Annotated in this window: 43 protein-coding genes and 1 tRNA gene; 20 read left to right on the top strand and 24 right to left on the bottom strand. The window is 64.0% G+C overall.

Annotated features, from left to right (window positions below; translation table 11 throughout):
• Positions 1 to 188 precede the first annotated feature (188 nt).
• The 3 genes from DL237_RS18910 (at position 189) to der (ending at position 4403) form a co-directional block, all read left to right on the top strand.
• Complete coding sequence (locus DL237_RS18910) at positions 189 to 848, top strand: tetratricopeptide repeat protein (RefSeq protein ID WP_119400613.1); 660 nt, start codon at positions 189 to 191, stop codon at positions 846 to 848.
• 188 nt (positions 849 to 1036) lie between these two features.
• Entirely contained in the window at positions 1037 to 2494 is a 1458-nt protein-coding gene (locus DL237_RS18915; protein ID WP_233545067.1) for an outer membrane protein assembly factor BamB family protein, read from the top strand.
• Positions 2495 to 2858: 364 nt separating this feature from the next.
• The gene (der, locus tag DL237_RS18920; protein WP_119400615.1) at positions 2859 to 4403 is read left to right on the top strand and encodes a ribosome biogenesis GTPase Der; all 1545 of its coding nucleotides are present in this window, start codon (positions 2859 to 2861) and stop codon (positions 4401 to 4403) included.
• A gap of 109 nt (positions 4404 to 4512) precedes the next feature.
• Here the strand turns inward: der and DL237_RS18925 are convergent, their stop codons facing one another.
• Together DL237_RS18925 and serS are read right to left on the bottom strand one after the other, a co-directional pair.
• Positions 4513 to 5268: a TspO/MBR family protein gene (locus tag DL237_RS18925; RefSeq protein ID WP_119400616.1), complete on the bottom strand. Its 756-nt coding sequence runs from the start codon at positions 5266 to 5268 to the stop codon at positions 4513 to 4515.
• Positions 5269 to 5366: 98 nt separating this feature from the next.
• Positions 5367 to 6659 carry a serine--tRNA ligase gene (serS, locus tag DL237_RS18930; protein ID WP_119400617.1) on the bottom strand — a complete coding sequence of 431 codons (1293 nt, stop codon included), beginning with the start codon at positions 6657 to 6659 and terminating at the stop codon, positions 5367 to 5369.
• A 591-nt stretch (positions 6660 to 7250) separates the two neighbouring features.
• On the opposite strand from serS, the gene yajC reads away from it, so the two are divergent.
• From yajC to DL237_RS18975, 9 genes are all read left to right on the top strand, one after another.
• Positions 7251 to 7547 carry a preprotein translocase subunit YajC gene (gene yajC / locus DL237_RS18935; RefSeq protein ID WP_119400618.1) on the top strand — a complete coding sequence of 99 codons (297 nt, stop codon included), beginning with the start codon at positions 7251 to 7253 and terminating at the stop codon, positions 7545 to 7547.
• A 39-nt stretch (positions 7548 to 7586) separates the two neighbouring features.
• Entirely contained in the window at positions 7587 to 9230 is a 1644-nt protein-coding gene (secD, locus tag DL237_RS18940; protein WP_119400619.1) for a protein translocase subunit SecD, read from the top strand.
• 1 nt (position 9231) lies between these two features.
• The gene (gene secF / locus DL237_RS18945) at positions 9232 to 10203 is read left to right on the top strand and encodes a protein translocase subunit SecF (protein ID WP_119400620.1); all 972 of its coding nucleotides are present in this window, start codon (positions 9232 to 9234) and stop codon (positions 10201 to 10203) included.
• Between the two features lie 118 nt (positions 10204 to 10321).
• Positions 10322 to 10675 (top strand): Mth938-like domain-containing protein, encoded by a 354-nt coding sequence (locus DL237_RS18950; protein ID WP_119400621.1) that lies wholly within the window; start codon positions 10322 to 10324, stop codon positions 10673 to 10675.
• A 245-nt stretch (positions 10676 to 10920) separates the two neighbouring features.
• Positions 10921 to 11538 (top strand): heme ABC exporter ATP-binding protein CcmA, encoded by a 618-nt coding sequence (gene ccmA, locus DL237_RS18955; protein WP_119400622.1) that lies wholly within the window; start codon positions 10921 to 10923, stop codon positions 11536 to 11538.
• Positions 11535 to 12191 carry a heme exporter protein CcmB gene (gene ccmB, locus DL237_RS18960; RefSeq protein WP_119400623.1) on the top strand — a complete coding sequence of 219 codons (657 nt, stop codon included), beginning with the start codon at positions 11535 to 11537 and terminating at the stop codon, positions 12189 to 12191. Before ccmA ends, ccmB begins: the two co-directional genes overlap by 4 nt.
• 40 nt (positions 12192 to 12231) lie before the next feature.
• Positions 12232 to 12963 carry a heme ABC transporter permease gene (locus tag DL237_RS18965; protein ID WP_119400624.1) on the top strand — a complete coding sequence of 244 codons (732 nt, stop codon included), beginning with the start codon at positions 12232 to 12234 and terminating at the stop codon, positions 12961 to 12963.
• Positions 12964 to 12972: 9 nt separating this feature from the next.
• Positions 12973 to 13128, top strand: a complete 156-nt coding sequence (gene ccmD / locus DL237_RS18970) for a heme exporter protein CcmD (protein WP_119400651.1) — start codon at positions 12973 to 12975, stop codon at positions 13126 to 13128.
• The gene (locus DL237_RS18975) at positions 13121 to 13666 is read left to right on the top strand and encodes a DsbE family thiol:disulfide interchange protein (protein WP_119400625.1); all 546 of its coding nucleotides are present in this window, start codon (positions 13121 to 13123) and stop codon (positions 13664 to 13666) included. The genes ccmD and DL237_RS18975 overlap by 8 nt, the downstream gene beginning before the upstream one ends.
• Positions 13667 to 13794: 128 nt before the next feature.
• Here the strand turns inward: DL237_RS18975 and DL237_RS18980 are convergent, their stop codons facing one another.
• Positions 13795 to 14457: a DUF4396 domain-containing protein gene (locus DL237_RS18980; protein WP_119400626.1), complete on the bottom strand. Its 663-nt coding sequence runs from the start codon at positions 14455 to 14457 to the stop codon at positions 13795 to 13797.
• 232 nt (positions 14458 to 14689) lie between these two features.
• Positions 14690 to 17437 (bottom strand): aconitate hydratase AcnA, encoded by a 2748-nt coding sequence (gene acnA, locus DL237_RS18985; protein WP_119400627.1) that lies wholly within the window; start codon positions 17435 to 17437, stop codon positions 14690 to 14692.
• A gap of 309 nt (positions 17438 to 17746) precedes the next feature.
• Between acnA and DL237_RS18990 the strand changes: the two genes are divergently transcribed.
• A complete protein-coding gene (locus DL237_RS18990) occupies positions 17747 to 18520 on the top strand; it encodes a DUF1223 domain-containing protein (protein WP_233545068.1) in 774 nt (257 codons plus the stop codon).
• A 51-nt stretch (positions 18521 to 18571) separates the two neighbouring features.
• Here DL237_RS18990 and DL237_RS18995 read toward each other — a convergent pair whose 3' ends face one another.
• The 5 genes from DL237_RS18995 to purB form a co-directional block, all read right to left on the bottom strand.
• A complete protein-coding gene (locus DL237_RS18995) occupies positions 18572 to 19471 on the bottom strand; it encodes a lysophospholipid acyltransferase family protein (RefSeq protein ID WP_119400628.1) in 900 nt (299 codons plus the stop codon).
• 6 nt (positions 19472 to 19477) lie between these two features.
• Positions 19478 to 20374 (bottom strand): DMT family transporter, encoded by an 897-nt coding sequence (locus DL237_RS19000; RefSeq protein WP_119400629.1) that lies wholly within the window; start codon positions 20372 to 20374, stop codon positions 19478 to 19480.
• Positions 20375 to 20637: 263 nt separating this feature from the next.
• Entirely contained in the window at positions 20638 to 21699 is a 1062-nt protein-coding gene (locus DL237_RS19005) for a flagellar motor switch protein FliG (RefSeq protein ID WP_119400630.1), read from the bottom strand.
• Positions 21700 to 21893: 194 nt separating this feature from the next.
• On the bottom strand, positions 21894 to 22049 hold the full coding sequence (locus DL237_RS20660) for a hypothetical protein (RefSeq protein WP_158585691.1): 156 nt from the start codon (positions 22047 to 22049) through the stop codon (positions 21894 to 21896).
• 116 nt (positions 22050 to 22165) lie between these two features.
• Positions 22166 to 23473 (bottom strand): adenylosuccinate lyase, encoded by a 1308-nt coding sequence (gene purB, locus DL237_RS19010; RefSeq protein WP_119400631.1) that lies wholly within the window; start codon positions 23471 to 23473, stop codon positions 22166 to 22168.
• 174 nt (positions 23474 to 23647) lie between these two features.
• On the opposite strand from purB, the gene DL237_RS19015 reads away from it, so the two are divergent.
• From DL237_RS19015 to DL237_RS19025, 3 genes are all read left to right on the top strand, one after another.
• On the top strand, positions 23648 to 24061 hold the full coding sequence (locus DL237_RS19015) for a DUF6314 family protein (protein ID WP_119400632.1): 414 nt from the start codon (positions 23648 to 23650) through the stop codon (positions 24059 to 24061).
• Between the two features lie 64 nt (positions 24062 to 24125).
• A complete protein-coding gene (locus DL237_RS19020; protein WP_119400633.1) occupies positions 24126 to 24740 on the top strand; it encodes a biotin transporter BioY in 615 nt (204 codons plus the stop codon).
• Between the two features lie 108 nt (positions 24741 to 24848).
• Positions 24849 to 25610 carry a heme-dependent oxidative N-demethylase family protein gene (locus tag DL237_RS19025; protein WP_119400634.1) on the top strand — a complete coding sequence of 254 codons (762 nt, stop codon included), beginning with the start codon at positions 24849 to 24851 and terminating at the stop codon, positions 25608 to 25610.
• On the opposite strand, the gene DL237_RS19030 is transcribed toward DL237_RS19025, so the two are convergent.
• The 3 genes from DL237_RS19030 to DL237_RS19040 all read right to left on the bottom strand — a co-directional run bounded on the left by DL237_RS19030 (position 25594) and on the right by DL237_RS19040 (position 28441).
• Entirely contained in the window at positions 25594 to 26433 is an 840-nt protein-coding gene (locus tag DL237_RS19030) for a glycoside hydrolase family 25 protein (protein ID WP_233545069.1), read from the bottom strand. The genes DL237_RS19025 and DL237_RS19030 overlap by 17 nt on opposite strands.
• A gap of 220 nt (positions 26434 to 26653) precedes the next feature.
• Positions 26654 to 28060 carry a type I glutamate--ammonia ligase gene (glnA, locus tag DL237_RS19035; protein WP_119400635.1) on the bottom strand — a complete coding sequence of 469 codons (1407 nt, stop codon included), beginning with the start codon at positions 28058 to 28060 and terminating at the stop codon, positions 26654 to 26656.
• Positions 28061 to 28102: 42 nt separating this feature from the next.
• Positions 28103 to 28441 (bottom strand): P-II family nitrogen regulator, encoded by a 339-nt coding sequence (locus DL237_RS19040; RefSeq protein ID WP_119400636.1) that lies wholly within the window; start codon positions 28439 to 28441, stop codon positions 28103 to 28105.
• A 157-nt stretch (positions 28442 to 28598) separates the two neighbouring features.
• Between DL237_RS19040 and DL237_RS19045 the strand changes: the two genes are divergently transcribed.
• The 4 genes from DL237_RS19045 (at position 28599) to DL237_RS19060 (ending at position 31982) form a co-directional block, all read left to right on the top strand.
• Complete coding sequence (locus tag DL237_RS19045) at positions 28599 to 30158, top strand: NAD(P)H-hydrate dehydratase (RefSeq protein ID WP_119400637.1); 1560 nt, start codon at positions 28599 to 28601, stop codon at positions 30156 to 30158.
• 320 nt (positions 30159 to 30478) lie between these two features.
• Positions 30479 to 30561, top strand: a tRNA-Leu gene (locus tag DL237_RS19050).
• 306 nt (positions 30562 to 30867) lie between these two features.
• Positions 30868 to 31239, top strand: a complete 372-nt coding sequence (locus DL237_RS19055; RefSeq protein WP_147405380.1) for a hypothetical protein — start codon at positions 30868 to 30870, stop codon at positions 31237 to 31239.
• Positions 31236 to 31982, top strand: coding sequence for a hypothetical protein (locus DL237_RS19060; protein ID WP_199672173.1), 747 nt, complete (start codon positions 31236 to 31238; stop codon positions 31980 to 31982). The genes DL237_RS19055 and DL237_RS19060 overlap by 4 nt, the downstream gene beginning before the upstream one ends.
• 376 nt (positions 31983 to 32358) lie before the next feature.
• On the opposite strand, the gene DL237_RS19065 is transcribed toward DL237_RS19060, so the two are convergent.
• The 12 genes from DL237_RS19065 to DL237_RS19120 form a co-directional block, all read right to left on the bottom strand.
• Entirely contained in the window at positions 32359 to 32697 is a 339-nt protein-coding gene (locus tag DL237_RS19065; protein WP_119400639.1) for an NAD(P)-binding domain-containing protein, read from the bottom strand.
• A 334-nt stretch (positions 32698 to 33031) separates the two neighbouring features.
• The gene (locus DL237_RS19070) at positions 33032 to 33679 is read right to left on the bottom strand and encodes a flavin reductase family protein (protein ID WP_119400640.1); all 648 of its coding nucleotides are present in this window, start codon (positions 33677 to 33679) and stop codon (positions 33032 to 33034) included.
• Complete coding sequence (locus DL237_RS19075; protein ID WP_119400641.1) at positions 33676 to 35187, bottom strand: tripartite tricarboxylate transporter permease; 1512 nt, start codon at positions 35185 to 35187, stop codon at positions 33676 to 33678. Before DL237_RS19075 ends, DL237_RS19070 begins: the two co-directional genes overlap by 4 nt.
• A gap of 9 nt (positions 35188 to 35196) precedes the next feature.
• Positions 35197 to 35664: a tripartite tricarboxylate transporter TctB family protein gene (locus DL237_RS19080; RefSeq protein ID WP_119400642.1), complete on the bottom strand. Its 468-nt coding sequence runs from the start codon at positions 35662 to 35664 to the stop codon at positions 35197 to 35199.
• 127 nt (positions 35665 to 35791) lie between these two features.
• Complete coding sequence (locus tag DL237_RS19085; RefSeq protein ID WP_119400643.1) at positions 35792 to 36775, bottom strand: Bug family tripartite tricarboxylate transporter substrate binding protein; 984 nt, start codon at positions 36773 to 36775, stop codon at positions 35792 to 35794.
• Positions 36776 to 36861: 86 nt separating this feature from the next.
• Positions 36862 to 37605 carry a GntR family transcriptional regulator gene (locus DL237_RS19090; RefSeq protein WP_119400644.1) on the bottom strand — a complete coding sequence of 248 codons (744 nt, stop codon included), beginning with the start codon at positions 37603 to 37605 and terminating at the stop codon, positions 36862 to 36864.
• Between the two features lie 104 nt (positions 37606 to 37709).
• A complete protein-coding gene (locus tag DL237_RS19095) occupies positions 37710 to 38300 on the bottom strand; it encodes a carboxymuconolactone decarboxylase family protein (protein ID WP_119400645.1) in 591 nt (196 codons plus the stop codon).
• A 5-nt stretch (positions 38301 to 38305) separates the two neighbouring features.
• Complete coding sequence (locus tag DL237_RS19100; protein WP_119400646.1) at positions 38306 to 39499, bottom strand: CaiB/BaiF CoA transferase family protein; 1194 nt, start codon at positions 39497 to 39499, stop codon at positions 38306 to 38308.
• Complete coding sequence (locus DL237_RS19105) at positions 39496 to 40143, bottom strand: glutathione S-transferase family protein (protein WP_119400647.1); 648 nt, start codon at positions 40141 to 40143, stop codon at positions 39496 to 39498. The genes DL237_RS19100 and DL237_RS19105 overlap by 4 nt, the downstream gene beginning before the upstream one ends.
• On the bottom strand, positions 40140 to 40925 hold the full coding sequence (locus DL237_RS19110; RefSeq protein WP_119400648.1) for an alpha/beta fold hydrolase: 786 nt from the start codon (positions 40923 to 40925) through the stop codon (positions 40140 to 40142). The genes DL237_RS19105 and DL237_RS19110 overlap by 4 nt, the downstream gene beginning before the upstream one ends.
• Positions 40925 to 41686 carry an enoyl-CoA hydratase-related protein gene (locus DL237_RS19115; protein ID WP_119400649.1) on the bottom strand — a complete coding sequence of 254 codons (762 nt, stop codon included), beginning with the start codon at positions 41684 to 41686 and terminating at the stop codon, positions 40925 to 40927. Before DL237_RS19115 ends, DL237_RS19110 begins: the two co-directional genes overlap by 1 nt.
• Positions 41687 to 41712: 26 nt before the next feature.
• Positions 41713 to 43779 carry a 3-hydroxyacyl-CoA dehydrogenase NAD-binding domain-containing protein gene (locus DL237_RS19120; protein ID WP_119400650.1) on the bottom strand — a complete coding sequence of 689 codons (2067 nt, stop codon included), beginning with the start codon at positions 43777 to 43779 and terminating at the stop codon, positions 41713 to 41715.
• Between the last annotated feature and the right edge of the window lie 1128 nt (positions 43780 to 44907).

Consider the following 44907-nt stretch of genomic DNA (forward strand, 5'->3'; position numbering starts at 1 on the left):
GTAAACGCGCACCTGGCGCCACGCGGGGTAAGCGGCGGGGCAAGCGGCGGGGCAAGCGCGGGGCAAGCGCGGGGCAAGCGGCGGGGCCTTGCCTGCGGCGGGGGTGCGTCGGGGCCGCGGGGCGGGGCGGGCTTGGCAGGGTCAGTGGGCTGGGTTAAGAGGGGCCGAAAGTTGCGAGGAGTGCACGTGTGAGCCAGACCGACAGTTTCATCGATGAAGTCAACGACGAGGTCCGACGGGACCGGCTGTTTGCGCTGATGCGCCGGTATGGCTGGATCGCCGTCGTGGTGGTCATTGCCATCGTCGGCGGTGCCGCCTGGCTGGAATATTCCCGGTCGCAGACGGAAAGCGACGCGCAGGCCTTTGGCGATGCCATCCTGAACGCGCTGGACGACGAAACATCGCAGGAGCGGATTGCCGCGTTGCAGGCGATCCCGACGGATCGCCCCGGACAGGCGGCGCTGGTCGCGTTCCTTGCCTCGTCCGAGGCCGCGGCAGGGGCGGATGACAAGCAGGCCGCAGCCGATGCGCTGAACGGTGTTGGCGGCGAGGGCCTGGAGCCGTTTTATGCGCAACTGGCACAGTTCAAGCGCCTGATGCTGGCGACCGATACGATGGAGCCGCAGGCCCGGCGCGAAGAGTTCCGCCAATTGGCCGCACCGGGCAGCCCGCTGGGCCTGCTGGCGCAGGAGCAGATCGCCCTGACCTATGTCGAAGAGGGCGATACCGCCAAGGCCATCAGCACCTTGCAGGACATCCTGGACGATGCCGAGGTGACCCAGAGCTTGCGTCAGAGGGCGTCTCAGTTGATGGTGGCGCTTGGCGGCGCCCCGGAGCAGGCCGGCTAAGGCGGGACGACGCGCAGCAGACCGCGGGGCGGCCGGAACGGGCCGACGGCGGGTGAACAGGGCGTCAGGGTGACGTGACCCCCAGGGGCCATGCAGCGAAAGCCACTGACGCGGCAGGAAACGGATCAGGCCGGGCAGGCGCGCAAAGCGCAGGTGCCACGGCCGCAAGGCGAAGCGAAGGCAGGGGCATGGCAAAGGCAGTGACGAATTTGAGCAGGCTGTTGGCCGGAACGGCGACGCCTTCCCTTATGGCCGGCGGGACCCAGAGCGATGTGGCCAACACGGGCGACGTGGTCAAGGCCAGAGCTGGGGCGGGCGCCCGGGCGCTGCGGCTGCTGTCGGTCGGCGTGCTGGGCGGGCTTGCGCTTGCGGGGTGCACCGAGCGCGAGGTCCTGCTGAGCGGTCAGCGCGAACCCCTGCGCTCGGTCATGAGCGAGCAGGTGCCGGGCGATCTGGACACCGCGCCGGTCAATGTCAGCCAGCCGATTTCCCTGCCCGCGGCGCGCACCAACGCCGATTGGCCCCAGGGCGCGGGTTCGCCCGGCAGCCGCACCGCGAATGCCACGCTGCGGGCCGCACCTCAGCTGATCTGGTCCGCCGACATCGGGCAGGGCGACGTGCGCAAGGCGCGCATCACCTCGGAACCCGTGGTTGCGGGCGGGCGGATCTTTACCCTGGACAGTTCCGCGACCGTGCGCGCGACATCGCCCGGCGGGCAGACGCTGTGGTCGGTCAGCCTGGTGCCGCCGCAGGACAGCGCCGGAGAAGCCTCGGGCGGGGGCGTCGCCTATGCCAACGGCAAGGTGTTCGTGGCCTCTGGCTTTGGCACGCTGACGGCGCTGGATGCGGCAACGGGGGCCGAGGTCTGGCAGCAGAAGCTGCTGGCCGCCGCAACCGGCGCGCCGGGCGTCTATGGCGACCTGGTCTATGTCACCGCCGGGGGCGATCAGGCCTGGGCGGTCGATCAGGCGAACGGGCGCGTGCGTTGGCAATTGTCCGCGACGCCCGACGTCAACAACCTGGCGGGCGCGCCGACACCTGCGGTGACGGATCAATACGTGCTGTTCGGCTTTGGGTCGGGCGAAGTGCAGACCGCCTTTCGGCAGGGCGGGATGCGCGTTTGGGATGCGCTGATTTCCGGGCGGCGGGCCGGGTTCGCGCGGGCCAATATCAACGACATCACCGGCGATCCCGTGGTTGATGGCGACATGGTCTATGCCGGCAACCAGTCGGGCCGCATGGTCGGGTTGCGCCTTGGCAACGGTGAGCGCGTCTGGACGGCGGACGAAGGACCGATGCACCCGGTCTGGCCCGTGGGCGGATCGGTCTTTCTGGTCAGCGACCAGAGCGAGCTGGTGCGGCTGAACGCCGGCACGGGCGAACGGATCTGGGGTGTGAAGCTGCCGTTCTTCGTCAAGGACAAGCCCAAGAAACAAGAGGCGATCTATGCCCACTACGGTCCGATCCTGGCGGGTGGCCGTCTGGTCGTGGCGTCGAGCGATGCCGTGCTGCGGTTCTTCGACCCGGTGTCGGGCGCATTGACCGCCAGCGTTCCGTTGCCAGGTGGCGCGGCCTCTTCGCCGGTGGTGGCGGGAGGCGTGCTCTACGTGCTGTCCAAGGACGGCAAACTGCTGGCCTATCGCTGAGGCAGGCCGTGGCGTGGGCGGTCGCGAACCGGCCTGGAAGGCCGGCGAGCTTGGCCCCCCGCATGGCGGGTTGATGGATGGGCGCTTGACAGGTGCCGCCCGCCGGGCCGCACCGTTGCGTGCTGCGATGCGACGTCGGTATGATTTCGGTATCACGTCGGTGGGACTTGGGTGCGGGGGCGAAGTGACACGCCCGCGCTTTGGCCGGTCCCGGGCGTCTTGTCCTGCCGGCGCCGGGGTGGGGTGGTGGCGCAGCCGGGCCGCGGCGTCTGATCCGGTCGCACAGAGGGCCTGCGCAGACGGCCCTTTCCGCGCCGGGATAATTCGTGTATCTGGCGCGGTCTAACGCTTCGGAGCATTCCTCATGTCCTTCACCCTGGCCATTGTCGGTCGTCCCAATGTCGGCAAGTCGACGCTTTTCAACCGTCTGGTTGGCAAGAAGATCGCGCTGGTCGATGACCAGCCCGGCGTGACGCGCGATCTGCGCGAGGGGCAGGGGCGGATCGGGGACATCTCGTTCACCGTCATCGACACCGCCGGTCTGGAAGACGCGACCGACGAAAGCCTTCAGGGGCGGATGCGCAAGCTGACCGAGCGCGCGGTCGAGATGGCCGACGTCTGTCTGTTCATGATCGACGCCCGCGTCGGTGTGACCCCGACCGACGAGGTGCTGGCCGAAATCCTGCGCAAGAAATCCGCCCGCGTCCTGGTCGCGGCCAACAAGAGCGAGGGCCGCGCCGCCGATGCCGGTGTGATCGAGGCCTGGAATCTGGGCCTGGGCGAGCCGCTGCGCCTGTCTGCCGAGCACGGCGAGGGCATGTCCGAGCTGTATTCCATGCTGATGCCGATTTCCGACGAGTTCGAGAACCGTGGCAACGACGTTCAGGAATTTGCCCCGACCACCGATGTCAGCGTGTCGGATGAAGATGACACCGTCGACCTGGAGGCCGAGGAACGCGCCTGGCGTCCGACCGTGCAACGCCCCTTGCAGGTGGCCGTCGTGGGCCGCCCGAATGCCGGCAAATCGACGCTGATCAACAAGATCCTGGGCGAGGAACGCCTGCTGACGGGACCTGAGGCGGGGATCACACGGGATTCGATCTCGCTTCAGATCGACTGGGATGGCGTGCCGATGCGGGTTTTCGACACCGCCGGGATGCGCAAGAAGGCCAAGGTGCAGGACAAGCTTGAATCCATGTCGGTCAGTGACGGGCTGCGGGCGCTGAAGTTTGCCGAGGTCGTCGTGGTCCTGCTGGACGCGGCCATTCCGTTCGAGACGCAGGATCTGCGCATCGCGGACCTGGCCGAGCGCGAGGGCCGCGCCGTGGTGATCGCGGTGAACAAGTGGGATATCGAGGACGAGAAACAGGACAAGCTGAAGGCGTTGAAGGAAGATTTCGAACGCTTCCTGCCGCAGTTGCGCGGTGCGCCGCTGGTGACGGTTTCGGCCAGGACGGGCCGGGGGCTGGACCGCCTGCAACAGGCGATCGTCAAGGCGCATGAAACCTGGAACCGCCGCGTGTCGACCGGGCAGCTGAACCGCTGGCTGACGGGCATGCTGGAACAGCACCCGCCGCCCGCCCCCGCAGGCCGCCGCATCAAGCTGCGCTACATGACGCAGGCCAAGACGCGCCCGCCGGGGTTCGTGGTGATGTGTTCGCATCCCGACAAGATGCCCGAGAGCTATTCACGCTATCTGGTGAACGGTCTGCGCGAAAGCTTTGACATGCACGGCACGCCGATCCGGCTGTACATGCGTGGTCAGGGCGAGCAGAACCCGTTCAAGGGGCGCACCAAGTCGACGCCGTCGCGGCTGCGCAAGCACCTGGGCAAGGCGCCCGCAGACCACAAGCCCAAGCGCGGCACGCGGCCGACGGGCGGGCGCCCGCTGGGCCGCAAGCCGAAGTAGGGCCCGAGGCGCCCGCGTCTTGTGCGCGGCGCCAGGGGGCGCTGCCCCCAGGGCCAAGGGCCCTTCCCCCGGGGTATTTATGGCCAGATGAGGTGAGCCGGGCGTCGCATCATTGCGGGCGGTACCGCGGGGTCGGCGGCTGGCCCCTGCGGGCGCGAAAGCGGGTGTAGTTGCGCCAGCCCGCAGGGATCAGCACCCCCATGACGACAGCGGCGAGGCCGGCAAAGATCATGCGACCGGCGAGCAGGTTGTCGACCAGGATGCCGAAGCTGGCCCAGAGCATTGCCAGCAGGTAGAAAGGATAGCCCGGCCCGAGGCGGGCAAGGGTCAACGCGATCCAGCTGGCCACGACCAGGAAGGCGGCGTGGATCGGTTGAACCGGCGTTGCGCCGTAGCCTGTCGCGACGACGGCGGTTCCGACATTGGCGGCGGCCGTCAGCCAGCCTGCGTAGAGGCCCAGCGGCGCCTGTAGCCAGAAGCCATCCTGCGCAGGCGTGCGGATCAGCGCCCAGAGGGCGGTTACCAGCATGGCCCAGATCATCACGGTCGCCCAGATTGGTGAGAGGTTGGCGACCGGGATCCAGGCGGCACCAAGGGCGAGACTGGCGATCAGGGGCCAGCGCGTGTGGTCCCAGGCGTCGTTCCGGCTGCGGCGAAACAGGCCGAAGACCGCCATCACGCCGAGCCAGAGGTAGATGACGCTCCAGATGACGGCGAAGGTCCAGCCGGTGGGTTGGATCGGCGGGTCGGTCTGCGGCACCGGGAACTGATCCGCGGTGAAGCCGGAAAAACCGCTCGACAGGATCGGGGACAGCATGAAGGCCAGCGCCATCAGCAGGACGAGGGCCGCTTTTACAGGTTTCATGTCGGTCTTGCCTTTCACGTGCCTGGTACAGGAGAGATACGCAAAAGGCCCCGGCGTGGTTCACCGGGGCCTTTTTTCTTTTCGCAGATGGCGGCAGATCAGGCCAGTGTGCCCTGAGCGGTCAGCGTCGTCTTGCCGCCGAGATAGGGGTGCAGCACGGCGGGCAGGGTGACCGATCCGTCCTCCTGCTGACCGTTTTCGAGCACGGCGATCAGGCAGCGTCCCACCGCCAGGCCGGAGCCGTTCAGGGTATGCAGGAATTCGGGCTTGCCACCGCCTTCGGGGCGGAAACGCGCATTCATGCGGCGCGCCTGGAAATCGCCACAGACCGAGACGGAGGAAATCTCCCGATAGGTATCCTGACCGGGCAACCAGACCTCGATGTCATGGGTGCGGCGCGCGCCGAAGCCCATGTCGCCGGTGCACAGCGCAACGGTGCGATAGGCCAGGCCGAGACGTTCGAGGATCCCTTCGGCGCAGCGGGTCATGCGATCAAGTTCGGCGCGCGAGTGATCCGGGTGGGTGAGCGAGACCATCTCGACCTTCTCGAACTGGTGCTGGCGCAGCATCCCGGCCGTGTCGCGGCCAGCCGAGCCTGCCTCTGAGCGGAAACACTGGGTGTGGGCCACCATGCGGGTCGGCAGGCTGCTCTCGTCGACGGTGGCGCCGTTGACGGTGTTGGTCAGGGTCACTTCAGCCGTCGGCACCAGCCACCAGCCGTCGGTTGTCTTGTAGCTGTCTTCGCCGAACTTGGGCAGCTGACCGGTGCCGATCATCATCTCTTCGCGCACCAGGACCGGGGTCCAGGTTTCGATCAGCCCGTTTTCGTCGACATGGGTATCGAGCATGAATTGCGCCAGGGCGCGATGCAGGCGGGCGATGGCACCGGACAGCACGACAAAGCGCGCCCCCGACAGCTTCGCCCCCATCTCGAAATCCATTCCGGGCAGGACGCCGGGGATCTCGTAATGCTCTCTGGGCGCAAACGAGAATGTCGGAATGTCGCCATGGCGGTGGATCTCGACGTTGTCGGATTCGTCCCGGCCGTCGGGCGTATCGTCGAACGGCAGGTTCGGAATGCCCATGAGCAGCTCGGCAAGCTGGGCGTCAAGGTCCTTTGCCTCGGCCTGCATGGCCGCGATGGAGGCCTTGGTTTCGGCCACCAGGCTGCGCAGGCGTTCGAACTCGGCCTCATCGCCGGCGGCCTTGGCGCTGCCCACCAGCTTGGATGCCTTGTTCTGCTCCGCCTGGGCCGTTTCGGCCGCATGGATGCGGGCGCGACGTGCATCGTCAAGCGCCAGGATATGCGATGACATGGGAGCGGCATTCCGACGGGACAGGGCCGCGTCGAAGGCGGCGGGGTTGTCACGGATGGTGCGGATATCATGCATGTCTTGCACTCCCTCAGATGGATTCGTGACGCGGTTATGCCGGAATTATTTGGAAAGGGTAACCAGCGAGATTTGCACGTTGCAACGAAAGGCCACAGGTCAGGCTCACTCGTCAGGACGCCTGCGCGGGGTCGCAATGCAGGTGCCCGCCTAATTCTCTTCGACCAAGTCGCCGGGTCTGGGCGGCCAATTTCGCTTGGCCCGCCCCGCCACCTCGCGGCGCCCCTGATGTTTCCCTGTTGAAAATATCCTGCGGGGGGTGCGGGGGGCGCAAGGCCCCCCGCCGCTCTGCGGTTGGCTCTGCACATGACCCTGAACGCGCCTTCGGACCTCGATTTCCCCACGGCCCACACGCGATTGTCTCCGACGACAGGGTTACGGGGTTGTGCCTTGCAATCTTGGCCTCTCGCACATAGGTTCCGGCGGAATTCGCACCGGCGTTCGCGCCTGGTGTCGGGCTATCACGCGGGACGTCCCGTCACATCGTAAGCGGGGCCACCCGCGCAGTCAGAAAGATTGTCAGCGGGGCGCCCCGCACAGTCGAAAAGATCGTCAGCGGGGCAACCCGCGTAGTCAAAAGAAGGAATCCCCATGCAAGGGAACGCTATCGCGCAGTTTCTGCCGCTCGTCCTGATCTTCGCGATCATGTATTTTCTGTTGATCCGCCCGCAGCAGAAAAAGCTGAAGGATCACAAGAAGATGGTCGAAGGCGTCCGCCGCGGTGACCAGGTGATCACCCAAGGCGGCATCATCGGCAAGGTGTCGAAAGTGCGCGAAGATGGCGAGATCGAAGTCGAGATTGCCGAAGGCGTGAAAGTGCGCGTTCTGAGGTCGACCCTCGCAAACGTGATTTCCAAGACCGAGCCGGCGGCTGCAGAGAGCAAGTAAGCTCTCGAATCCTCGACATAACCTCGAAAGGGCCGGCACATGCTGCACATCGAGACGTGGAAACGGGTCCTGATCTGGGGGCTTGTTGTCCTCGGGTTGCTGCTGGCCCTTCCGAATGCCTTCTACTCCCGTGTTGAAACCTATAACGATGCCGTCGCGGCGAATGGCGATGATGACACCGGGATTTCCGGCTGGCCGTCGTTCCTGCCGTCCGGGCTGGTCAACCTCGGCCTCGATCTGCGGGGCGGGGCGCATCTGCTGGCAGAGGTCCGCGTCGCGGATGTCTATGAAACGCGGATGCAGGGCCTCTGGCCCGAGATTCGCAACCTGCTGCGCAACGAACGTGACACGGTCGGCACGATCCGCCTGCTGACCACCACGGACGGCACGCTGAAAGTACGCATCGGCAACCCCGACGGCATGAGCGAGGCAATGCGCCTGGTGCGCACCCTGGCGCAGCCGGTCAGCAGCCTGACCGCGGCGGGAACCGACGACATCGTCGTGACCGCGCAGGGGGACACGCTGAGCGTCGCCCTGTCCGAACCCGAACAGCAGGCGATGGATGACCGCACGGTGCGTCAGTCGCTGGAAATCATTCGCCGCCGTATCGACGAGGTCGGCACCCGAGAGCCGACGATTCAGCGCCAGGGCACCGATCGCATCCTGATCGAGGTGCCCGGTGTCGGATCCGCCGAAGAACTCAAGAGCATCATCGGCACCACCGCTCAGCTGACCTTCCAGCCGGTTGTCAGCCGCACCGCAGATGGCAGCACCCCACCGGGGCCAGGCCAGGAAGTGCTGCCCGCCAGTGACGAGGCCGGCATGTTCTACGTGCTGGAAACCGTACCCGTCGTATCGGGGGAACAGCTGACCGATGCGCAGCCGACGTTCGACCAGAACGGACGCCCCGCGGTCAGCTTCCGCTTCAACCCCTCGGGCGCACGCAAGTTCGGCGATTATACCGCGCAGAACATCGGCAACCCCTTCGCCATCGTGCTGGACAACGAGGTCATCTCGGCCCCCGTCATCCAGTCGCATATCGCGGGCGGCTCTGGCATCATCACCGGCAGCTTCAGCGTCGAGGAGAGCACCAACCTGGCGGTCCTGCTGCGTGCAGGGGCGCTGCCGGCGGGTCTCGATTTCCTCGAAGAACGCACCATCGGGCCCGAGCTGGGCGCGGATAGCATCCATGCCGGCCAGATCGCCTGCCTGGTGGCAGGGATCGCGGTGCTGGTCTTCATGTTCGCCAGCTACGGGCTTTTCGGATTCTTCGCCAATATCGCCCTGCTGATCAACGTCGGGCTGATCTTCGGCCTGCTGTCGATGATCGGCGCCACGCTGACCCTGCCGGGGATCGCGGGGATCGTGCTGACCATCGGCATGGCGGTCGACGCGAACGTGCTGGTGTTCGAACGCATCCGCGAGGAACTGAAAAGCGCCAAGGGCCCCGCGCGGGCGATGGAGCTGGGCTATGACCGCGCCCTGTCGGCCATCGTCGATGCCAATATCACGACCTTCATCGTCGCGGTGATCCTGTTCCTGCTCGGCTCCGGCCCGGTCAAGGGGTTTGCCGTCACGCTCGGCATCGGCATCATCACGTCGGTCTTCACGGCCATCTGGATCACGCGGTTGCTGATCGTACTGTGGTTCGAACGGGCGCGGCCCAAAACGATCGAGGTGTAAGATGAAACGTCTGAGACTGGTTCCCGACGAAACCCACATCGACTTTTTCAAGTACCGGGGCCTGACCTTCGGGCTGTCCTGCATCGCCATGGTCGCCTCGGTGATCCTCTGGGCGACGATGGGGCTGAACTTCGGGATCGACTTTCGCGGCGGCACGACCATCCGCACGGAATCCGAAAGCGCGGTTTCCGTGGCCGATTACCGCGCCGCGCTGGACCCGCTCGGCCTGGGCGACGTGGTGATCTCGGAGGTCTTCGACCCGACCTTCGAGGGCACCCGGCACGTGGCCTCGGTGCGCATCCAGAGCCAGGACGAACAGGAGAGCGTGGCCGCCGATACGATCGCAAAGGTCGAAACGGCCTTGAAAACGGTGGACGACAGCGTGCGCTTCACCTCGGTTGAATCGGTCGGCCCGAAGGTTTCGGGCGAGCTGGTCACGACCGCGCTGCTCGCCGTCGGCGCGTCGCTGGCGGCAATCCTGTTCTACATCTGGCTGCGGTTCGAATGGCAATTCTCGCTCGGGGCGGTGTTCGCCCTGTTCCACGACGTGCTGGTGACGATCGGGATTTTCTCGCTGTTGCAGATCCGCTTCGACCTGGCCACCATCGCGGCCCTGCTGACGATCATCGGCTATTCGATCAACGACACGGTGGTGATCTTCGACCGGCTCCGCGAAAACCTGCGCAAGTTCAAGACGATGGCGCTGGTCGACGTGATGAACCTGTCGGTCAACGAAACGCTCAGCCGTACCCTGATGACCTCCGGTACGACACTGATCGCGCTGATCGCATTGCTGGTGCTGGGCGGTGACGTGATCCGCGGATTCGTCTTTGCCATCACCTGGGGCGTCGTGATCGGGACCTACTCCTCGGTCTATGTCGCCAAGAACGTGGTGCTCTGGCTGGGCGTCAAGCGCGACTGGAGCAAACCGGACAAGACCGCCGGCAACCAGTTCGCCAATATCGACGCCTGAGGGGCAGGCCCAATACGGCAGGGGCCGGTGCACATGCGCATCTGCCCCTGCCGTGACAGGCCGCAACACCGCCGGGGGCCGAACGCTCCCGCGGGTTCGACAACAGAAAGGCTGATGTATGCGCCTGAATGAAATCGACTACGGCAATGCCCGCCCGATCGAGGGCTACGGCCCGGGGTTTTTCCGCATCGGCTCAGATGTCCATCACGGAGCAGTCCTGGTGACGGCGGATGCCGCCGAACCCTGGGGCGGCTACGAGGATCTTGAAACGGCGCTGACGCTCTCCGGTCACGTCGATGTCCTGTTCGTGGGAACCGGCCAGACCATGACCGCAATTCCGAAGGCCTTGCGCGACAGGCTCGAGGCTGCGGGAATAGGTGTGGAACCGATGGCGACGGATGCCGCCTGCCGAACCTTCAATGTCCTCCTCTCCGAGGGGCGCCGGGTCGCTGCCGCCTTGCTGCCCGTCTGACTTAACGCCGGCGCGTCCGCCCCCCGGCCACACGGTTTCGCCCGACGCGAAACTCTCGCCGGCAAAGCCCTGGCGCCTCCCGCCTGGCGCGCGCGCTCTCTTCCCCCTGAACCTCTCCCTGTCATCTGGCCGGAAATACCCCCGCCGGAGGCAAACCGGACCTCGGGTCGTCCCACCGCCGGTTTTCGCCGCGAAGCGCGCCACGCAGGCTTTTGCGACGCCCTGCAATACGATAAGCGATCAGCATGGAACTTGTGGTCAGCGAACTTGGCGTGGCACGCGGTGGCGTGCGGGTGCTCGAAGGGCTCTCTTTCTGGCTGTCCGCCGGTCAGGCCCTCATCGTGCGTGGCCCGAATGGGTCCGGCAAGACGACGTTGCTGCGCGTGCTTGCGGGGTTGCAGCCCGCGGTGGCGGGAACGGTGTCGATGGCGCCCGATTGCGTTGCCTACGCAGCACATGCCGATGGGCTGAAGGTGCAGCTGAGTGTCGCCGAGAACCTGATGTTCTGGGCCCGCCTGCACGCCGTGCACGATATCGGACCGGCGCTTGAGGCGTTCGATCTGATCGATCTGCAGGACCGGCGCGCAGGGGCGCTGTCGGCCGGGCAAAAGCGTCGGCTGGGGCTGGCGCGGCTGCTGGTGACGGCTCGCCCGCTCTGGGTGCTGGACGAACCGACGGTTTCGCTCGATTCGCTGGCCGTCGCTCGGTTCGCGGCGGCGGTCGAGGCGCATCTGAGGTCTGGCGGCATGGCGGTGATCGCGACGCATCTCGATCTGGGGCTGTCGGCGGGCCGGGTGCTGGATGTCGCGCAATTCCGCGCCACGCGTCCGGTCGACGGATCGCTGGACGAGGCCTTCCTGTGATTGCCGTGTTGATCCGGGATGTGCAGCTTGCGCTGCGGGCGGGGGGCGGCTTTGGTCTCGGGCTGGCGTTCTTCCTGATCGTCATGGCACTGGTCCCGTTCAGCATCGGCCCGGACAGCGCCCTGCTCAGCCGGATCGCGCCGGGGGTGCTGTGGCTGGGGGCCTTGCTGGCCTGCCTGCTGTCGCTGGACCGGATCCTGGCGCTGGATTGGGAGGACGGATCGCTGGATCTGCTGGCCACCGCGCCGATCCCCCTGGAAGGCCTCGTCAGCGTCAAGGCCCTGGCGCATTGGCTGACGACGGCGCTGCCGCTCGTCCTCGTGACCCCTGTGCTGGGCGTGTTGCTGTCCTTGCCTGCGCAGGGGTATCTCTGGCTGGTGATCTCCCTGCTGGTCGGCACCCCGGCGCTGAGTGTCATCGGCACGTTCGGCGCAGCACTGACCGTCGGGATCAAGCGGGGCGGTCTCTTGCTCAGCCTGCTGGTGTTGCCGCTCTACGTGCCGGTGCTGATCTTCGGAGCAGACGTCGCCCGGCGCGGTGCAGAGGCGCAACCGGTCCAGGTGCCGCTGCTGCTGCTGGGGGCGATCACCTGCGGCACAGTGGCGCTGCTGCCCTTTGCCAGCGCTGCGGTCTTGCGGGTCAACTTGCGATAATGTGAAGTGACGCCGCCGCGGTGTCAGGTAGGGAGGGGGCATGGCCTCGATCTGGGAATATGCGAACCCGAGGAAGTTCCTCGAAACCTCCGACAGGGTCCTGCCGGGGCTGGCGCTGCTGGCCGCGATCTTGCTGGTCGTGGGGCTGGTGTGGGGGTTCTTTTTCACGCCGGACGATTATCGCCAGGGCAGCACGGTCAAGATCATCTACCTGCATGTGCCAAGCGCGCTGATCGCCATCAATGGCTGGCTGATGATGCTGGTCGCCTCGCTGATCTGGCTGATCCGGCGGCACCACGTCAGCGCCCTGGCGGCGCGCGCCGCGGCCCCGGTCGGTGCCACGATGACCGTCATCGCCCTGCTGACCGGCGCGATCTGGGGCCAGCCGATGTGGGGCACCTGGTGGGCGTGGGATCCGCGCCTGACGTCGTTCCTGATCCTGTTCCTGTTCTACCTCGGCTATATCGCCCTTTGGGCCGCGATCGAAGATGACGATACCGCCGCCGATCTGACCTCGATCCTGTGCCTGGTCGGGTCGGTCTTTGCGCTGCTCAGCCGTTATGCCGTGAATTTCTGGAACCAGGGTCTGCACCAGGGGGCGTCGCTGTCGATGGACAAGGCGGACAACGTCGCGAACGTGTTCTACGTGCCCTTGCTGGTCTGCATGGCGGGTTTCGTGATGCTGTTCCTGGCGCTGGTCCTGCTGCGCACCCAAACCGAAATCCGGGCGCGGCGGATGCGGGCCCTGCTGGCGCGCGAACGGATGAGCTGAGGAAAGATGATGCCGGAACTTGGAAAATACGCGGCCGCGGTGCTGACGTCCTACGCTGTTTCGCTGCTGTTGCTGGCGGGACTTGCGGCGTTCAGCCTGTGGCGGGCGCGGCGCGTCCGGGCCGCGCTGCGAAAGGTCGAAGATCGGGCAAGACGTCATGGCTAGGATCCGCCCCCTCATGATCCTGCCGCCGGTGATCTTTGTCGCCTTGGCCGGGATGTTCTATTTCGGGATGCAGCGCGAAGACCCGGATCAATTGCCCAGCACGCTGGCGGGCAAGCAGGCCCCGCCCGTGGCCCTGACCCCGCTGGGCGACCTGCCGGGCTTTGACGATGCCGCGTTGCGCGATGGACAAATCAAGCTGGTCAATTTCTGGGCCAGCTGGTGCGCGCCCTGTCGGGTGGAACACCCCAACCTCACCGCGCTGAGCGAACAGGAAGGCGTGCCGATCTACGGCGTCAACTACAAGGATCAGCCGGAAAATGCGCGCGCCTTCCTGGCGGAGCTTGGCAACCCCTATGTCGCGACAGGCGCCGACAGACAGGGGCGGATGGCGATCAATTGGGGCCTCTACGGTGTGCCCGAAACCTATGTGATCGATGGCGCAGGGCAGGTGCTGTTGCGCTTTGCCGGCCCCCTCACGCAGCGCGTCATCCGGGAGCAGATTGCGCCGGTGATCGACGCGGCCCGGCAGGGCGGCTGAGACCGCCGGGGCCTTCCCGCGCTGTGCAAGGTGCAGCAGGGCCGATGCTAAGCTCGATACGAGTGTCGATGCGGGGGCCGCAGCGCCCCACCGGTCCATCGCCGGCTGCGCCAAGCGATGATGGGTCGTCACGCATGATGGTCCGTCATGCGTGGATCCATCATGCCTTCCTTCACGCCATGGCGGATCAGCAGCAGGTTCACCGGATAGGCCGCCAGCAGGCCGCAGGTCAGCGATATCACCAGCGAAGACCAGAATTTCCAGTCCCCCATGCCCGCATTGCCTGCCAGCAGCAAATCGACGCCAATTGCGACAACCTCCATGACGGCGATTGAGGGGGTTTCGGCCAGCAATGCGTCATGAAAGGCTTGGCGAAAGGCGGTGCCTCCCTGCATTTCCGGGCCGATGGTCAGGGCAAATCCAGCCACGTAGGCCAGAACGAAGGTGATCAGCGCGGTCCAGAGATTGCCGAGGGATAACAGGCCCACGGCAATCAGCACGCCGACGATTTCCCCCATTCCACAGCCGGAATAGCAATGTGCGACAGATCGAAAGGCACGCCGCCAGTCGTTGTCGTCCGAAATCTCCTTTCGCCCGGTCAGCCAGTAGATCAGCAACCCCAGCGGGCCGGAATATGCCACCGTGAAGCCCCAGACAACTTTCATCAACGGCATCAGGTGGGCGTTGTTCACCCGCAGGGCCCGGATCACGATGATCAGGCTGGGGATCATCAGAATGGCCCAGGTGATTATGAAATAGGGGCTGGAAACAATGTCTTGAATGCCTTGCATCGGATACGACTCCAATCGCGCGCTCGAATGACCCTTGAGGTGGGCCAACGGTCGAAACCGCCGCTGAGTTCCCCCGGGCCTCCCTGTCATCTGGCTGGAAATACCCCGGGGGAGCCGGCAGGCGGGGGCAGCGCCCCCCACCTCGTCCCAAACCCGGCGCGGCCCGAAACCCGCCTCGGCGCAAAAGAAAAGGGCCCCCGAAGAGGCCCTTTCCGCATGGTATCAGCAGGCGTCAGCTCTTTGCCAGATCGCGCAGCACATAGTGCAGAACACCGCCGTTTTCGACGTATTCCTTTTCGATCGCGGTATCGATCCGGCATTTCAGCTCGATCTCCTTCACCGTGCCGTCGGAATAGGTGATCGTGCAGGGCACGCTCGACAGCGGCTTCAGATCGCCCTCAAGACCGCTGATCGACACGCTTTCCTCGCCTGTCAGGTTCAGCGACTTGCGGCTGTCGCCATTGGTGAACTCGAACGGGATCACGCCCATGCCGACCAGGTTCGAGCGGTGGATACGCTCGAAGCTCTCGGCGATGACGGCCTTGACGCCCAGCAGGGCCGTGCCCTTGGCCGCCCAGTCGCGCGAGGAGCCAGCACCGTATTGCTCGCCGCCAAAGATCACCAGCGGCGTGCCATTGTCCTGGTAGGCCATCGAGGCGTCGTAGATCGACGTCTGCTTGCCATCCGGGCCGTTGGTATAGCCACCTTCGACGCCGTCCAGCATCTCGTTCTTGATGCGGATGTTGGCGAAGGTGCCGCGCATCATAACTTCGTGGTTGCCGCGACGCGACCCATAGGAGTTGAACTCGCGCACGGGCACCTGACGTTCGACCAGATACTGGCCGGCGGGGGTGGTTTCCTTGAACGACCCTGCAGGCGAGATGTGGTCGGTGGTGATCATGTCACCGAGCAGCGCCAGAACGCGGGCGTCCTTGATGTCGGAGATCGTGCCGGCCTCTTGCGCCATGCCTTGGAAGTAGGGCGGGTTCTGGATGTAGGTCGAGGTCGGCGGCCAGTCGTATGTGGCACCGCCCGACACTTCGACCGCCTGCCACTTTTCGTCGCCCTTGAAGACATCGGCGTATTTCGACAGGAACGCTTCGCGGGTCACGACCTTTTCGACCAGCTCGGCAATCTCTGCATCCGTGGGCCAGATGTCCTTCAGGTAGACATCCTTGCCGTCGGGCGTCTGCGCGATCGGATCGTTGGCGATGTCGATGTTCATGTCACCGGCCAGCGCATAGGCCACGACCAGCGGCGGAGAGGCCAGGTAGTTGGCGCGCACGTCGGGGCTGATACGGCCCTCGAAGTTGCGGTTGCCCGACAGGACCGAGGTCGCGATCAGGTCGTTCTCGTTGATCGCCTTGGAAATCTCGGGCTGCAACGGGCCCGAGTTGCCGATGCAGGTCGTGCAGCCGTAGCCGACCAGGTTGAAACCGACGGCATCCAGATCTTCGGACAGGCCCGCGGCATCGAGGTACTGCGTGACAACCTGCGAACCGGGCGCCAGCGAGGTCTTGACCCAGGGCTTGCGATCCAGGCCGAGGGCGCGCGCCTTGCGCGCGACCAGACCCGCACCGATCAGCACATAGGGGTTCGACGTGTTGGTGCAGGAAGTGATCGAGGCGATCACGACCGAACCGTCGCGCAGCGTGTAGTCTTCGCCATCGACCGACGCAGACTTGCGCGGGTCCGCGATCACGTCGGGGGCAGGGGCTTCGTCCAGCATCCGCTCGGATTCGGCGCTTTCGTCCTGGCCGCGGAATTCCATCACGACCTTTTCAAAGGCGGCGGCGGCAGAGGTCAGGGCCACGTAGTCCTGCGGGCGTTTCGGGCCGGAGATGGCAGGAACGATGCTGTTCATGTCCAGTTCCAGCGTCGAGGTGTAGACCGGGTCGTAATCCGTGCCACGCCAGAAGCCGTTTTCCTTGGCGTAGGCTTCGACCAGCGCGATGCGATCCTTGTCGCGGCCGGTCTGCTCCAGGTAACGCAGGGTTTCCGCGTCGATCGGGAAAAAGCCGCAGGTGGCGCCGTATTCGGGGGCCATGTTGGCGATCGTGGCGCGCTGTGCCAGCGGCAGGTTGTCCAGGCCTTCACCGTAGAATTCGACGAACTTGCCGACGACGCCGTGCTTGCGCAGCATTTCGACGACCTTCAGCACCAGGTCGGTGCCGGTGGTGCCTTCGACCATCGCGCCGGTCAGCTTGAAACCGACGACTTCGGGGATCAGCATCGAGATCGGCTGACCCAGCATCGCGGCCTCGGCCTCGATCCCGCCCACGCCCCAGCCCAGAACAGCGGCGCCGTTGACCATGGTGGTGTGGCTGTCGGTGCCGACCAGGGTGTCGGGATAGGCGACTTCCTCGCCGTTCTGGTCCTTGTCGGTCCAGACGGTCTGGGCCAGGTATTCCAGGTTGACCTGGTGGCAGATCCCGGTCCCCGGCGGCACGACGCGGAAGTTTTCAAACGCGGTCTGGCCCCATTTCAGGAACTGGTAGCGCTCCATGTTGCGCTCGTATTCGCGGTCGACGTTCTGTTTGAACGCGCGCGGGTTGCCGAATTCGTCGATCATCACCGAGTGGTCGATCACGAGGTCGACAGGCACCAGCGGGTTGATCTTTTTCGCGTCGCCACCCAAGGCGACAATGCCGTCACGCATTGCGGCCAGGTCGACCACGGCAGGAACGCCGGTGAAATCCTGCATCAGCACGCGGGCCGGGCGATAGGCGATTTCGCGGGGGTTCTGGCCACCCTTGGCACCCCATTCGGAGAATGCCTTGATATCGTCGACGGTGACGGTCTTGCCGTCCTCGAAGCGCAGCATGTTCTCCAGAACCACCTTGAGCGCGGCGGGCAGTTTGGAGAATTCACCGAGCCCTGCGGCTTCGGCCTCGGGGATCGAATAATAGGCAATGCTCTGGTCACCAACCGTCAGCGTCTTGCGCGTCTTGCTGGTATCCTGTCCGACTACGATGGTCATGGAGATGGCTCCCTTCCGGTATGTATGAGGGGTTCGTGCTGCTTTTGCTTCTGCCCCATCGGACATTGGCAATCAAGAGCCTGTGCGAGATTTTAGTATACATTTGTGCACAACGGCGGGATTTCCCCGTTTTTCCATGGATCGCGTCAGGGGATGCGGCGATGTGGCAGGGGAGTGCCTTGCATCTAGGCGTTGGCGACAAGACACAGTCGTGCTCCGTGCACGGGTCTCTCGCAAAACCTTGATTGGCTATTTCACGACGCCTTGGGTAGCTAGGTCGGTGACATGCAACCACCGGAGACATTGGGTATGATCGGACGGCGCGCGGCGATACTGATGGCGGGACTGTTGGCGACGGCGGGCCTGTGGTCCGGTGGTTCCGCCGCGTTCGCTCAGGATGCGGTGGCCGATGATGCCGCGACGCGCCGTGCCGCCGATGCCGTATCGCCGGTGGTGGTCGAACTGTTCACGTCGCAGGGCTGTTCGTCCTGCCCCCCCGCCGATCGCCTGATGGCCCAGTTGGCGCGACGCGCGGATGTGCTGCCCTTGGCGCTGCATGTCGACTACTGGGATTATCTGGGCTGGAAGGACGTTCTGGCAGATCCGCAGTACACCCACCGCCAGAAATCCTATGCCCGCGCCCACGGCAAGCGCATGATCTATACCCCGCAGATGATCGTGGCGGGGACGGGGTTCATCAAGGGTTCGCACCCCATGCAGCTGGCCGAATACATCGAGATCATGCAAAAGCGCGCGCCCGAGTACCAGATCCGCGTCACCGCCGAGGCGGGGGGGCGCTATCGTGTTCTGGCACATGCCCTGCGCGGGGCTGAACTGGGGCCGATGGTCGTGCAGCTGGTGCATTATCTGCCCAACAAGCCGATTCAGATCCTGCGCGGCGAAAATGCGGGCGTGCAGATGAATTATGTCAATGTCGTCACCCACTGGGCGCCGGTGGCCGAATGGGATGGCCGGTCGGACCTGAACATCGAGATAGATGCGGGCCGGGACGAGCCGGGTGCCGTCCTGCTGCAACGCCAGGGCTTTGGGGCGATCGAGGCCGCGGCACGGTTGCCGCAATAGACCGGTCCCACCAGGATTTTCGTTTAAGATGAGTTGATTGGCCGGAACTCTTCAGGTCGATTTATCGTCGCTGCCGGGTTTCCAGCGGCGGTGAATCCAGAACCATTGATCCGGATATTTTCGGGTCATCGCCTCAAGTGAATCGTTCAGGGCCTGTGACATCTCGGGCGGTGTGCTGGGGGCCAGCGGCTCCTCCACCACGACGCGAAAGCTGAGGCCGTCCGGCTGGCGAATCCCGTAGATCGGGATCATCAGCGCATCGTATTTCAGGGCCATTTCTGCCGCCGAGGTGGCGGTAAAGGCCGGCTGTCCGAAAAAGCTCAGCGCGGCCCCCTGGCCGAAATGCTGGTCGCTGAGCATGGCGATGATGTTGCCCTGCCGCAGATAGCGCACCATTTCCGCCAGGCCACGACGGCCGCGCGCAAACATCGGTGTCGCTATGCTTTCCATTGCGCGCACGTAATGGCGATTGAAATACAGGTTGTTCAAAGGCCGGTAGAGCGCGCCGACATTGCCATAGCGCATGGCCACGGCCGCGCGAAAGGCGTCGTAATTGCCGAAATGACCCGAGACCAGCACGACGGGGCGCCCGACGGCATGGGCGGCGTCCAGCGCGGCAAGGCCCGGCCCCTCCAGCGTGCCCTCCCCGAGATGCGCCTTGAACTCAGCACCCGAGTAGATCTCGATGAGGGTGCGCCCGGCATTGTCGGGCACCGCACGCTCCATCTCGCGGATCTGCGCGCGCGGGATTTCCGGCCAGATATGGGTGAGGTTGTCGCGCACCCGCCCGCGATAGGCGACAGGGGCCACCATGCGGCTGACGACCCAGCCCATCAGGCGGACCCGCGTGGCATAGGGCAGGGCCAGCGCCAGACCGACCAGCCCACCGAGAACGAGATTGACGATATATTGTGTCACGCGCTGGCGCAGCGGCAGGTCGCTGGGTGTCATCGTTTCTCAGAGCCCCTCGGGCGGTGTCTTTGCTTTGGCGGGCAGCGAAGCGGTCCCGCCGCGCGTTTCGCGGTGCCACACATAGACACCCGCCCCCACGATCACAAGCGCCCCGCAGATCGTCCACGTGTCGGGGAATTCGCCGTAGGCAACGATACCCCAGAAGGTCGCGTTGATCAGCCCGACATAGGCAAAGGGGGCCAGCATCGCGGCCTCGCCGATCGAGAGCGAGCGGATCATCATCAACTGTGCCACCGTCCCGAGGCCGGCAATCAGCAGCATCTTCAGCAACACGCCTGTCGACGGTGTCTGCCAATGGCCGGGCAGCAGGGTGGTGATGACCAGCGCCCCCAGCAAAGCGGCATAGAAAAGCGAGGTCCAGGGGTCTTCGCGGGCGCCGACATAGCGCGTGGTCAGCGAATACCCGGCATAGGCAAATGCGGCGATCAGCGGAAAGATCGCGTCGGGCGAAAACACCGCCGTTCCGGGGCGGATGATGATCATCGCCCCGACCATGGCGGCAAGGATGCCGGCAATGCGCCGCGGCCCCAGCTTCTCGCCCAGGAATATCGCGGCGCCGAGCGTGACCAGCACCGGGTTCACGTCCATGATGGCCGTATTCTCGGCCAGCCCGTTGCGCGTCAGCCCGTAAAAGAAGCTCGCCGTGGCTGTCAGCAGGAACGCAGAGCGCAGGAATTGCAGGACGGGATACTGCGTGCGCGCGACGCTTCGGATGCGCGGCAGGACAAGGACGATCACCAGCAGGGCCTGACCTGCGTAACGTGCCCACAGCGCCATGACGGTATTGGTTTCAAGGGCCACGGATTTCGCCGTGGCATCCATCGAGCTGAAGCAGAAGACAGCCAGAATCATCATCAGGATCGCGCGGGCATTGTTCGACATCTGACGATCCTTGGCGGCGCCGCTGGCAGGGTCGAGAGCAGGCGCAGGTGCGGGCAGGGGCAGCCGCACGTTGCGGATCAACCGGTTCGCGCGGACCCTATGTGCGACACCGCAGCGTGTCCAGTGGCCGCAGCGGCGTGCCTATGCCCCCGCCGGACCTGCGATTGGCACGGCGGCGTAGCGGGGCCGCGTCTGTCGACGCCGGTTCGGCCGCAGCGCAGAACGCCCCGCCCGGTCTGCCCCGCCCGGTCTGCTCAGCCAAGTCAGGCGTCTTCCTCCTCGTCACCGCTGAGCAGCAAAAGTTCGCCCGCCGTTTCAAGCGCGCGGACTTCGCTGACGACATCGCTCATGGCCTCTTCGCCGTCCTTGGCCTTGACCTTGCCGCGGTCCTTGACCTCTTCGCGGATGGAGTCGGCAAGGCGCGCAGACATGTTGCTGAGGATGTATTCTGCGGTCTTGGCGGCCTCCGGATCGGTGGACGCGGCGAGGGCGGTCACCAGAACGGCAGGATCGAGACCGCGCACGATCTTGGGGATATCGCGCGGGGCAATGCGTTGCGGAATGTTGGTATAGGTGAAGATGGCCTTGCGGACCCGTTCGGCAAAATCCGAGTCGGTTTCATCAAGGCCGGTCAGAACATCGTCCCGTGTCGCCGCCGTCGAAAAGTTGAGGATGGCCCCCACGCGTTCCACCGGATCCTTGTCAAAGACGCTGTCGGCCACGGCATCCAGCTGCGCCGCAAGGGAAATACCGATCCGGTCCAGCGATTCGGCGGTGATGCTGCTGGTCAGCGACACGGCATAGGTGATGCGCCGGGCCTTCGGGCCGGGCAGCATCGACAACAGTTTCGCCGCCTTGCCGGTGTCCAGCTTTGACAGCATGACCGCCGCGATTTCGGTGCTTTCGGATTCGAACACAGGCAGCAGTTTCTTGATGTCGAGCGCGCGCACGCGTTCCCATGGATCGCCTGACTGACGCACACCTGCCTCCTTGCGCAGGCGGGCGGCGGTGTGCGGGCTGATCTTGCCATCCAGCTGTGCCAGCGCCCCCGCCAGCCCCTTGGGAAAGGTCAGGCCCAGTTCTTCAAGCTCGACGATGAATTCGTCGATGACGTTGCCCAGCGTATCGCGGTCGATATGGCGCATGGACCCGATCATCATCGTCAGGTCGACCTGCATGTCGTCCGGCAGTTCCTTCAGCGGCAGGTCCGTCCCGTGTTGCAGCAGCAGCCGGACGATGATTGCGGCCTTTTGCTTGCGGGTCAGCAGACCCGGTGCCGCCTGGGGCGTCGGCGAGAATTGTGCCAGCGGCGTCAGATTGCCCATGATCCCCTCGTGTCTGGTTTCGGGCAGATAAACAGGGAAGGGTGAACAAAGGCTGAAAGGCGGCAGCACGACCGCGCGCGTTCGTCGCCTGACCGCTGCCCGGCGCGATGGTTGCAGGGGGGTAAACAATGCTCACGCCCGGCCGAACGCGCGCAAAGGCCGCCCGGTCGCCGCGCGTCAGCCTGATGCGCGCGTCAGCTTGACACGATGACGTCGCAGGTGCTGGTCTGGCTGTTCCATTGGGTTCCGCTGGCGCAGCTTTGTGCCTGGTGTTTTTCTGCGCAGGTCTGTTGGGCATGGCCCGCGACGGGCAGCAGGAACAGCGCGGAAATCACGATGCTTCGGATCATGGCAATTCTCCCTGTGTTTCAGGCAGAATACCATGTTTTTGCACCATCACCTACGCTGTTTCATGCGCGGCAAAGCCGCGCCGCAGGCCTCGATTCCGGCCTGCGGGCGGCGGCGATCAGGCCTCGCCGAAGACGCGTTTGAAAATCGTGTCGACGTGCTTGGTGTGATACCCGAGGTCGAATTTCTCTTCGATCTGGGCAGGGGTCAGGACCGCCGTGACCTCGGCGTCGCCCAGCAGCTCGGTCTTGAAATCCTTGCCCTGTTCCCAGACCTTCATCGCGTTGCGCTGGACCAGGCGATAGCTGTCCTCGCGGCTGACGCCCGCCTGTGTCAGGGCCAGCAGAACGCGCTGGCTCATCACCAGTCCGCGGAACTTGTTCATGTTGGCCAGCATGTTCTCGGGGTAGATCACCAGTTTCTCGATCATGCCCGCAAGGCGGTTCAGCGCGAAATCCAGCGTCACGGTGGTGTCGGGGCCGATCGCACGTTCGACCGAGGAATGCGAGATGTCACGCTCATGCCAGAGGGTGACGTTCTCCAGCGCCGGGGTGACCGACATGCGCACCAGGCGGGCCAGGCCAGTCAGGTTTTCCGTCAGCACCGGGTTGCGCTTGTGCGGCATCGCGGAGGAGCCTTTCTGACCAGCCGAAAAGAACTCCTCGGCTTCCAGGACCTCGGTGCGCTGCATGTGGCGGACCTCGGTGGCGATGTTTTCCATCGACGACGCGATGACGCCCAGCGTGGCAAAGAACATCGCGTGACGGTCGCGCGGGATCACCTGCGTCGAAATGGTTTCCGGGTTCAGGCCAAGCTGGGCGCAGACGTGTTCTTCGACGCGCGGGTCGATGTTTGCGAACGTGCCGACGGCACCGGAAATCGCGCCGGTGGCGATCTCTTCACGGGCGTTGACCAGGCGTTTGCGGCCCCGTTCCATCTCGGCATAGAAACGCGCAAAGGTCAGGCCCATGGTCGTCGGCTCGGCGTGGATGCCGTGGCTGCGCCCGATGCGCACGGTGTCCTTGTGTTCAAACGCGCGGGTTTTCAGCGCGGCCAGCACGCGGTCCATGTCGGCCAGCAGGATGTCGGCGGCGCGCGTCAGCTGGACGTTGAAACAGGTGTCCAGCACATCCGACGAGGTCATGCCTTGGTGTACGAAACGCGCCTGATCCGCCCCGACATGTTCGGCCAGGTGCGTCAGGAAGGCGATGACATCATGCTTGGTGACCGCCTCGATCTCGTCGATGCGGGCGACGTTGAACTCGACGTCCTTTGCCTTCCAGACCGCATCGGCGTTTTCGCGCGGGATCACGCCCAGGTCGGCCATCGCGTCGCACGCGTGGGCCTCGATCTCGTACCAGATGCGGAACTTGGTCGCGGGCTCCCAGATCGCGGTCATTTCGGGGCGGGAATAGCGAGGGATCATCGGAGGCTCCTGGTGGTTTGGGCGCGCACGGGGCGTTTCGGACCGGATCGAGGGCTGTCCCCGCGGACCGGAGGCTTTACGTCAACTTGCGCGGTCTTTACTGCCTTGACGCAAGGGCGGCAAGACCGCCGGACAAGGGATGCGACTGCGCAGGTTGATCGGGGAGGGGGCGTTGTGCCGGAACTGGCGGATTTCGAGGGCGATTGGCGGATCGAGCGCAGTGTGCGCAATGCCATGGGAGAGGATGCGCATTTTGCCGGGGTCGCCGCGTTCACGCCCGCACCCGGGGGCCTGCGCCTGACCGAAGCGGGAGAGATGCGGATCGGCACGCAGGGGTTTCATGCCGAACGCCGCTACCTGTGGCAACAGGTCGACAACCTCATCCATGTGCGCTTTGACGATGGCCGGTTCTTTCACGCCTTTGACGCGCGCACTGTCACCCCCGCCGCGCACCACGATTGCGCCCCTGACGTCTATCGCGTGCACTATGATTTTTCCGCCTGGCCCACCTGGCGGGCAGAGTGGCACGTGCGCGGCCCGCGCAAGGATTATCGCATGTGTTCACGCTATTTCCGCGATGCGGCATGAGGCTTGATTGGCATCGCGGCGTCAGGCATTAAGGACGAAATGAGGGATCCAAGGAGGAACAACCATGTCCCAAGCCTCAGTTCGAGCATCCGACAAGGTGCTGAGCGAAGTTTTCGGCCCCCAGGAAGGCACCGCGCTGCGTCTCAAGCAGGTTGCGATGGTCTTTGTGGGCATTGCGGTTCTGGCGCTTGCCGCCAAGGTCCAGGTGCCGGTGCCAGGCTCGCCCGTTGCCATCAGCATGGGCACATTTGCCGTGCTGAGCATTGGCGCGGCTTACGGCCCGCGTCTGGGTCTGACCACGATCATGGGCTGGATGCTGGTCGGGATGCTGGGCTTTGACGTGTTCCAAAGCTCCTCTGCCGATCTGAACGGCATCAGCTACATGATGGGCTCGACCGGTGGCTACCTTGTTGGGTACGTGCTGGCGACGGTTCTGCTGGGCGTGCTGGCGCGTCGTGGCTGGGACAGGACGGTTCCGGGCATGGCGGCGGCGATGCTGCTGGGCAACGTGCTGATGTATGTGCCGGGCCTGTTGTGGCTGGGCACGCTCTATGGCTGGGACAAACCGATTCTGGCCTGGGGTCTGACCCCCTTCATCCTGGGTGATGTGCTCAAGCTGGCGCTGGCCGCGCTGGTGCTGCCGCTGGCATGGAAGGCGATCGGTCGCGCCCGCGGCTGATGCCGCATCTCCGCAGGCCAGACAGTATTGTGGAAAGGGCGTCCTTCGGGGCGCCCTTTTTCATGGGCGGCTCTTTTCCTGTCCGGTGGCGCGGTCTAGCCTGCGCCCATGACAGAGATCCTGCAATCCCGCCTGCCGTATGACATTGCGAACCGCCTGCCGGGGACCGCGCCGATGGATCCTGCCGACTGGATCATGGTCGACGATGCCTTTGCCGGCCAGATGGCGCTGCGCGACACGCTGATCGCCACGCGGCCGGCCGAGGTGCTGGCGCTTGACGATGGCGCCCGCCCGGCCGCGCAGGAACTGCTGGACACGGTGCTGGGCATCCTGGCGCAGCGTGCCGATCATGTCGTGCGCGACGATGGTGTCACGCGCCCTGACGGGGTGACGGTCCCGCTGGATCACGCCAGGCCGATGGCGACACTGGGGCGTCTGTTGCAGCAGGATCTGTGCCTGATGGAAAAGCGCGGCGGGGCCGAGCATCTGTTGACCGGGGCGGTCCTGTGCTTTCCGGCCTATTGGCGGCTGGCGGAAAAGTTCATGCGCCCGATGACTGCCATCCACATCCCCGTACCCGAATATGACGAGGCCCTTGCGCGGCGGGTGCAGCGGCTGTTCGATGGCATCCAGGTGGGCCGCCCCATGTGGCGCGCGAACGAATTGCGCCGCGATGACCCCGGCCTGTTTCAGCCCCGTGGCGAAGAGGAAAAGCGCGCGCACCGCATTGCCCCCGCGGGCCGGTATCTGCGCAGCGAACGCCAGAGCCTGTGGCGCCTGCCGCAATCGCGGGCGGTGGTCTTTGGCATCCACACACACATGGTGCGGATGCCCCACGACGATACTGGCGCGCCTAGTTCTGCCGTCTGAGGGCCAGCCATAGCTGCCAGCTTCGGATATCCCCGGCGAAGACGTTCAGATCGACAATGCCGTTGACCCCGGACGCCACGCCGGTGCCCGTGTATTGCCAAAATGTCCACCGTTCGCCCGGATAGCGTTCCGAGGGGTGGCCAGCGACCGACCGCAGCCAGAAATCGTAGCCGACCAGCGCACCCAGGTCGTTTTCGGCATAGAAATCGGGCGTGGTATAGATGACGGGCGCCGTACCGTAATGGCGTTCGATCACGTTGGTGAATTGCCGGATGTCGGCCCGCACCGTTGCGGCGTCGGGCCGGCGCGGACAGGTCTTGGACTGGTGGTTCCATTCCATGTCCAGCAAGGGCGGCAGGTCGCCGGAAACGGCGGGAACGTTCTTGATGAACCACTCGGCCTGCTCGACCGGGGTGCGGCAGAAATAATAGAAGTGATAGCCACCGACCGGCACCCCGGCGGCGCGGGCGCGCGGCGCGTTCACGGCAAAGCCGCTGTCGATGTGGTCGCCGCCTTCGGTTGCCTTGAGCCAGGCAAAATTCACACCCGACCGGCGCGCGGTGAACCAGTCGATCTCGCCCTGATAGCGCGAGGCATCGATGCCGTGCACGGGATAGCGATCAGGCGTTATGCCTTCCCATTCGATGGGTTTGGTGTCTCCGAAATTGGCCGGAATGCCCGGTGTGCGGTGGTCTGCGGCATTCAGGGGGCGCGGGTCCGCAAGGCGCCCGCGCGAGGGTTCGTCGCGCGAACACCCCAGCAGAACTGATGCCGCAAGTAACAGGGCGGCTCCGGCGTTTAGCCGACACATAAAAACCCGCATTCAGAAATCCTTTGCCTCCGATGTATCTTTCGCTCGACCTAGCGCGGAGTTCTGATCTGTGTACCGTTGCGGTGCAATGACTTGCGCGATTTCCCGGAAACTTTGGACCGGGCGGCGGACTGCCCTACACGCGCCGCGCTCCACTGCGTGCCGACCGGGGTATGGCAAACGAAAAGGGGCGCCCCTAAGGGCGCCCCGACATCTGCATGATCGGTTCGGATCAGCAGCTGTAGTACAGTTTGAATTCGATGGGGTGCGGCATCGTTTCGTAGGCCAGCATCTCTTCGGTCTTCAGGTCGATATAGCCCTGGATCTGATCCTTGGTGAACACGTCACCGGCCAGCAGGAAGTCCATGTCCTTCTCCAGCTCGTCCAGCGCTTCGCGCAGCGAACCGCAGACGGTCGGGATGTCGGCCAGCTCTTCGGGGGGCAGGTCGTACAGGTTCTTGTCCATGGCGTCGCCGGGGTGGATCTTGTTCTTGATCCCGTCCAGGCCGGCCATCAACAGCGCCGCGAAGCACAGGTAGGGGTTCGCCGACGGATCGGGGAAGCGCGCTTCGACACGTTTTGCCTTGGGCGATTCCGACCACGGAATACGAACGCAGCCCGAACGGTTGCGGGCCGAATAGGCGCGCAGCACGGGGGCCTCGAAACCGGGGACCAGACGCTTGTAGGAGTTGGTGCCGGGGTTGGTGAAGGCGTTCAGGGCCTTGGCGTGCTTGAGGATACCACCGATGTAGTACAGCGCCTCGTCCGACAGATCGGCATACTTGTCGCCAGCAAACAGCGGCTTGCCGTCTTTCCAGATCGACATGTTCACGTGCATGCCCGACCCGTTGTCGCCGTAGATCGGCTTCGGCATGAAGGTTGCCGACTTGCCATAGGCCTGTGCCACGTTGTGGATCACGTACTTGTACTTCTGGATCTCGTCGGCCTGCTTGGTCAGCGTGCCGAAGATCAGGCCCAGTTCGTGCTGCGAGGAGGCAACCTCGTGGTGGTGCTTGTCAACCTTCATGCCCATGCGCTTCATGGTCGAGAGCATTTCGGCACGGATGTCCTGCGCGTCATCGATCGGGTTGACCGGGAAATAGCCGCCCTTCACGCCGGGACGGTGGCCGGTGTTGCCCATCTCGTAATCCGTGTCGGTGTTCCATGCGGCGTCGATCGCGTCGACTTCAAAGGACACCTTGTTCATTTCAACGGAGTATTTCACGTTGTCGAACAGGAAGAATTCCGCTTCGGGGCCCATGTAGGCCGCGTCACCGATGCCCGAGGATACAAGGTATGCTTCGGCTTTCTCGGCGGTGCCGCGCGGGTCGCGGTCGTAGGCTTCACCGGTGTCGGGTTCGACGACCGAGCAATGGATGCAGACGGTTTTCTCCGCGTAGAACGGATCCAGATAGGCCGACTCGGTGTCGGGCATCAGTTTCATGTCGGAAGCTTCGATCGACTTCCAGCCCGCGATCGACGAGCCGTCGAACATGAAGCCTTCTTCGAGGAAATCTTCGTCCACCAGATCGGCAACAACCGTGACGTGTTGCAGTTTGCCGCGCGGATCGGTGAAGCGGATGTCGACGTAGGCGACGTCCTCATCCTTGATCAGTTTGAGAACCTTGTCCTTGCTCATTCCCTTTTCCCTTCGGTTTTGAGTCTCTTAGAATGCGCTGCTTTACAGAGCGTCGGTGCCGGTTTCCCCGGTCCGGATGCGGATCGCCGTTTCGATCGGCGACACAAAGATCTTGCCGTCACCGATTTTCTCGGTCTTGGCAGCATCGATGATCGCCTGGATCGCGCCATCCACCTGGTCGTCATCCAATACCGCCTCGATTTTCACCTTCGGCAGAAAGTCGACAACATATTCGGCGCCACGATAGAGCTCGGTATGGCCTTTCTGACGGCCAAAGCCTTTGACTTCGATGACCGAAAGGCCCTGAACGCCCACGTCCTGAAGCGCCTCCTTCACTTCATCAAGCTTGAACGGCTTGATGATCGCTTCGATTTTCTTCATCGGAAACTCCTCGCAGTAACGTCGGATCGGTCAGAACACTTTCACGGCGCCCTAACAATTGAGTAATGTGAAACCGGGGGAAGAGGCCAGAGGCCACGGGAAAAAGCCGCAAGAATACTGTGCATGTCGATTAAATTATGGGCAATATGAAAAACGCATGTCGAAACTGATGACGGGCGGCCAGATGCGGGACGCCGAAAAGGCCGCAATACGTACTGGCAAGGTCACCGGAGCCACCCTGATGCAGCGTGCCGGGCAGGGGGTCTTCGACGCAATTTCAAAGCGTTGGCCGGATCTCGCGATGCGCCGTGGTACACGGGCGCTGATTCTGTGCGGACCGGGCAACAATGGCGGCGACGGCTTTGTCGTGGCGTGTCTTCTGGCCTCCGCGGGCTGGTCCGTCGACGTTGCGCTGCTGGGCGATCCGGCACGCCTGCCCCCGGATGCGGCGGCAAATCATGCGAAATGGGTCGATGGCGGACGCCACCCGGTGTGGCCGCTGGCCGACGTGGCGGGGCTGATCGGACGTGACGGCGGGCATGACCTGATGGTCGACGCCCTGTTCGGAACCGGCCTCAGCCGCGCCGTGGCAGAGGATGTCATGCAGGTCTTGCGCCTGGCGATCGGGCGGGCAGGTCACTCGGTCGCCATTGATATCCTGTCGGGTCTTTGCGCCGACAGCGGCAGATGGCTGGGCGCCGACGCAGGCCTGTCGGTCGACCTGACGGTGACGTTTCACATCGCGCGGCCGGGTCATGTGCTGTCTGCCGGGGCCACGGCCACCCGGGCGTTGCGGATCGTCGACATCGGCTTACCCGCGCCCTCTGCCTCTCAGAATGATACGCTGGCGCAGCTGATTGACTCCTCCGGTGACGTCGCCAGTGTCGCGCACAAGGATCCCGCCGCGCACAAGTTCGGGTCGGGTCACGCGCTGGTGCTTTCGGGCGGGGCCGGGCGCACCGGCGCGGCCCGGCTGGCCGCCCGTGCCGCGCTGCGGATCGGGGCAGGGCTGGTGACGCTCGGCGTGCCCCCCGCCGCCCAGCAGGAGGTGGCCTGCCAGATCACCGCACTGATGCTGGCCCGCGTGCCCGATGCCCCGGCGCTTGTCGCATTGCTGCACGACCACCGCCTTTCGGCCCTCTGCCTCGGGCCGGGGTTGGGTATCGGGGCGCGCACCCGTGCCCTTGTTGTCGCGGCCTTGCAGGCCGACCGCGCAGTGGTGCTGGATGCCGACGCGCTGACCTCGTTTTCTGATGACCCCGAAGCCCTCTTCGATCTGTCGCGCGGCACGCGAACCGTTCTGACCCCCCACGGAGGAGAGTTCGCGCGCCTTTTCCCCGACCTGGCCGAGCGTCTGGCGGCCACGCCAGCGACCGGCCCGGCCTGGTCCCGGCTGGACGCGGTGCAGGCCGCGTCGGCGCGGGCAGGGTGCACGGTCCTGCTCAAGGGCGCCGATACCGTGATCGCCGCGCCTGACGCCCCGGTGCATGTGCACGCCGCCTGTCGCGGTCGCGCGGCGCCATGGCTGGCGACGGCCGGGGCGGGGGATGTTCTGGCGGGGCTGATCACCGGCCTTCTGGCGCGCGGGCAGGCGCCACTCGATGCGGCGGCCCGGGCGGCCTGGTTACATGTCGAATGCGCCCGCCACGTCGGGCCGGGTTTGATCGCCGAAGATCTGCCCGAGGCCCTGCCGGGGGTTCTGCGCGCCCTGATCTGATCACCGTACCGATCTGAGTGTACCGATCTGAGCGTACCGATCTCGCCGTGACCACATTGTTGTGCCGATCTCAGCGTTCCGACTTGACCGCGCCGATCTCGCCGGTCTGTGCGCCGTCCAGATACCGCCCAGATACCGCCCAGATACCGACCAGATACCGACGTGCGGCGGTGCGCTGTTTCACGGCCATGCGCAGCCCCCCACGGCCACGCACAGGCAACGGCACGCCGCTGCATTTTTGCGCTTCTCTCCGATGCGCGGCTTTGCTAGACAGCGCCTCATCGACACGGAGATGCGGTGGCATTTCATCGTCGACGGTTGCGGGTGTGGCGGAATTGGTAGACGCACCAGATTTAGGTTCTGGCGCCTAGGCGTGGGGGTTCGAGTCCCTTCACCCGCACCACATATTGTTTTGGTTGCAAGGCAATACTAGACTTTTGCGGAAGAATATGAACTTTTGGCGCCCAGTGTCGCTCGCCCTGTCCGGCAGATTTCGTAGTTTTGGACAGCCGTTTACGAGCGAAATACGAAGCGCGTGGGGATTCGTAATTTGTCGAGTATTCGGAAGCAAAAAACAGGCCGTTAGCAGGCGCAGATTGCTCGCCGTGGTGTCCGTAAGTCCAAGCTATTCGATACGAAGCAGCAGGCCAAGGATTGGGCCGCGCGCGAAGAGTATCTGATACTTAACGCCGCCCCCACTGGCGAGACCATGCTTCTGGCCGATGTTTTCAATCGCTATGCCAATGAAGTTAGCCCGACACGACGTGGCGAGAGGTGGGAAGTGATCCGGCTCAAGAAGTTGGCGCGGGATGATCTGGCGAAACTTGTCATCGCCTCTATCACGGCCCGCGACATTGCCGAGTGGCGGGATCGCCGCCTGCAGCCGGAGCGGCTGAGCTGGTCGGAGGGGCGGATGGGCCGCGCGAGCGACGCGGTGACGCGGGCCCGGGCGCGCGGGCGGACCCGGGCGCGCAGCCGCAAGCGGGATCCGGGCTGGCAGGATCCGACGCTGGCAGAGAACACCATCGACACGACGGACAGCAGCAACACGACAAGCAGCCGCAAAGGGGGCAGGGCATGAGCGCACGGATCTCGACACGGCAACGGGCAGAGCACCGCGACGCAGAGGCGGCGCGGATCGACCGGGTGCGGGCGCGCGGCCATGTGCCCGAGGCCTGCGGCAGCGAGATCCCGCAGGCCCCGGCACGCGGCGCCTTCCGGGTGGTTGAGCCCGTCCAGCACGCACCGGATGGCACGTCGCGCCCCTCCGGCTATCGCGGGCGCAAGGCGATCCGCGAGATCGATGCCTTCGACCGCATGGCGCTGCAGGCGCTGCGGGCGGGCAAGCCGCATCCGCTGACCTCGAGCCAGATCGCCATGGGGCGCTACTACCGCGACCTGACGGAGCGGCACGCGGCCTCGGGTATGCGCGGCGCACGCTATGACGGGCTGGTCGGCGGCTCGGGCAGCGGCGGCGCGGGCGGCGGCTACATGGACGCGGTGATCCGCGACGGCCGCCGCCTGGCGCTGCTGCACGCGCGCATCGGCAGCGGCGTCAGCCTGAAGGTGCGCCGGATGCGCCCCTCGGTGCGCGGCACCCGGGTCAACATCCCGGACCGTCAGCTGGTCGATCAGATCTGCCTGAGCGAGCGGTCGGTGTCGGAGATCCTGGAGCGGGCGAACTGGGCGCTGAGCGGGACCGCGCGGCGCAGCTGCACCCAAGCCCTGGCCGAGGCGCTGGAGCGGATGATGGGCCCGGCGCGCGGGCAGGTGCTGGAGGTGGCGCACTTCGGCGACGGCCCGCAGTCGATCTGGGCTGCCTGAGGGCGCGGGAGATCGGGCGCGGCGCGAGACCGGCGCGCCCGGTCAGACCCCCGGGGGGGTATCTGAAAATCTGGGCGCAAACACGTTGACCGGTATGATAACAGCTGTTTTTGTACGCGCCGAATTGGAGAAAAAAGCCCAAGGTGGAAGAGGTTAGGGGGTGACGGGAAGGGTAGTTTGGCTAAGGTGAAGCAAGCTCCGCTGCCCGACCGGATTCCGCCTCGCTTGCCTTCGGAGGCCGCGACCGAACGTCGTCGTGTAATGCAATTGCAGCAACAAAGCCAACGAGACCGGCTGCAAAGTGCGATGAAGTCAAACTTCGCTGCGCTTTCTACGCATGTCTGCCCCGCATAGCGGCGATTTACTGCTGCCTGGGTTATCTGGCGACCATGGCCAATCCAACTGACCAGTCCACATCCATCATCCCGACCCCGCGCGCCGTGTTGAGTTGATCGCATAGCAAGTCTGCCAAGGGAATGAGCGGAACTGCTGTTCGCCCCTTTTTGCGCGTGAGATCAAGATCCTTCAGAGGCAACTTCAAGGCCGATAGCGCGCCGGGTGCCTTTCCGCTCGCAATGGCGGCGCCGTAAGTTTGATATATCTGTGTGGCGAGTATCGTTTGACGCAACATGTCAAGAAACGGCGCCGGATCACCACCATGCGTGGAGATCATGGCAGCGCTTTCGGACATCGCCTCAATGACACCGCCAATCATGAGGTTGCCAGCGATCTTGGCTAGATGGGCGATATGGGTCGAGTGGCATCGGGCACGCCCTTCCAAGAGCAGCGAGAATCGATTCTATCTGCTCCAGATCCGACACTGCATTGGCCGTGGCGAAGGTTGTGGATCGGTACGCTGACGGGGCCAATCGGCAGCGAAATGCTTCTGCTGGTGTTGTGTTCCGCTGTACCTACGGCGCCCACTGCTTATGTGCTGACCAACCAGATGAAGGGCGAGCGCCCTTTGATGCCGGGGGAGGTGACGGCGCAGACCCTCGCGCGCTGGTTACCTTGCTCTTGGTCTCGGCACTGTCGATCTGACGCGCACCCTAAGCCTTCGAGCCTTCGCCGCCAGGGGTGTATTGCAGCATCGGGCGCTCGTACATCTCCCCAAGTCCGCCAAAAAACGGTCCCGCGAGTCGTGAGATCGGGTTCATCTTGGCTACGTCAATGCGGCGCCCGTCGAACACATGGTCGGAAAAGTGAAAGGCCAGGATCTCGCCGATATACAGCGTGTTGATGCCTTTGCCCAAGGGCACGGTCTGATCCAGACGACATTCCATCTGCACCGGCGACAGCGCTATGCGCGGCGCGCGGACATGGCGGCTTGGCAGGGTGGGGAGGTCAAGCGCATCGACCTCGCTTTCCTCGGGGGGAAAGTTCTGCGCCGATTGGCGGATCGCCTCCATGGCCTCAAGAGTGGCGACGTTAACGACGAACTCCCCGGTCTCAAGGATATTACGGGCGGTGTCCTTCATCTCGCCGTCGGTGCCTGCGCGCAGGGCTATGTTCACCGCCAGCATCGGCGGCGTGGTGGCCACATAGTTGTAGGAACTGAATGGCGCAAGGTTGACCTTGCCCGACGGGCCCACGGTGGAAATCCACGCAATCGGGCGGGGCACCACTGCTCCCACCAGCAGGCGGTAGGCGGTGGCCGGATCCATGTCGTGGGTGTCGAGGGTTTGGAACTCAGTCATTTGCCGTCTTTCTTCGGTTTGGAGGTAGGGAGGAGCGCCATGAGGGCGGTGCGCAGGCTCATCAGCACAAGGGCCAAAAGCAGCAGCAAAAGTACCACGCTGATCGGGCGTTCCCAGAAGATCGAGAACGATCCGCGAGACATCAAAAGCGCGCGTTTGAAGTGCTCTTCCATCATCGGGCCAAGGATAAAGCCCAACAGCAGCGGGGCAGGGGGATAGCCCAAATGGTTCATCACCAGACCGATCAGGCCAAAGCCCACCACCAGCGCGATGTCGAAAACCTGATAGTCGATCGAATAGACGCCGATGCAGATGAAGAACAACATGGCCGGGAACAGGATATTGTAGGGGATGCTGAGCATTTTGATCCAGACCCCGATCAGCGGTATATTCAGGACCAAAAGCAATACATTGCCGACCCAAAAGCTGCCGACAAGTCCCCAAAACATCTCGGGCTGGTCGGTCAGAAACCGTGGCCCAGGCACGATGCCGTGGATCATCATTGCGCCCAGCAGAAAGGCCATCAACGCATCGCCCGGGATGCCAAGGCTTAGGGTGGGAATAAAGGCCGCCTGCACCGCTGAGTTGTTGGCCGCCTCGGGCGCGGCGATACCTTCGATAGCGCCTTTGCCAAAGCGCTCGGGCGTCTTGGATTGGCGCTTTTCGACCGCGTAGGCCATGAAGGTCGCTACGGTCGCGCCCGAACCGGGCAGCGCGCCGATCACCGTGCCGATGGCCGTGCCGCGCAGGGTGGGTTTGACAATGGTGCGCCATTCGGCACGGGTGGGCATCATCGAGCGAAAGCTGATCTTGCCGGTCTGCGGCGTGCGCGACCCGCTGCCGCCGATGGAATTCAGGATCTCGGCCACGCCAAACAGCCCCATGGCGATCGGCACAAGGCTGATGCCGTCATAAAGCTCGATCCGGCCAAAGGTGAACCGCGACACGCCGGAATTAAGATCGGTGCCCACCAGCCCCAATGTCAAGCCAAGGGCCACCATGGCAAGGCTTTTGAATTGCGATCCGGTCGAGATCGTCGAGGCCAGCGCCAGGCCTAAGGCCATGATCAGGAAGTACTCGGCGGAGGAGAATGATAGCGCGGCGCTGGCGATCACTGGGGTAAAGCCCATCATCAGCACAATCGCGATGGTGCCACCGACAAAGGAACAGATCGTAGTGACAAAAAGCGCCAGCCCCGCGCGACCTTGCTGCGCCATCGGGTAGCCATCCAGCGCGGTCACGGCGGCGGTCACGGTGCCCGGCACGTTTAAAAGGATCGAGGCGGTCGAACTGCCGTACTGCGCGCCATAAAAGATCCCTGCCAGCATGATCATGGCGATAGTCGGATCAAGGTAATAGGTCAGCGGCAGGCACAGCGACACGGCTGCCAGCGCGCCGACGCCGGGCAACACGCCCACAAAGGTTCCCACGGTCACACCGATGAAACAAAACAGCAGCGCGTCCATCGACAGCGCGCGCTCGAAGCCCAAAAGGATGTCAGAATACATGGGAGTGCCTCAGAAAGCCGAAAGCGGCAGGCCAAAGCCGCGGATGAACAGCAGATAGCCAATGACCGACAGGGCAACGGCGGTCAGCGCGGCACGCTTGGCGGTCATGGTGGCGTCAGCAAAGGCCCCTATCAGCACCAAAAGCACCGTGGCCGGGATCAGACCCAAGGGGCCTACGGTGGCGGCAAAGACCGCCATGCTCAGCGGTATCAGCACAAGCGGGCGCAGCGGCACATCCATGGCGGAGCGTCCGCCAAGGCGGCTCAGCTCCCAAAATATGCCCAGCGACAACGCCGCAAGGCTCACGCCTACCGCCATTGGCAAAAAGCCTGGCCCCATGCGGCGCGGCGTGCCAACGCCGATCTGCTGTCCCGAGTAGGCGACGTAAAGCCCAAGTAGCAGCAGCGTTGTGGCTACGCCATATTCCCAAAGACCCGCCGGGCGGGTAGGGGAGGTGTCACTTTCGTGATCTGTCATACAAGACGTCCATTGCTTGTGGCGCAGACCGCCCTCTTTGCGGTCTTGCGTGGCGCGGCAGAGCACGCTGCCGCAATTGTGTCCCGTGGCCCCGCGGAGTCGTGTGCGTGGGGCCACGGGGCGCGGATCAGTTCTGCACGTCCGCCGAGGTCAGCAGATCCAGCATTCTGGTCGCTTCGCTTTTCAGGAAGGCCGCATATTCGGAATGATCCTTGTAGAATTCCAGCACGCCGCTTTTGCCAAGACGGTCCTTGATGCTGTCTTGCTCCAGCGCGGTGTGCAGCGCCGCGTCCAGCTTGGTCACCACATCATCGGGCGTGCCCGCAGGGGCCGAGATGCCGTACCAAGTGCTCATCTGGAACTCGCCCAGTCCCTGCTCGGTCATGGTGGCGACATCGGGCAGCAGCGGTGCGCGGTTGGGGGCCGCGATGCCAAGGGCCACCAGATCGCCGCTTTCGATATGCGGTAGCATCGGTGGCAGGTTCAGGAACGCCATGTCGACGTTGCCCGCCAGCAGATCGACCACCGCAGGGGCCGATCCGCCATAGGGGATATGCACCATATGGGTGTCGGTTTCCTGCATGAACAAGACGCTGGACAGATGCGGCAGGCTACCATTGCCGACCGAGGCAAAGGCCAAGGTGTCGGGGGCCTGTTTCGCGGTGGCAACCAGATCCTCAAGTGACGTCATGCCTGATTTGCCCGAGACAACCAGCACGTTGGGTACGCTGGCGACCATGGCGACCGGGGCGAAATCCTCAAGACCCTTGTACTGCACATCTTGCAGCACGGGAGTGATGAAGTGGGTCGGCGCGCTGGCGATCAACAACGTGTAGCCATCGGGATCGGCGCGCGCGACATGGGTTGCGGCTATCGCGGTCGCCGCACCGGGGCGATTTTCCACCACAACGGGCTGACCCAGTTGCTCGGTCAGGCTTTCGGCCAATGTCCGGGCGATCAGATCCGCCGAACCGCCCGCTGAATAGGGGTTCACCAGCGTGATCGGCTGCGAAGGATAGCCCTCGGCCAAGGAGCTGGTGCTGGTCACGGTCAACCCGAGCAGGGCAAAGGTCGCGCCGGCGGCCATGCGAAGATATGTCTGCGATTTCATAGTGTTCCTCCCTTAATGTTCCTCCAGGAAGAGTCTATAAGTGAAAAAGCTAGGTTTGTCACTTAAATAAATGGGGGGCTCCTATTTCATTCGATAAGCGACATCTCAATGCGGACTTTATCGCCCCGGTAGATGCCATTGGCGACAAGGATCAGACTGCCGTCTTGATCGATAGCCAACCGCTGCACCAACACGATGGGATCGTTCAGCGAGATCCCCAGAAAGTTGGCGGTTTCGACGTCCGCGGTTGCCACCGACAAAATTTGCCGCGCGTCCTTCACCTTGACGCCGGGCAGGTCCGAAACCAGGCGCATGGCAGTGGTGGTGGTGTAGTTTTGCTCGGGAATCAGGGGTTGCAGCCGCTCGTCCACGTAAACATCGGCGACCAGAAAGGCGGCATCCTGACGGCGGTGCAGGCGGCGCAGGTGGCGATAAGATGGAGCGACGGTGCCATGGTCGAATTCTGTTTGAAGCAACGTCGCGCCGGGGCTGTCGGACAGCACCTCGATCTGAGCATCGGCGCGCGACATCAACAAGCCGTTCCAGTCTGTCTGCACCTCGCACCAAAGGTCGCGCTCGGGTTTGGCACGCACAAAGGTGCCCTTGGCGCGAAAGCGGTCGATCAGGCCTTCTTTCTCGATCTGATCCAGCGCCTGCCGGATCGTCATCGAGGCCACGCCGAATTCCTTAGCCAGTTGCTCGACTGTGGAAATGCGCGCGCCAATCGGCCAGTCGCCCCGCTCGATCCGGCCTCGAAACACCGATGCCAACTGGATGTAACGCGCCACGTTGCTTTTTTCGAGAAGGTCGGTCGGGCTGCTTTTGGCCATGGCTGGCTCCCTGTTCCGCGAGGGCGTTTTGCCCCTAAACATGATTTTATAGCTTTATATCATTTTGACGGTGGAAAAGGGAATGCATGACTTTGGATCCGCCCTTAGACTCTGGCGGGCAGATCGCACAGCGCACCGGGCGCGTCGGGCAGATCGGCGGTGACCCCTTCGGGCAGTGGAATTTCATGGGCGTTCAAGGTCATGGCGACCATCGAATAATAGCCGACAACGGCGGTTAGTTCGACCACGCCAAGCTCGCCCCAACGGGTTCGCACCAGGTCATAGACCGCCTGTTCGGGCACGCCGCGCATCAGCAGTTGCGTTACGAAATCATAGATTTCGGCGGCGGCGTGATCCTCGCCGAACGCGGGCGGTTGCCCATGGCGCAGTGAGTCAATCACCGCTGGGTCCAGCGTGGTCTTGCGCGCGTCACGTTCGTGGATCGCCCATTCCAAAATGCTGCTCCAGCGGCGCGCGGTGATCAGGATCGCAAGCTCATTGAGTTGCGCGGGCAGGGTAGTGTCAAAGCGCAGCACCGAGCCAAGCTGTTGCCAGCGGTCGGCCAGTTCGGGGTTGTGCAATGCGGCGCGCAACGGCCCCACCAGCTCGCCCCGTTTGCCCGAGATGATCTTGTCAAAGACCGCTTTCTGGGCCTCGGTCATGGTGGCGTGGTCGGGGAAATGGATACGTCCCATAGTAGCTAGTCCTGTTCCGTTCGGGCAGCAAGGCGCTGCCGGATCTCGTCGGTATGTTGGCCCAACAGCGGCGGCGGTCTGTCAAAACGCAGCGGTGCTTCGGCAAAGCGCATCGGCGAAATGACCTGAGGTACTGTGCCCGACAGCGGGTGCGGCAGATGGCGCAACATCTGACGGTGCTGTACCTGCGGTTCAGCCAGAACGCCGGGCACGGTGTTGATCGGCGCGCAAGGCACATTGACCGCCACTAGGGCGGCTCTCCACTCTGCCAGATCGCGGGTCATCAGCGTCTCGCAGATCATCGAATGCAGGGTGTCGAGGTTCTCGACCCGTGCGGCATTGGTGGCAAAGCGCGGGTCCGTGCTCCAATCGGGATGGCCGATGGTGCTAGCAAAGCGTTGGAATTGCGCGTCGTTGCCCACGGCAATCACTATATGGCCGTCGCGCACCGGGAAAATATCCTGTGGTTGGATATTGGGGTGTTTATTGCCCGTACGGGTGGGGGTCTGACCCGATACAAGGTGGTTCATCGCCTGGTTGGCTAGCATTGCGGTGGCCACATCCAGCATCGCCAGATCAATCGTGTCGCCGCGTCCGGTCTCGGAGCGGCGTGCCAAGGCCGCCAGCACCGCTACGGTGGCATACATGCCCGTCATGATGTCGATCACCGGCACTCCCACCTTTTGCGGCCCGGCCCCTGGTGCGCCATCGGGCGCGCCAGTTACTGACAACAGCCCTCCCATGGCTTGAATCATGAAATCATAGGCCGCATCCTGCGCCATAGGCCCGTCTTGGCCAAAGCCGGTGATCGAGCAATAGATCAGCCGCGGATTGATCGCGCGCAGCGAGGCTTCGTCTAGGCCATATCGTTTGAGGGTACCGACCTTGAAGTTCTCAAGCACGATGTCGCACTCGCGGGCCAGATCCCGGATCATCTCTTGGCCTTCAGGGCTGGCGATATCGACCTCGATCGATTTCTTGCCCCGATTGACCGACAGGTAGTAGCCCGACTCTTGTGTCGGCTCTCCGTCGATGCCCGTCATGAACGGCGGCCCCCAGCGACGGGTATCGTCGCCAACGCCTGCGCGTTCGATCTTGAGCACCTCGGCTCCTAGGTCGGCGAGAATTTGGCCCGACCATGGGCCGGCCATGATGCGGCTGAGGTCCAGCACCCGAACGTGAGAAAGAGGTCCGCTCATGGGGTTTCCTTTGCAAAAGTCAGTTGGCCTGCGGTCAGACTTGTATCGGAGCCGCCGTCGTCGCGCACGGCCGTGGCCCGCACAGATGGGCGAGCCTCCCATGTGGCAGCGACTTGGGCGAGGCGAGGAAAGGCGCAGCGCCAGTTGCAATCGGGCCAGCGGAAATCAAGCTGCCCAAGGTAGCAGACCAGCGCCACATGCCCCGCGCCAAAGTCCACATCGGCGAGCAGTTGCGCCTCGCCCTCAAGCGTGGCCATCACTGCGCGAATTTTGGTCCGATAGCTATCGGTCAGTGGCTGCCACGGACCCGAGGGTCGCGTCAGTTCGGTGCGCCACGCCAGCAGGATTTCGGTCGCGCCATCGGCCAGCGCTTGCCAGCGCCGCGCCTGAACGCTGTCGGCCAACAAAGCGCCGTCTTTATCCAGCCAAGTGCAAATCACGCGACTGTCGAACAACACGCCTTCCTCGGTGACCAGCGCCGGGATCTTGCCCAAGGGATTGTCCCGCAGGATTTCGGGGTTGGGAGGCTCATGGGCGGAGACGACCGTGCGTACCTGCGTCACCTCGGACAGCCGCCCAGTTTCGTGCAGCGTGATCATGACCTTGCGCACGTAAGGAGAGCGTGGAGACCAATGCAGTTTCATCTGGCAACCCCTTTCAAAAAGGTGGCGACGACGGGGCCGGCGGTCTCAGGGCGCTCAAAGCAGGGCACATGGCCTGCCTCGGGGATGCCTTGAAACTGGGCGCCTATGTCGTCGGCGATGTCCTGCATGGTCTTCCCGATAGCCCCGTCACACAGCCCCGCCACCAGCAGCACCGGCAGCGACAGTGTCGGCAACACATGTGCGTAGTCGTAGGTTTGCAAGGCGGTGGCGCAGGCCTCAAAGCCTGCAAAGGAGGTGCCCGCGATCATCGCTTTCAGGCCCTCAGCGGTGCCGGGGTCGGTCTCGGGCGTGGTTAGCCAGCGTTTGGCGGTGATTTCGGCGTAGCCCGACATGCCGCCTTCACGCGCTTCGGCGATGCGTGCGCCCCATGTTTCCTTGGCGGTGGCGGCGGCGCGGGCCAAGCCATCCATCAGCACTAATGCACGGAACCGCTCAGGCGCTTTTTCATAGGCGGCCAGCGTGGTCGGTACGCCCATGGAAAGACCCATGCACACGGCGCGCGATGCCCCGGCCATATCCATCACCGCGAGCAGGTCTTCAGACAAAAGGTCGAAATCCACGGCACCGCTTGGCGCGTCCGATTCACCGTGCCCGCGCTGATCATAGCGAAGCAGGTTCCAGCCCTGAAAGGCGGGTAGAATCTGCTGCCAGATCGACAAATCGGTGACCAGCGAATTGGACATCACCAGCCACGGCGCATGCTCACCCACGAGATCGATCTGAATGTTCAGTGTCGTGCCGTTGATCGGGTAGCGGGTCATCAGCGGCCTTTCCAGACGGGTTTGCGCTTTTCGACCACGGCGGCGGTGGCTTCGCGGGCGTCTTCGGTTCTCATCAACTGCGTGCTGAACTGCTGTTCGATGCGATAGCCTTCGTCGACGGGCAGAAACTCGATCTGATTTAGCGACTGCTTGCCGATACGCAGGCCAAGTGGCGATTTCTCAGCAATTTTGGCGGCCAGGGCGCGGGCCTGCGGCAGCAGCTCGTTGGGGGCGTAAAGGTCCTGAATAAAGCCAAAATGATGCGCTTCGGTGGCGCTGATAGGCTCTCCGGTAAAGAACATCTTGCGCAGCAAGCCTTGGGGCAGATGGCGGCCCATATGCGCCGCCCCTCCGCAGCGGCCCACGTTGATCTCAGGCGTGCCAAAGGTGGCGGTAGTCGCGGCCAACCGTATGTCACAGACCGAGGCCAAGACCGTACCGGCCCCAAGCGCAGGCCCGTTCACGACGGCGACAGTCGGCAGCGCACAGTCGCGGATCGACGTAAAGCAGCGGCGTACGACGCGTGCGCGGGAGGGGTCGTCTGCGACGGTGGCCGCAAGAAATTCCTTGAGGTCAAGGCCCGCACAAAAAGCGCGCGATCCGGCTCCGGTGAACAGGATGCAGTTAACGCCCTCCCAAGTGTCGGCGGCGTCAAAGGCTGCGCCGATCTCGGCGTAATTGGCTAAGGTGATAGCGTTCACCGGCGGCACGTCGATGGTGATCTCGGCCACTTTGCCGTCAAAGCTGATGTCGATGCCCATGGGGAAAGTCCTTTTCGTCACGTGTTTTAGGCGGAGCGCGCGAGGTCGCGCAGGGCCGCAGTGATGTCTGCGGGAGTGAAGCCAGGACCAATGGCGCGGGCGAGCGCGGTTTGGTCTTGGTGCAAGGCGCAGGCGTCTTGCTGGGCGGCCCACCACAGCGGCCCCCCGATCCAGCGCGGAAAGCCATAGCCATTGGTCAGCACCACATCGATGTCGCTGGCGCGTTGCGCAACGCCTTCGGCCAGCAGCAGACCCGCCTCGTTGACCATAGCGATCAGTAATTGCCTCTGGATGGTCGCGGGGTCGGCCGCCACGGGGCTAATTCCGGCGTCGTGGCGGGCGCTCTCGATGATCTCTTGCGTGGCAGGTGATGGCAGCGCGGCTCCCTCGGGGTAGTCGTACCAGCCCGCAGAAGTCTTGCGGCCCAGCCGACCGGCCTCGCACAAAGTGTCGGGGATCGGCACGTAGCGCGCCCGAGGGTCGCGGGTCGCTGCTTGCCGTTTGCGCATGGCCCACGCAATGTCTAATCCACTGAGGTCGGCGACCGCAAAAGGCCCCATGGCAAAGCCAAACCGGGTCACGGCAGCGTCGATGTCCTGCGGGTCGGTACCGTCCAGCACCAGAAGCTCGGCGCGGCGGCGATAGGCAGAATAGATGCGGTTACCAATGAACCCCTCGGCGACCCTAGCCACCACGGGCTGTTTTCCTAGGGTTTTCGCCAAGGCCAGCCCGGTGACGAGCGTGACATCATTGGTGGCCTTAGCGCGGACCACTTCCAAAAGACGCATGACATCGGCGGGCGAGAAGAAATGCAGCCCCAGCACCCGGGAGCGCCCTGGCAGATCGGCCACCAGAGCGTCAATATCTAGGTACGACGTGTTGGTGCCGATCACCACTTCGGGCGGCAACAGCGCATCGAGCTGCGCCAACAGTGGCTGCTTGACCGAGGTCTCTTCAAACACCGCTTCGATCACCAGATCGGTGTCTTGCAGGTCGGCGAGTTCCGTGGTGCCGGTCAGCGCCGCCAATTGGCTGGCTAAGGTGGCAGCATCGATCCGCCCCCGGTCACAGCGTGCCTGAAGCGCGTGGCGCAGACTGTCAAGCGCGCGAACCAGAGAAACCGCGTCACGCTCGACGAGGATGACCGTCAGCCCGGCCGCGAGGCAGGCGCGGGCGATCCCTTGACCCATGGTGCCACCCCCTACGACACCCACGGCGGTCACCGGACGGGGTGTGGCGGACAGCCAGTCGACACTGGCGGCGCGGCGTTCAGCAAAGAACAGATGGCGCAGAGCGCTAGCGTCCTCGGCCAGCCTTAGCTGTTGGAAACTGGCACGTTCGTCCGCCAAAGTGGCTGTGACATCGGGCAGGTTCGAGGCCATCACAAGGCGGATCGCTTCCGCCATGTTGGGGCGATTGCACCCCTTTTTCATTATCTTTGCTGACAAGGTCGCCAGCACTTGTGGGTCGTCCTGTGGAATCGTCAGTTGCGCGGCGCGGCGTTTGCCTGCGCCTTGGTCAAGATAGTGCAGCGCGGCGTCCAGCAGATCATCCGTGGTCACGGCGTCAACCAAGCCGATCTCAAGCGCGCGCTTGGCTGAAATGCGGGTCGAGCCGCAGACCATCTCAAGCGCGATCTCGCGGCCGACCAGTCGCGGCAGGCGTTGCGTTCCGCCCGCCCCGGGAACCATGCCAAGCGAAACCTCGGGCAGGCCCAGTTTGGCCTCGGGCGTGGCGATGCGATGATCGCATCCTAGCGCCAGTTCCAGCCCGCCGCCAAGCGCGACTCCGTGGATTGCGGCGATCACCGGAAAGGGCGCGGCCTCGATCGCGGCGATCACGTCGGGCAGTTCGGGATAGACCAAGGGCGCGCTGAATTCGCGCAGGTCCGACCCGGCCACGAAGCTGCGCCCGGACCCGATCAACACCGCGCCGTGCAGGCCGCTAGGTGCGTCTTGCAGCGCCGCCACCAGCCCCCGCCGCACAGCATGCGACCCGGCGTTCACCGGCGGGTTGTCGATGGTCAGAAACAGCACATTCGCGCGTACAGCGCGATGCACAGTGCCAAAAGCCGTCGGAGCATGAGGGGTCATGGGCGGGTCCTTTTGCAAAATCCAAGAGGCTGTGGGCACACGGCGATGCCGTGTCGCACAGACAGGCCCACCTGCAGGTCGTATGTGTTGGAAAGAGGCAGGCGGTGTCCATAAGCCACACAGTGTCAGATACTTAGGCCAGTTTTGGCGCAGATAGTCCGGACGGGGCTGTGGGCAGGTGCGGTCTGCAGGCCAGAGGCAGTTGATGGGTCATGGTATCCTCTCCCGGTCAACGTGGGCCGCGGTGGCGGCGGGGCAAATTCTCTCCGCAAATGGCCATAAACCACATTAAGCTATATTACTAGCTTTTATATTCGGGCCGAGGCGAAGAAATGCTTGTTTGGCCGCAGTCCGCACACCGCGCGCAGAACACCACGCATTACCGCAATAGGTTGCGCCAAGGCTCTGCGACCAGCGGACTGAGTGACCGCATCTATACCGCGGCCTAGCCTCGTGCTCACACCTAACCTGAGTATTTGATGACAGGCGACCGCCTGATGATGACCGTTCTGTTCGACGGAGATTGCGTCCTTTGCTCCCCGCGGCTGGGCTTTGTGCCGCGCCACGAACGGTGGCCCGCGACGCAGTTTGCCTCGACCGGAAATCCCTGGGGGCAGCCCATGGCGCGGGTGCATGGCATCGACCATGAGGCGTTGGACCTTAGTTATGTGGCTAGTTGCGGCGACGCGGCATACCCCTCTCGGACGCCTAGTTGGCGCTGCTCGCAAGCCTGCGCGCGCTGTGGCACTGACTGCGTGTGTTGGAGCAGGTAGAGCCTGCTTTGCGCGATGCTGTCTATGATTGGATGGCGCGAAACCGTCTGTGGTTATTCGGGACGCACCCGGCTTCCTATCTGCCGACCCCAGAACGAAGTGCAAGGTCTCAGGACCTTTAGGGCTGTGACCGCCCAGAAGCATCTTGCGGTTGCGCGGCAGGGGAGGGGCTATATTGTGCTGTCTATAGATGGACCTTCGCTGACTAGGGAAGGCGGTCGGAATGTACACGGTGAGTTTCCATCCCGGGGAGAGTGATGACGGCCCAGAGCGGATGAGGTGGGTGGCTCCTGCTCCACCGGCATCGAATGTGTGCCAAAGTGCAGTTGTTGTTGACTGCTAGGAAAGGAGCCAC

The sequence above is a fragment of the Pseudooceanicola sediminis genome (assembly GCF_003575965.1).
Taxonomy (GTDB): Bacteria; Pseudomonadota; Alphaproteobacteria; order Rhodobacterales; family Rhodobacteraceae; genus Pseudooceanicola; species Pseudooceanicola sediminis.

Bases quoted from the DNA above. Each gene is read 5' to 3' on its own strand.
- glnA (WP_119400635.1), bottom strand. From the start codon at position 28,060: ATGAGCAAGGACAAGGTTCTCAAACTGATCAAGGATGAGGACGTCGCC.
- secD (WP_119400619.1), top strand. From the start codon at position 7,587: ATGCTGCACATCGAGACGTGGAAACGGGTCCTGATCTGGGGGCTTGTT.
- DL237_RS19085 (WP_119400643.1), bottom strand. From the start codon at position 36,775: ATGAAATCGCAGACATATCTTCGCATGGCCGCCGGCGCGACCTTTGCC.
- DL237_RS19020 (WP_119400633.1), top strand. From the start codon at position 24,126: ATGTCCCAAGCCTCAGTTCGAGCATCCGACAAGGTGCTGAGCGAAGTT.
- DL237_RS18915 (WP_233545067.1), top strand. From the start codon at position 1,037: ATGGCAAAGGCAGTGACGAATTTGAGCAGGCTGTTGGCCGGAACGGCG.
- der (WP_119400615.1), top strand. From the start codon at position 2,859: ATGTCCTTCACCCTGGCCATTGTCGGTCGTCCCAATGTCGGCAAGTCG.
- secF (WP_119400620.1), top strand. From the start codon at position 9,232: ATGAAACGTCTGAGACTGGTTCCCGACGAAACCCACATCGACTTTTTC.
- DL237_RS19005 (WP_119400630.1), bottom strand. From the start codon at position 21,699: ATGGGCAATCTGACGCCGCTGGCACAATTCTCGCCGACGCCCCAGGCG.
- purB (WP_119400631.1), bottom strand. From the start codon at position 23,473: ATGATCCCTCGCTATTCCCGCCCCGAAATGACCGCGATCTGGGAGCCC.
- DL237_RS19120 (WP_119400650.1), bottom strand. From the start codon at position 43,779: ATGACCCCTCATGCTCCGACGGCTTTTGGCACTGTGCATCGCGCTGTA.
- serS (WP_119400617.1), bottom strand. From the start codon at position 6,659: ATGCATGATATCCGCACCATCCGTGACAACCCCGCCGCCTTCGACGCG.
- DL237_RS19025 (WP_119400634.1), top strand. From the start codon at position 24,849: ATGACAGAGATCCTGCAATCCCGCCTGCCGTATGACATTGCGAACCGC.
- DL237_RS19080 (WP_119400642.1), bottom strand. From the start codon at position 35,664: ATGACAGATCACGAAAGTGACACCTCCCCTACCCGCCCGGCGGGTCTT.
- DL237_RS19115 (WP_119400649.1), bottom strand. From the start codon at position 41,686: ATGGGCATCGACATCAGCTTTGACGGCAAAGTGGCCGAGATCACCATC.
- DL237_RS19105 (WP_119400647.1), bottom strand. From the start codon at position 40,143: ATGAAACTGCATTGGTCTCCACGCTCTCCTTACGTGCGCAAGGTCATG.
- DL237_RS18965 (WP_119400624.1), top strand. From the start codon at position 12,232: ATGGCCTCGATCTGGGAATATGCGAACCCGAGGAAGTTCCTCGAAACC.
- DL237_RS18950 (WP_119400621.1), top strand. From the start codon at position 10,322: ATGCGCCTGAATGAAATCGACTACGGCAATGCCCGCCCGATCGAGGGC.
- DL237_RS19095 (WP_119400645.1), bottom strand. From the start codon at position 38,300: ATGGGACGTATCCATTTCCCCGACCACGCCACCATGACCGAGGCCCAG.
- DL237_RS19090 (WP_119400644.1), bottom strand. From the start codon at position 37,605: ATGGCCAAAAGCAGCCCGACCGACCTTCTCGAAAAAAGCAACGTGGCG.
- yajC (WP_119400618.1), top strand. From the start codon at position 7,251: ATGCAAGGGAACGCTATCGCGCAGTTTCTGCCGCTCGTCCTGATCTTC.
- DL237_RS19070 (WP_119400640.1), bottom strand. From the start codon at position 33,679: ATGACTGAGTTCCAAACCCTCGACACCCACGACATGGATCCGGCCACC.
- DL237_RS20660 (WP_158585691.1), bottom strand. From the start codon at position 22,049: ATGATCCGAAGCATCGTGATTTCCGCGCTGTTCCTGCTGCCCGTCGCG.
- DL237_RS18975 (WP_119400625.1), top strand. From the start codon at position 13,121: ATGGCTAGGATCCGCCCCCTCATGATCCTGCCGCCGGTGATCTTTGTC.
- DL237_RS18990 (WP_233545068.1), top strand. From the start codon at position 17,747: ATGATCGGACGGCGCGCGGCGATACTGATGGCGGGACTGTTGGCGACG.
- DL237_RS19055 (WP_147405380.1), top strand. From the start codon at position 30,868: ATGCTTCTGGCCGATGTTTTCAATCGCTATGCCAATGAAGTTAGCCCG.
- DL237_RS19100 (WP_119400646.1), bottom strand. From the start codon at position 39,499: ATGAGCGGACCTCTTTCTCACGTTCGGGTGCTGGACCTCAGCCGCATC.
- DL237_RS19110 (WP_119400648.1), bottom strand. From the start codon at position 40,925: ATGACCCGCTACCCGATCAACGGCACGACACTGAACATTCAGATCGAT.
- DL237_RS19045 (WP_119400637.1), top strand. From the start codon at position 28,599: ATGTCGAAACTGATGACGGGCGGCCAGATGCGGGACGCCGAAAAGGCC.
- DL237_RS19040 (WP_119400636.1), bottom strand. From the start codon at position 28,441: ATGAAGAAAATCGAAGCGATCATCAAGCCGTTCAAGCTTGATGAAGTG.
- DL237_RS19060 (WP_199672173.1), top strand. From the start codon at position 31,236: ATGAGCGCACGGATCTCGACACGGCAACGGGCAGAGCACCGCGACGCA.
- ccmD (WP_119400651.1), top strand. From the start codon at position 12,973: ATGCCGGAACTTGGAAAATACGCGGCCGCGGTGCTGACGTCCTACGCT.
- acnA (WP_119400627.1), bottom strand. From the start codon at position 17,437: ATGACCATCGTAGTCGGACAGGATACCAGCAAGACGCGCAAGACGCTG.
- ccmA (WP_119400622.1), top strand. From the start codon at position 10,921: ATGGAACTTGTGGTCAGCGAACTTGGCGTGGCACGCGGTGGCGTGCGG.
- DL237_RS19030 (WP_233545069.1), bottom strand. From the start codon at position 26,433: ATGCGGGTTTTTATGTGTCGGCTAAACGCCGGAGCCGCCCTGTTACTT.
- DL237_RS19065 (WP_119400639.1), bottom strand. From the start codon at position 32,697: ATGATTGGCGGTGTCATTGAGGCGATGTCCGAAAGCGCTGCCATGATC.
- DL237_RS18995 (WP_119400628.1), bottom strand. From the start codon at position 19,471: ATGACACCCAGCGACCTGCCGCTGCGCCAGCGCGTGACACAATATATC.
- DL237_RS18925 (WP_119400616.1), bottom strand. From the start codon at position 5,268: ATGAAACCTGTAAAAGCGGCCCTCGTCCTGCTGATGGCGCTGGCCTTC.
- DL237_RS18980 (WP_119400626.1), bottom strand. From the start codon at position 14,457: ATGCAAGGCATTCAAGACATTGTTTCCAGCCCCTATTTCATAATCACC.
- DL237_RS19000 (WP_119400629.1), bottom strand. From the start codon at position 20,374: ATGTCGAACAATGCCCGCGCGATCCTGATGATGATTCTGGCTGTCTTC.
- DL237_RS19075 (WP_119400641.1), bottom strand. From the start codon at position 35,187: ATGTATTCTGACATCCTTTTGGGCTTCGAGCGCGCGCTGTCGATGGAC.